Below are 57,671 nucleotides of genomic sequence, written 5' to 3'. Positions count from 1 at the left end.
GATGGGTGGCAACCAAAGTCATGTACCAAGAGCGCAAAGGCAGTTCGGCATCAGGTACTTGTTCCCAAAATTTCCGTAGAGCAGATAAGGCGAGAACACGCACAAGAGATAGTATCTCAATCTGAGATAAATGGGCAACTTATGACCCTACCCATGCCGCGCCAAAAACGCCTCTCTCTCCATCCAAGCCATTTTCGGCTTTCCCTCGCTGGGGGGCTTGGGCGTGCCGTACACTGCTCGCAGCAGGCGGAAGCCGAAGCCGAACCAACGCGCTTGCTGGGGCGGCAAGTCCAGCAGGGCAAAGCCGCTCTTTTCCAGCGGGCCGTGAAATAGCGTGACGGCGTACACAGCCTGAGCATCCGCCAACTCGGGCCGGGTTTGCAGGGCCGCCGCCACGTCTTTCAGGCTGCGTTGGTAGGCGCGGTAGGCGGCAATAGAGCTGCGGGTGCTGATGCCCACGATGCGCGGCGAGTGCAGATGCAGTTCGGCGGTGGGCGTGTGCGGCGGCAAGGGCAGCGGTGGCATGACCTCGGAGCGCGGAGCCACGCGCATCACGGCGTCGGCGCGTTGGGCGAGGTCAATCACATGATGCTCACGAGCGAAACGGTCTTCTACGGTGCGGCTGTAAGCGTAGATCAGTAGGTCGCGGGGCGCGGCAGTGCGCAGGCCGGGAATGGCCCGCACGGGCGCGGGGCGATAGCCGAGGGCTTTCAGTTCGGGCAAAGTGGCCGCCAACTCTGCGGGGAGGACTCGCACCGTCTGGCCCGGTTGCGCTGCTGGCTGCGGAAAGGGGAGAGGCCGCACGCCCCCACGCCTCAGCGCCGCCAGATTCGCACGGGTCAGCGCCGTGCCTTCCAGCGCCCACGCGGTTATAGGTTGCCCTGCCGCCGCTTCCAGCCCGCTTATTCCAGTCGGCGGCCCACTTCCGGCGATCTCGTGTCCGGCCCGCGTTGCAGAGTGCAGCAGTTCCGGATTAGAGCGGGCGAGTGCAGGCGGAATCAGTAATGTAGCCCCAATCTTGGCTTCTGCCAACACCTGCAACACGGTTTCCAACTCCGCCGCCGACTCTACAGGTACGGTCAGACCCACAGAGGGATCGCCCGGAGCGCCGCCGTACAACGTACCGAAAGCGCCTGCCCGGACGAGGGAGGGCCATAACCATGAGGGAGAAAAAACGGGCATCACCCTGACTGTAACGGTAAAGAGATCACGAAACCGCAACCTGACAGCACGCTCTCATGCTGATCACGGTATGCTCCTGTCTAACGATGCTTCAGTTTTCCTTTATCTCACAGAGCCTATGGGCAATGGTCAGGACTCCGGCGAGCATGGCCTGTAGCGGCGCGGGGCGAGCGTGAAGGCGTCCGCTGTAGCTCAGGCGTCTGCCCTCACGGAAGGCGTACCCCTGACCGACCGCCCCCTGCGAATCGGCCTGTTTACCGATACCTTTTTGCCTGACCAAAACGGCATCGTGACCAGCGTGGGTCTGCTGTCCGACGAACTCCGGGCACGCGGGCACCATGTGGATGTGGTGGCCCCCGATTTCCCCGAGCATGTGGATACCCGCCCTGATGTTTACCGGATTTCCAGCCTACGTTACGTATTTTTGCCCACTTACCGGCTTGCTTGGCCTACCCGCAAAGACTTCGAGCGCAAATACGACATCGTGCATACGCACACGCCCCTCACGCTGGGGCTGGCAGGCGTGCGGCTGGCCCGCAAATGGCAGGTGCCGCACATCGCCACTTATCACACGCATTTGGCGGCCTACACGCACTATGTGCCGGGTCTGACTTCCTTTGACCGCATGACCAAATTGGTGTCGCGGGTGTCGGGGCAGTTGTATGGGCGGGCCAACGCCGTGATTGTGCCCACCACCGGCATGCTCGACGTGATGCGGGAAATGGGGGTGAGGAATCCGGTGGTCATCCCCACCAGCATCGACCCCAGAGGGCTAGAGGCCGCGCCGCCGATCCTCAACCCTTGGCCTGCGGGCACGCGCCGAATTTTGAGTGTGGGCCGCCTCGCCCGCGAAAAACGCTTTGATCTGGTGCTCGATACCCTGTCGCAGTTGGACAATGCCCACTTGGTCATTCTAGGCGAAGGGCCGGAGCGGGGACATCTGGAGGCGCACGCAAGGCAACTCGGCATCTCGGATCGCGTCACCTTTTTGGGCGTGCGTCCGTGGACAGAAATCGGCGCGTATTACCGCCTCGCGGAACTGTTCCTGTTTGCCAGCGACACCGAAACTCAGGGCTTGGTGCTGCAAGAAGCGCAGCTGATGGGCGTTCCAGTGGTGGCGGTGGGCGCACGCGGTACCCTCAGCGGCGTGGCGCACGGCAGCAGCGGCTACCTGACCATGCCCGGCGACGTGAATGCACTGGTTCGTCACGCCCGCGACGTGTTGGGCAGCCCAGAACTGTGGGAACAGTTGTCGGCGGGCGCACGTAATTTCGGCCACACCACCACCCCCGGCGGCGTGGCCGAACGGGTTTTGGAAGTGTACGCCCGCGCCTTGGGCATGCCCAGCGGCGCGGTGGCCCTGCCTTCAGAAGCAGCTACTCCTCGAAGTAGCCTCGTGTATGACCGCTGATATTTTGCGCGTGCCGCCACAAGAAGGGAACAAGGCCGCCTTCCAAGCGCCGCGCACTGGTCTCCACAAGTGCGCCCGGCACATAGGCCACCGTGCCCAACCGCGCCAACGCCTGACCCAGCAAAATGTCTTCGTAGGCTTCCACCGCTGGGTATCCACCCGCCAGCTCTGCGGCGAGGCGCGAGTAGGCCATGTTCGCCCCAGCCAAATTGGGTTTGTCGGCCAGCACGCACAGCCGCAAAAACAGGTTATAGGCGGCTTCCGAAATCTGCGGCAGCGGGCGGCGCACTCCCGAAAAACGCATTGGGCCGTAGAGGGCCACCCGGCCAGCGGCGGCGACGTTCAGGCGCTCCAGCCACTGCGGGGCGGGCAAGGAATCGGCGTCGGTAGAGGCCACCCAGTCGCCCGTTGCCGCCTCCAGTCCAGCTTGGCGGGCACGGGCCACACCGCGCTCGTGGCACTGAATCACGGTGGCTCCCCAAGAGCGGGCCACCTCGGCGGTGGCGTCCCGGCTGCCGTTGTCCACGACGATCACTTCATGGGGGGTGTGGGTCTGACGTTCCAATGCACGCAACGTAAGGGGCAAATACACCGCTTCGTTGCGTGCAGGAATAACAACCGAGAATTCCGGCACCCGGACAGGCTAACAGGTGTTCGTCTGGTCATCTTCATGTGCCCCCCATCTGTGCGGCTGTGGCTCGTGGGGCAGCGTCTCATGGAGAAGCTATGAAAGCCGCGCCGCGCTCCCTGAGCGACCGGATTCCTCTCTTACCCGGAACCCTACTGCCAGTGGCGGGCGCAACCGTAGCTCTGGCCTGCGCCGAGTTTGTCCGCAACGGCGTTTACACCGCTTACCTGCCCTTGGTCGGCCCCTCGGAATTTGGTTTGCCACTCACGGCCACCAGCGCCGCCCTCACCGCTCATTTTATTGCCGATACCCTGATGCGTGGCCCGGCTGGCGTGGCTATTTCGCGCTATGGGCTGCGGCCTGTGGTGGCGGGCGGGGCGCTGCTGGGGCTGGTGGCGCTGGCGCTGCTCCCGTTTGCCCATACTTTCTGGCTGCTTATTCTGATCGCTGCTGTTCACGGCGTCGGCTTTAGCGTGCTGTGGCCCGGCGCACTGAATCTGACCGCCGATTCCAGCAAACCGGGCTACAGCGGGCGGGCCATTTCTATCGTGACCATGTGCGCCCTCCCCATGATCGGCGTTGGCGTGTTGGTCTACGGCGCGATTGGCAGGCATGGGGGCAATTTTCCGCTGACTTTGGCGATTGCGCTGCAGGGGCTGGCAGTGCTGGCCGCCCTGCTGATGCCCATGCGCCGGGTACGTCAGCGCAACACCGCGCCCGCGCCTACCCGCGAAAGCACCCGCCGCGTGTTCCGCTCCCTTGTTCCGCTGATGCCCGCCGCTTTCCTGCAAACGGGCACCCTGTCCCTCATCGGGCCGCTGCTGTTCCCGATTGCCAAAAAAATGGGCATCGAATACTGGCCGCTGGTGTCTATTCTGGTGCTGGGCGGCGTGTTGGCCTACGCCACCATCCCCTTTGCCGGAAGAATTGCCGATAGGGGCCGCGCCCGTCCGGTGCTGTCGGTGGGCTTTGCCCTGATCGGGGTGGCGTTCGCGCTGCTGGCTACCACCCCGCCCGTGTGGGCCATTTATCCAATTGCGGCGCTGCTGGGGCTAGGCTACGGCTGCGTCACGCCCGGTTGGTCGGCACTAGTGACCAGTACGCTGCCGGAAGCCGAACGGCCTGCCGCGTGGGGCGCACTGATGACCGTCGAAAACACTGGAACGGCGCTGTCACCAGTCATCGGCGCGTTTGCCTACCAGACCATCGGCGTCAGCGGCCCATTCTTGGTGGGGGCGGTGCTGGCCCTCACCACTGCCAGTGCTTACGCCATGTTTAGGCGGGCCTTTCCTGCGCCGGTGCAGACCTAAAGCTGGGTCAGTGGCGAGAGAAAGCGCTGGGCTGTAGACGGTGACGGCAAAGCGTTGGCAAAGAGGCGTCCATCTCCTGAACAGTCCAGACCAAACCTTATGTGCTTTACGGCCCACCCAAAGGCAGGAACCGCCATTCACATCAGCTCCTTCACCCCTCTGATTAAAGCTGGCGCGGCTCAGGCTGGAGCCATGCTTGCAGCCGACGTGTTGGGCCGCGCCGCGGGCTGGGGCGCGCTTGGCCCCGGCCCCCGCACTCGCCCCCAAGTGGCCCTCACCTTCGACGATGGCCCCAGCCCGCGCACGCTGGACTTGCTGATGGTGCTAGAGCGGCACGGCGCACCCTCCACCTTTTTTGTCACTGCTCCGAACGCTGCCGCGCATCCTGACCTGATGAATGCTCTGGCGGCTGCGGGCCACCAACTCGAAGCACACGGCATCTGGCACCGCCCCGCCCTGTTGATGCCCCCGTGGAAGGAATGGGCGCAGGTGCGCTGGCATCCGCGTGCAGAGCAGCCGGGTTTGTTGTTCCGTCCACCCTACGGTGGCCACAGCCCTTTTACACGCCTGCTGGCCCGCCTCGCCCACCGCCAGATCGCGCTGTGGGATGTAGAAGGCCGCGACTGGCTTGCTTTGCCCGCCGCCGAACTTGCCCAGCACACGCTAGGGCAGGTGTGCCCCGGCAGCGTCATCTTGCTGCACGACGGCCCAGAGGTCACACCCGAACTGCTAGACCTGATCCTGCATGGCCTAGAAGAACGCGGGTTAGCGCCTGTGCTTGTGAGCGATTTGCCCATGCAGCGTATTGGCCTGCGGGCCGGATTGGGGCGGCTGCGGGCCAGTTACGGGCGGTGAAGGGCGTCTAAGGGCCTAGGGTTGAAGGGTCTAAGGAAGAGCAATCGCTTTGCTCACTCACCCTCTCTCCAGCCCTCCCCCCTCAAGGGAGAGGGAGCAAAACACATCTCTCTGCGCTTGCCGTTCGCCCTCGTCCCTTGTGGGAGAGGGGGCAGTTCAGCAACCCCCCAACACCTTAGACCCTAGACTTTTAGACCCTTAGACCACCCACCCACAGACCTAAACGCCATCAATCCCGAAATTAAAGCAGCCCCAGCCGCCGCGCTAAAGGCTCCGAAATCAGCCATTGATCGGCAGCGTCTCCCGCGTCCTCTGGCTCTTCCGGCTCTACTTCCATCAGCACGCAGCCCCGGCCCAGATAGAACGCCACGATTTTTTGCCACGCCTCTTCTTCGGTGCTGGCGGTTTCCTCTATGTCTTCCAGCGTGCCCCACACGTCGCCGTCCACTTCCTCGCTTCTCAGGGCTTCGGCGTGGCCGCTGAACACGTAGGCGTCTACTTTCTCTTTGCGGGGATGGTACACGCCGCCTTCCTCGCGCAAGTCGAGTTTATCGCCGCGCTCGTACAAGCTGGATAAAAAAGCTTGCCACTGCTCGGCGGTGAGGATAATGGAGGGGGTGGGAGTCTGGTCGTTCATGTTCGGCAGTGTACCCGCCCCCCATCATCAATACGGCTCTATAGGCTGGCCTCACAACAGTTCTGGAACGTTGGCCGCGTTTGGCCCGTACACTGTGCCATCATGCCCCACCTTCATCAACGCTTCCACAAGCCGCACGATCCATCCAAATCCCGCTCCCGCCCGCTTGCCGTGTTGCTGCTGCTGCTCGCGGCGTTTGTGCTGGCCCTCGGAACCCTGACCCTGCACAGCACGGCTTCGGCCCAGTCGGGCGGCGGCTTTGGCGGCAGCAGCTCCGGCGGGTCATCTGGCGGCGGTGGGGGTGGCGGGTACAGCGGCGGTGGAGGCGGCTACAGCGGGGGTGGGTATAGTGGCGGCGGCTATAGCGGTGGGGGATACAGCGGCCCCATCATCGTCAACTCGGGCGGGGGCGGCTATTACGGCGGTGGGGGCGGCGGCTTTGGCCTCACCGGCCTGATCGTATTTGCCATCGTCATTTTTATGGTGGTCGGATATATGCGACGCAGTATGGCGGCCAGCGGCGGGGCACGCGCCCTCACACGCGGCGGCGGTCTGTCTAGCCTCAGCGGTACGGCACAGGCGGTGAGCGTGCAAATCCTGATGGCTGAGGGCGACGAAGTGAAACAGGCGCTGCAACATGTGGCCGAGTCCGGTGACCCAGACAGCAACGAAGGCCTTGCCCGCATGATGCAGGAAGCGGCGCTCGTGGCCCTGCGTCACCCAGACCGCTGGGTGTACGGCAACGTCGAACGCGCTCAGGGGGCCGCCAACGCCGCCGACTCGCAGGTGGGCGCGTGGGCCACCGAAGCCCGCTCTGCCTTTACCGAGCAGACCACCAGCAACTACCAAAACAAAGACGTAAACAGCGGTTTCGAGCACCGCAAAGGCTACAAAGCCGACCACGATACCGGCGACCTGTATCTGGCCGTGACCATCGCCATCGCCGCCCACGCCCTCGGTAACTTGCCCCCCGCAGGCGTGACCAACGCTGCCGAAGTCCGTGCCGCCCTGAACGCCATCAGCAGTGTGGCCCCCGGCGACCTGATCCGCGCCGAAGTGGTCTGGAGTCCGGATGCCGAGGGCGAGTTTCTCAGTGAGGATGAGGCGATCCAGAAGTATCCGAAATTGACTAAGTTGTAAGCGAGCCAGAGGAACGAGTGTAGAGGGTGGATCGTGGGAATTGCCTAACCACGATCCACCCTCTACTTTCTACAGTCGGACTTTTTCACCCATCGCTCGGCGTCCGCTTCTTCGGTTTACTGGCCGCAAATTTCGCCAGTTGCGCGGTCATGGCGGGCGGCGTATTGGTCAGGATGTTCCGCGCTGCGGGATTGCGGGCGGCAAAGTCGGCCACGCGGTTCATCATGGTCTTAAACACGTCTTCGGGCATGTCCAGCGCGGGAGTCAGGCGCACGGTGCGCTTGGAGCTGAGGCTGAGATTGCCCATGACGCCGCTGCTGTGCAGTTCGCGTAGGGCTAGAATCGCGGTGGCCTCGAACACCAGTTCCTTCAGGACTTCGGGCAGGGGCAGCCCCAGCATCGGCTTAAACTGCATCGCCAGCAATAGTCCTTGGCCGCGCACATCTTCCAGCAACCTTGGATGTTCGGCCTGAATGGTTTTCAGTCGGGCCAGCCCTAGTTCGCCCAATCTCAGGCTGCGGGCGGGCAGGTCATTCTCCATCAAGTATTCCAGAGATTTCAGGCCCACCGCCATCGCCATGGCGCCCCCGCCGAAGGTGTTGGAGTGGCGTTTGCTGCTCAGGCCGCCCAACATCTTTTTGTAAATGGCGTGCCGCACGATGGTTGCGCCCACTGCGGTCATGCCGCCGCCCAGCGGTTTGGCGAGCGTAATAATGTCGGCGTCGAGTCCCTGCGCTGCCGATTCGAACCAGTGTCCGGTGCGGCCCAGTCCCGTCTGAATTTCGTCGGCAATGACCACAATCCCGTATCTGCGGCACAGTTCACCCAGCCCGCTCAGGAATCCGGCGGGCGGAATGTTCACGCCGCCTTCGCCCTGAATCGGCTCTACCACCACGCACACCACGTTGTCGGGGCCGACGCGCCGAATCAGGCTGGTGAGGGCGGCGAGGTCGCCATATGAACAGGTCAGCGCCCCCGGTACGAGTGGCCGGAACACATCCTGATATTCGGGATTGGGCGTGAGGCTGAGGCTGCCCAGCGTTTTGCCGTGGTAGCCGCTGGAAAACGAAATCTGCAACTTGGCTTTGGGCCGCCACGCTTTGGCAAATTTAAGTGCGCCCTCAATGGCTTCGGTACCGCTGGAGCAAAAGAAGACCTGCGAATCGGCGTGGCTGGGCAGTTCGCGAGCCAGTAAGCGCACCAGATTAGTTTGCAAGGCCGCCCGCCAAGGCCCGGACGATTGCTGCGGCAGGCCCATAGCCCGGTTTTTGGTCAAGAATTCCTGCAAAAATTCGGTCAGCACAGGCGGCATCTCGCCAAACGGGGTGGCGGCGTAGCCCGAAGCGTTGATGCGCCGCACGCCCGCTTCATCCTCCAGTTCCCAAGGCGTGACCCGCGAAAACGGCCCGGCCAATCCCAGCAAATTCAGGCCGTACAGCAATTCTTCGTTGCCAAATTGCTGATCGAGTTGCCGCGCCGCCGTTCCTGCAAAACGCTCGTTCAGCACTTCACTTGCGCGAATAAATCCATCCGGAAGGCCAACAGTCATGCGGGCCAGTCTATCCGCACGGGCGGGAGTGCGCCGGGTGCGTTCACGCCAAGCGACTTTGGGGAGCGACATTGGGCAGACGATCCGGCTCCCGCGCCCTATTCTTGGCCCATGCGGATTGTCCGAATTCAGACCGAGGCCGGGGCACACTGGGGCCAACTCGACAACGACACGGTTTATTTGACGCGCGGCATGGCCGGAGAGCGCACGGGCCAAACGGTGGATTTTACCGGGGCATCCCTGCTGGCCCCCGCCGAACCCAGCAAAATCGTGTGTGTGGGCCGCAATTACCTTGATCATATTCGGGAACTGGGCAACGACACGGCAGGGCTGCCCACCGAACCCGGCATTTTCCTAAAAGGCCCGAATGCGCTGGCCGAACCCGGCGGCACGGTAGAGAAGCCCGACTGGACGGAGAGTTTTCACTTTGAGGGCGAATTGGCGTTGGTGATAGGCCAGCAGGCGCGGAATCTGACGCCCGAAAACGCGCTGGACGCTGTATTGGGCTATACCTGCGGCCTAGACCTCACTGCCCGTGACCGCCAGAAAACCGATTTGCAATGGTTCCGCGCCAAAGCCGCTGACCGCTTTTGCCCGCTGGGGCCTTGGCTGGAAACCGACCTGAACCCGGCTGACCTGCGCGTACAAACCCGCGTGAACGGCCAAACCCGGCAAGATGGCCGCACCAACCAGATGATTTTTGATGTGATGCAGATTTTGACCTACATCACCCAGTTCGTGACGCTGGAACCCGGCGACGTGGTGCTGACCGGAACCCCCGAAGGCGTGGGGCCACTGGAACGCGGCGACACGGTAGAGGTTGAAGTGGAAGGCGTGGGCGTGCTGACGACGCTGATCGGGTGACGTCTCTTGAAGCTGAGAGGCCAGACCTAGACCTGCATTTGGGCCAAATCCGCTTCAGCGCCCGCGCCGCCGTACTGATCGTGCGGGATGGTCAACTGCTGCTGAACAAGTTCAACCACGCGGATTTCTGGTTTACGCCCGGTGGCCGCATCCAAAGCGGAGAGGCCAGCGAACAGGCCGCACGCCGCGAATTTTTGGAAGAAACGGGCGCGGTTTTGGGTGAATTGCGGCTGGCTTTGGTGGCTGAATTGTTTGGGCAGATGGGAGGCGAAGCCGTACACAGTTTGCAGTTTTTCTACGTGGCGGCGCAGTGCCCGCAGCTTCCAAACGTCAGTTTTCCCAACAAGTTGGATGAGGGTGTGACTTTTGATTGGTTCGCGCTAGAAGACCTGCAAAACTTAGATGTCCGGCCCGCATTTTTGGTAGGGCGACTGCCTTCGCTCCTCGCCTCGCCAGAAGTGCAACATGTGGTGGATTACCGGGAATAGGTTGAGTCAAAGGCAATCGCTGACGCTCACTCACCCCCTCCCCAACCCTCCCCCCTCAAGGGTGAGGGAGCAAAACCACGACACCGCCACCCCACAGCCTTCCCGCCCACATCCGTGTGAGGCCGTCATCCACGCAGTGGGTGGGCCAATTCCAGTTCAAAGACGACTGGCAATTCCGGTTCAGATGGACAAAGCAGCCGGGTTGGGATGCGACAAGATCAATCCTGCCTAGTGCAACGACAACTCCCCTGCACCCTCTGGGGGCGGGGGCTGGGGGGTGGGGGAGTCCAACGTGGGAGAAGACCAAAGTCCTCAATCTTGACCCAATAGGGGCCACCCAAACACAAAGCGCCCTCTCACACGCCGCCCAAGCCCAAGCGTAACCCCATAGACCGTGATCGCGCCCCCCGCCGCGCTACGCTAAGGCCGTGCCACACCTCCGCCGCGTTCCCGCGCTTCTGCTTGCCCTGACCTGTGGCCTGACTGCAACTTTGGCTGCCGCCAGCCCTGCCACCGACCTGTTCGATACCGTGACCAAGTCGGTACAGACGGGTTATTTTGGCTGGTCTACGGTAGACCGGGTGGCACTGGCCGAAAAGTACGCGCCGATTCTGACCGAACGCTGCGCCACGCAGTTGGAATCGTGCGACTACGCTACGGGCCGCGCCGTGTTGACCGACATGCTGAAAGAACTGGGCGACGCCCACACCAACGTGCGGGACGCGGAAGGTGCGGAGCGGCTGGCCGAGGTGAGCCAGAACAAATCGGTGCCGCGAACTGGAGCGCGGGTGAGCCGCGTGGCGGGCGGCCTGTTGGTGGTGTCGGTAATGCCGGGCAGCCCCGCCGAGCGTGCCGGGGTGCGCCGCTTCGACCTGCTGACCCAAGTCAACGGACAGCAGGCCGGAATCGATCAGCCGATTGGCTCCACCGAATTTGTGCGGTTGGAGCGGGCCGACACGCCCATTACGGTGACCCTGCACCGTCCCGGAACCCCAGACCGCGACCTGATTCTCACACCCCAAAGCTTGCAAGCCCGCGACGAACCGACCCTGAGTTGGGTAGGCGAAGGCGGGCGCACAGCGCTGATTCAGTACCCTACCTTCCTGTCTTCCGACAGCGCCGAACTGTTTTTGGCGCGGGTAGGCGAGGCGAAGCGGGCGGGCGCTGAAGCCCTGATCGTCGACCTGCGCTACAACGGCGGCGGTAGCCTGAACGAGTGTGTGGCGGCCAGCAGCGTGTTTGGCCCCACCGTGTACCGCGCCCGCTTTCAACGTGGCGGCTTTACCTACGGCGGCTTATTGGGTGATGAAGTCATGTCGCCCATTGCCCGCATGGCCCGCCCCGACTGGGCCGTTTGGAAACAGCCGGTGGCTGTGTTGGTTGGCCCGAATACCGCGTCGTGTGCCGAAGTATTCACCCATTACGCCCAGTTGTCCGGGGCCACCGCCATTGGCGAGGTCACACGCGGCGTAGGCAACAGCGGCGTCAACTTTCAGCCGCTCCCCGATGGTGGCGTACTGGGCCTGACCATTCTGCGGGCTTTCGACGCTGCCGATAAGCCCTTGCCTGACCGAATTACCCCCGATATTCTGGCTCCCACCGACATCACCGCGCTGACGACCACCGGGCAAGACACGACGCTGGACGCTGCCCTGACCGTGCTTAAGGCTCAGGTGACGAAGCGGGAGGCCCCCAAGACCGAGCCATCGGCGCCGCCTAAGCAGGGGCTGGACGGGCGCTGAGAACGGAATGTAGGACGTGGATTATGGGCGGTGGGGAAGGTGGGGCGGCTCCCAAAAATTTTAAGTGCGGCCTTTATTCCCGCCCTCCACCTTCTTGACGACGCGTTCCTCACGCCAGACCTTTACACTTGAGTCAGGTTATGGATTCTTTGAAGGCGCTCGCGGCGCAAGTTGGTATCGCGGATTTGTTGGGACGGGGGTTTCTCAGCGTCCTGCTCACGTTTATCACGGCATGGGTGTTCACTTGGCGCTTCATTCCCAGCGTGCGGGCCTTCGCTCTTCAAATGGGGTGGGCCGATCAGCCCAATGCCCGCAGGCTCAACAAGGAACCGCTGCCCAACGCGGGCGGGCTGGCGATTTTTGCCGGATTCATTCTGAGTGTGGTGGTGGCGTGGGCACTGCGCCCCATCGTCATAGAAGTCGTGAATATTCAGGTTTTAGCCATTCTGCTGGGCGCGTCGCTGCTTGTGCTCACCGGATTCATCGACGATCAATTCGGCCTGTCGCCGCTGTCGCGCCTGCTGGTGCAAACGCTGTCGGCCTTCCTGCTGATCGTCAACGGCTTGCATATTGACCTGAACGCCATTCCCTTCATCCCCTCCATGCCAGACGCCCTGAATATCGTGCTCAGCAACCTGATTACGGTGGTGTGGATTGTGGGCCTCACCAACTCTGTGAACCTGCTGGACGGTGTAGACGGCGTGGTGGGCGGCGTGGGATTCGTGGTCAGCATGGTGTTGCTGTTCACGGCGGCCCAGTTTCCTGACCGAGCGGCGGCGGTGGTGTTGCTGGCTGGGCTGGCGGGGGCCACGCTGGGCTACTTGCGCCACAACTTTAATCCCAGCCGCATCATCATGGGCGATACCGGCTCGTATCTGATCGGTTATACGTTGGCCGCCGTGAGCCTGCTGGGAACCCTGAAATTCAGTGCCGGGGCCAGCCTGATCGTGCCGCTGATCGTGTTAGCGCTGCCGGTGCTGGATACCACCCAAGTCGTCATTGGCCGACTGGCACGCGGAATTCGAAACCCGTTGGGTCACCCCGACAAAACCCATATTCATCACCGGGTGTTGGCCCGCACTGCCAGCGCCCGCCGCACCGCCGTTATTTTGTGGGTGGTGTCGCTGGTCTGCGGGATGCTGGGCATGTGGCTGCAAGGCGTGTCTGGCAGCGTCATTCTTCTCACGGGCGTGGTGGTCTCGGCCTGCTTGTGGTTCGTAGCCCACCGCCGCATGCGTGCTCAACCCTCAGAGGTACAGGCGGCAGAAACTCAGGCGTCAGAGGCCCAACTGTCAGCGGCTCAGGCTTCAGCCGTTCAGACAGACGTTCCCAGTCAGCCGGAAAACTGAGATGATGCCCCCGATGTCTGCTGCCGATTCGCAAATGCCCGCGCCCAAAACCATCGTCCTCGCCTTCGGTACCCGCCCCGAAGCCACCAAAATGGCCCCCGTGTACGCCGCCATTGCCGCCCATCCGGGCTTGCAGCCCCTGATTTTGTCTACCGGGCAGCAGCGCCAAATGCTGGACGGCGCACTCGCGGTCTTCGGCCTCACGCCCGATGAAGACCTGAACGTGATGACCGACCGCCAAACGCTGGCTGACCTGACCGCCCGCATCGTGCCGCCTTCCGGCAAGTTGCTGCGCCAGATGGGAGCCGACATGGTGCTGGTTCATGGCGATACCTCCACGTCGTTTTGTGTGGCCCTTAGCGCCTTTTACGAGGGTATTCCGGTGGGGCATGTGGAAGCGGGCCTCCGCAGCGGCAGCCTCAGCGAGCCGTTCCCGGAGGAAGCCAACCGTCGCCTGACCGGGGTGCTGTCGACGCTGGATTTTTCGCCCACAGCGGGCAGCAAGGCCAACCTGCTGCGGGAAGGCAAAGCGCCCGGCAACATCGTAGTGACCGGGCAAACTGCCGTAGACGCTGTGCGTGAAGTGGCGGGCCGCGTGCCCCTGCGCCCCGACTGGCAAGCCCGCGTGCAGAGGGGTCAGCGCCTCGTTACCGTGACCATGCACCGCCGCGAGAACCAGCCCATGATGAGAGAAATGGCCGCAGCGTTGGCGCGGGTGGCGCAGGCCTTCCCCGACACCCATTTCATCTACCCCGTCCACCTCTCGCCCGCCGTGCAGGAAGCCGTGCGGCCTGTGCTGGGGGCGCTCCCCAATTTCGAACTCACCGACCCACTGGACTACAGCGATATGGCCCCGTTGATGGCGGCCAGTGCGCTCCTCGCCACCGATTCGGGCGGCCTGCAAGAAGAAGGCGCGGCGCTGGGCGTGCCCGTAGCGGTGCTGAGGAACGTGACCGAGCGCCCCGAAGGCGTGGAAGCGGGCGTGCTGAAGCTGGCTGGAAATGACCCCGCGCAGCTAGAGCGTGTGCTGACCGAACTGCTAGGCAACGAGTCTACGTTGGCCGCCATGCGGGCCGCCCGCAACCCTTACGGCGATGGGCAGGCCTCCGGACGCATCGCAGCGGCGATTGCTTGGCACTTTGGGCTGGGGGAACGGCCCGACGATTGGGGGTAAAAATAGAAGTGGAGAGTGGATCGTAGAACGTGGTTTCGGCTGTTTCCACGTTCTACGATCCACGCCCTTTTATACCAAACTAAATTGAGTCCAGAACATGTTTGATCCAGGGGAACAGGGTCAGCGATTTGACTTCTTGGGGGTTGTGCTGGAGCCGGACACACTCTGCAGAGATCAAGTCCTCGACTTCTTGAAGGGTGTTGAGCGTCTGGTTGGCGATGGGAAGTTTCAGCTTGGTGACCATCGGTTCAGCGGGGGACAGTTCCGGCGTATACGCCGGAAACGGCAAGAGGAAGAGATTGGGCGGCACCTGGAGTTTCTGGCTGGTGTGCCAACCGGCTTGGTCGAGCAAGAGGACGATGAGTTGCTGCTGGTGTGGATCGACGGCCCGGCTGAACTCATCCAGCGCGACTTGCATGAGAGGAACGCTGACACTCGGGAAGATCAGGAAATCGCTCTGTCCCGTGAGGGGTTCGACAAAAATGTAGGTATAGAGCCATTGATATTGACGGCGCTGAGCAATGACGGGCCGCTGACCCTGAAGCGCCCAGAGGCGCTTCAACACGGGTTTCAGACCAAATCGCCCTTCATCCTGCACCCACAGCCGCACCTGTTTTTCAGGGTACGCGGCCCGTGCAGTTCTCAGCGCCGCTTCGACTTTTTTATCCAGATCGCCTGTCCTTCCGGTGTGGCCGCCTGAACATGAGTCGGACGCGGTACTTGCACCGTGAACCCCAGCTTTCTCAAGTAGCCCCAAGCACACACCGACGTCATCTCGACTTTGAACTGCTCATGGACGTAAGCCTGCACGTTCTGGCTCGTCCAGAAGCCACCCGTTTCGGGTGGCTTCTGGAGCGCACTGAACAACACCTGTTGTTGTTCCACATCGAGCGCAGGAGCGGATTTGTTCCAACGGCGTTTGTCCACCACCGCCGCTGGCCCATCTTCGTTGTACGCTCGAATTAACGTGCTAATCGTGGTGCGCGAAAAACTCGTCACCGCTTTGATCTCTGGAATCGACAGTCCTTTGCTTTTGAGCCACAAGATGTGCCAGCGGGAGCGCTCCACCGCTCGCTCGGACTGGCGGTAGGCCAATTCCAACTCATCGGACGTCTGATGCGGGAACAGCGAGGCAGGTCTCATATTCGCGACTCAGTTTAATCCCGTATTAGACCCGCTTTTCCCTATACCAGCGAATCAGCGCATTTGTACTGCAGTCGTGCGCCAGCTTCGGTTCCTCGGCGTTCCCCAGTTCCGGCACGATTTTTCCGGCCAGCACCTTGCCCAGCTCCACGCCCCATTGGTCAAAGGGATTGATGTCCCAAATGGCTCCCTGCACGAAGACCTTGTGTTCGTAGAGGGCGATGAGTGCCCCCAAAATGCGCGGCGTGAGCTGGTCGGCCAGCAGGGTAGACGTAGGGCGGTTGCCGTCAAAGACGCGGTGGGGGGCCAGTGCCGGGTCAATGCCTTCCGCCAGTACCGCGTCCAGCGTTTTGCCGAACGCCAACGCCTCGGTTTGGGCAAAGACGTTCGCCATGAGCAGGTCGTGGTGGGTCAGGCCGCCCTGCACTGGCATGGGATTCAGCGTGCGGGCAAAGCCGATAAAGTCGCAGGGAATCAGCTTGGTGCCCTGATGGATGAGCTGATAAAAGGCGTGCTGGCCGTTGGTGCCGGGTTGTCCCCAGATAACCGGGCCAGTCTGGTAATCCGTGACCGCCCCCCCCAGCGTGATGTGCTTGCCGTTGCTCTCCATATCCAGTTGTTGCAGGTACGCGCTGAAATGCGACAAGTATTGGTCATAGGGCAAAATGGCGACGGTTTCAGAACCAAAAAAGTTGTTGTACCAGACACCGAGGACGCCCATCAGCACGGGCAAGTTGGCTTCCAGCGGCGCAGTCCGGAAGTGTTTGTCCATCTCATGGAATCCGGCCAAGAGTTCGCGGAAGCCGTCTGGCCCAATCGCCAGCATCAGGCTGAGGCCGATGGCGCTGTCCATGCTGTAGCGCCCGCCTACCCAGTCCCAAAAGCCGAACATGTTGGCGGTGTCTATGCCAAATTTACCCACTGCGTCGGCGTTGGTTGATACAGCTACAAAGTGCCGCGCCACTGCCGCATCGTCGCCCAACGCGGCCAGTAGCCACGCACGCGCACTCCCCGCGTTTGCCATCGTTTCCTGAGTCGTAAAGGTTTTGCTCGATACGATCACCAGCGTTTCTTCGGGGTTCAGGTCGCGTAGTTTTTCGGCCAAATCGGTGCCGTCTACATTCGAGACGAAGCGCAAGGTCAGGTCGCGCTGGGCGTAGTGTTTCAGTGCCTCATAGGCCATCACCGGGCCAAGGTCAGAGCCGCCGATGCCGATATTCACGATGTTGCGAATGGGTTTGCCCGTAAAGCCCAACCACTGCCCAGCCCGCACGGAGTCGGCAAAAGTCGCCATCCGGTCAAGCACCTCATGAACATCTGGCACCACATTTTTGCCGTCCACCATCACCGTTGCGCCGCGTGGGGCACGCAGGGCGGTATGCAGCACGGCGCGGCCTTCGGTCACATTAATTTTTTCGCCCGCCAGCATCGCGTCGCGCTTGGCTTCCACCCCAGTTTCGCGGGCCAAATTCAGCAGCAGCCCCAGCGTTTCATCGGTCACACGGTGCTTGCTGTAGTCCAGATACAGGCCCGCACCCTCGGCGTTCAGGCGCTCGCCGCGCGTGGAGTCGGCGGCGAACAGCTCGCGGAGATGCGTGTGCTGCATGGCCTCAAAGTGGGCCGTCAGAGCTTGCCAAGCGGGAAGGTGGGTCAGCGCGGCGGGATTCGACATGGGCAGAGCATACCCCCAGCCCTGTGCCTAAGCGTCGGCGCTTGCCTGAACAGTTTCTAGATGTTGGGCCACTGGAGTGGGTCAGCTCTCTAACTACACCTTCAAAAAGTGAGCCGCGACATTGGGCGGTTCCAGCGGTTCCAATGTCACTCTTGCTGTCACTTGCCCATCGATGCTCGCCACGCTCAGGCCCGGAGCCAGTGCCCCATGCATGATCAGCGTAAAGCGGTCTTGCCAGTCACGCAACACCTCGCGTTGGTTGCGGTGGCCGCCGTGCAGCAGGGCCAGCAAGCACGCATCGACAAACAACGACGCCAAAAACTGCGTGTTGGTATCGGGCCGAATGTGCCCCTGATGGCGCATGGCGATCAGCACAGGTTCCACGAGCGCCACCAACGTGACGGCGGTACGGATGTCGTGTACGGCGGGATTCGCTCCCGGATGGGCCGGAGCTTCTGCCGGGGCGTCGTGTCTGGCCCCCAACACCGCTTGGCCCACCGCGCCCACCAGATGGCGGTAGCGCACGCCAAGATCGGCCATTCTCGCTGTCACCAGTCCCCACACCACTTGTGGAGAATTGCCCGCCCCCAGCCGCCGAATCGCCTCATCGCGCGTGTCGGTCACGGTGCGCTCGAAGTGGGCCAGCAGCATATGAATCTTGCTGGGGTAATAGCGGTACAAGTTGGTACGGCTCACAAACGCAGCGCGGGCAATGTCCTGCGCGCTAGTCTGGTCTAGGCCGCTCCGAGCAAACAGTTCGAAGGCGGCGCGGGCAATACGTTCCCGGCGGGCGTCGTCTTGCTCTTCCCGGTCTACTTTCATGGGCGGGTTCCCCCGGCATTGCCTCTCACGCTCTCACAATACCGCGCCGCGTCTTGCTGCTACCTGACTGAGTCTTTGCTCAACGGGTAGAGTTTCGTTCATGTGGTTAGGCATGTATTTACAGCGGTCTGCAAGTTCGGGACGGCGAAGCTGACGACTGCATTTACCGTTGCATTTACCGTTCAAGTTTTTTCTAAAGCCGGTGCTAGACTTCTCTTGTGTCCCGTGTTGGCCCCCTGACTTATTTCGTATTGGCGCTTGCTCTGTTGGCGCTGGGATACGCCGCTGTCACCGACCAGCAAGGCCTGATGGCGGGCGCGGCCCTGCTGTTGGCGGTGGCTTCTTGGCCTGTGGGGGGCGTGTGGCGCTGGACGGCTTTGGCCGCTTACCCCGCCGCGTTCTTAGCGTCATTGGTGCTGCCCGGTTCCGTTCCCAATATGTTCGAACTGTTGGGGGCGCTGTGCGTCATTGGCGGCCTCGGCCTGATGACCCTGCGCGAGCAAGCCTCGGTGCGGGAAGTGGCGTGGCAGCGCAACACCATCGACGCCCTGCGGGTAGGCAGCGAGCGACTGGCCGACGCCCGCGACGCCGACGCGATTATTCGGGCCGGAGTGGGTATTCTGGACAAGTTGCATGTGGCTCCCAACTTGGCGTTCGTGGCCTACCGCAAAGGCACGCCGCATATTCTGGCCGCCAAAGGCGCGTTTGAAGCCTTCCTAGAGCAGCCCATCCACCCCAGCGACAGCGACAGCCGCAGCGTGCAGGCCGATCATTGGGTGGCCGAAGAAGCCCTCGCGCTGCTGCCCAAAGCCCAACGCCTGACCTACCACGTGGCTCCGGTGTACGGGCGGGCCACGATCCATCTGGGCGTGCTGATCCTTACTCGTGCGGAAGACCGGGACTTCGATGAAGGTGAAAAGAGCGTCGTGGCTTCCTTTGCCCGCCTGCTCGGATCGCAATTGGGGCAGTGGCAGGCCATCCGTGATCTGCGCGACGCCAACGACCTGACCCTGCGTTCGTTGGGAGCCGCCCTAGAGCGCCGCGACGACGATACCGGTGGCCACACCACCCGCGTGGTCAGCATGAGCGTGCGCCTTGCCCGCCGCCTCAGTTGGGATGAGGATCAGGTCAAAGCCCTGCGCTGGGGCGCGTATTTGCACGATTTGGGCAAGCTCGCTATTCCAGACCGAATTTTGCACAAGCAAGGCCCGCTGGACGCCGGAGAACGCCGCATTATCCAGACCCATACCACCGTCGGCTACGACATGTTGCAAGACCTACACTTTTTGCCCGCTGAAACGCTGGATTTGGTGCGCTACCATCACGAACGCTGGGACGGCACAGGCTACCCCGCCGCCCTACGCGGCCAAAACATCCCCGAGACGGCGCGGGTGTTCAGCATCGTGGACGTGTTCGACGCCCTCACCAATGCACGGCCCTATAAGCCCGCTTGGACACGCGAACGCGCCCTGAACGAAATCAGGATGCAGGCAGGCCGCCAGTTCGATCCGCAGTACGTGGAAGCCTTCCTGCGAATGATGGCCGAACACGACGACGCCCGCTTAGTGTCTTAGTCAAGCGTCTCGTTGGTTTCTTAGCCCTCTCCACTCGTGGGAGAGGGCGCTGCGACGCAACGGGTGAGGGGGCTACCCAGTCACCTTAAACTCCGTCAGCTGACTAAAGGCGGTAATCAATCTGCACGAATTGACAGTAATGGATTCGCTTCGCCGCGATGGTCATACGGTATTGAAGGACGGCCTACACGCAGACGGTTGGCTGGAGAAAGGCGAGTTGGTACGCAAGCCCGTCGAGTTGGATCGTTTGGCAAAGAGGCAGGCTGAGCAAATCCAGACCCATTGGCCGAGTGCCGATCTGATCGTCGGGGTCAGTCAGTGCGGGGCGGTGTTGGCGGCGTTCGTGGCGCGTCATCTGGCCTTGCCTGTGGCCTTCGTCAACTTGCAAGCCGATCAGATGACCTTTCACCGTATGAATGTTCCAGAGTTCCCGCAGCGGGTTGTGCTGGTAGATGACCTGATCAGCACAGGAACAGACGCCCGCTTGTTGGTGGCAGGAATGCGGAGGGCGGGTCATACTGTGTTGGGCCTGAGTGTCTGGACAGTGCGGCAGACGGCACAGTTGCCAGAACTGCCGTTGCTGACGCTTTGGCCGCACCCCTATCACACTTGGTCGGCTGCGGCTTGCCCGCACTGTGCGGCAGGCGAAGCTGTGCGCTGGGAGCAAGTGCGCGAGTAGTCCTGCTTTCCCCCAGCCCCTTACCCCTACCCTTTACCCCAGCGCCTCCAAATCGGCCCGCGTGGGCGCGTAGGCTCCGGCACGGGCGCAGGCGGCAGCAGCGGCACGAAGGCCAACTTGCAGATGATCATTCCAGAGGGCTTCGGGGTATTCGGTGGCGCTGACCAGCATTCCGGCGCACAGGGCGTCGCCCGCGCCGACGGTATCCATGACCTGCACAGGTGTGGTGGGCAGGTCTAAGCGCCCCGCCGACTGAAACAGGGTTGCGCCCGCCGCTCCGCGTGTGATGACGATGGGCGAGCGGGCGTTCATGCCGCGCAACTCCCGTAGGGCGTCGTCTTCGCTGCGTCCGGGGAAGAAGAACCCCAAGTCTTCATCGCTGAGCTTGATCAGATCGGCGCGGCGCATGACGGCCCCGAACACGGCGGGGTAATCGGGGTGGCGGTGAGAAATCCGGGCGTTGGGATCGAAGCTGATTTTGACGCCTGCCGCCCGTGCCGCTTCGATCAGGCCCAGCAGAGTGTCGGCCAGCGGCCACCGCGCGAGACTGATGCCGCCCACATGCAGCCAGCGGGCCGCGCCCAGCCAACCATCGGGGAGGTGGGTAGGGTCAAAATGCAGATCGGCGCTGTTTTCGCCCAAAAAGCGGTAGGCAGGCGGCGACTTGGAATACACCACCGCCATCAGCGTGGGCGCGGGCGCACGCTGCACAAACCGGGGATCGAGGCCCGCTTCCAGCGACTCGCGCAGCAGATCGTCTCCAAAATTGTCTTGCCCTACGGCTCCGGCAAAGGCACTCGGAACACCTAACCGCGCACAGGCCCGCGCCACGTTCCAGCCTGCTCCTCCGGGATGCGCGTTCCAGACGTTTCCGCCGCCAGTTACGAGGTCGGTCAGTGCTTCCCCAGCACTCACAATCAAGGGCAATGTCATACGCGCCCACTGTAAAGCATCGGCCCAATTGGAGCGGCGGCGTTGCCTAAGCGTCGGCAGTCGCAAGAATCGTCATAAGCCGTAAGATCAGGGTTCCTATCTCATGTTGAGAATTCATCTCAGTTGCGTATCAGATCGATTTCATTCCAGATCAGCTTCCTTTCGGAGCAGTTGTCTGCAAGCTCAACAGAGGAGAACTGTCGAGCTTGATATCTCCCCTAATCTCAATCTAATTCTGCCAAGTTCAGGATTCAGACGCAGTGGCACTGCCAAATCGTGGGATAGTGCTACCAGAAGAATGACCTTCTGAAGCCAAATCAGACTGTGTACAGTCCCGACACAGGAATGGGATTCCGATGCAAAACCTAGACTGTACTTGAGTGTTTCTTCATTCTGTTTGGCCTTCTGCTCATTTGGTGCAAAGGAGGGTCACACTAGGGAATGGCTGCTTATACGCTTCCGGCCACACCCCCGTCTTCGCCCGACATGTTGCCCGGCGTGGTCGTGACTGGTGCAGCGCGGGGCATCGGGCGGGCCATTGTGGAACTGTATCTGGAGCGCGGCCACCCGGTGTTGGGTGTCGACCTGAATCTGCCTGCTCCCCTCAAAGGTGGGCTGCGCCTGCGGGCCGATGTGGCAAGCGCCGCTGGACGCAACCGCATTGCCCGCGCGGCCCGTGAGCTGGGCGGGGTGGGGGTGTTGGTGAACAACGCGGCCTATCAGGGGGCGCACGGCGGCGTGCTGGACGTCAGTGCACGCGGCTGGGCACGTGCTCTGAACGTCAATCTCAGTGCGCCGTTGCTGCTGACCCGTGACCTGATCGACCTGATGCCGAGGGGCAGCGCCATCGTGAATGTGGCGAGTGTGCAGGGCCTGTTTGCCGAGCAGGGCAACGCCGCCTACACCGCCAGCAAAGGCGGATTGGTGAACCTGACCCGCGCGATGGCGCTCGACCTTGCCCCGCGTGGTGTGCGCGTAAACGCGGTGGCCCCCGGCGCAATCAGTAGCGAGTTGGTGTTGCAGGCTATTGCCGTGAGTGCTGACCCAGAGCAGACCCGCCGCGATTATGAAGACCTACACGCTCTGCGCCGCCTTGGAGAGCCGCGAGAGGTAGCGCAGGCGGTGTACTTTCTGGGCAGTGGCGAGGCCAGCTTCCTTACAGGAGTCATTTTACCGGTAGACGGCGGCATGACCGCGAGCTTTATGATGGCTGGGCGGCCTGTTTAGAGCACTTGTCCAAGCTTATTTGTTACAAGCGCCGCCTGCCCCAACTCAGCAGGCCGATGATCAGGGTAAAGGCCGTGAGCGCCAGCACTGGAATAGTAATAATAGAATTTAGGCCCGCCAGTGCGCCGCCGCCCCAGATGGGCCACTGCACGTCGCAGCCAGCGGTGGTTTGACCGACACCGCATACTTTCAGGCTCTGAATGACGCCCCAGTCTTCAAGGTTGTGAATCAGGGCCACCACCCAGCCCACAGCGGCCAGTGGCAGGGCGTAAGCGCGGATGCTCAGGTCGCCCCGCAGTGCGGCGATGCCCAGCAGCAAGGCCAGCGGGTACATGGCGATCCGCTGAAACCAACACAGCACGCAGGGAATAAAGCCCCGCGATTCGCTGAACCACAGGCTGCCGATGGTGGCAAGTAGGGCCACCACCCACGCCAAATACAGGCGGTTGTCGCGCGTCATGGCCTGCGGCCTTAGTCCTTCAGGGCAGCGTCTATGGCGGCGCTGACCGAGGCGGTGGCGTAGCTGTCTACCAGTTTGCCGTTCACGTAGATGGCGGGCGTTCCGGCCACTTTGGCGTCGGCGGCCTGCTTCTCGTCGGCGTCCACAGCGGCAGCGGTCTGGTCGGTATCAAGGCAAGTGGCGAACTTGGCCGTATCGAGGCCTTCCACGTTGGCGGCCAAGTCCTTCAGGCGGCTTTTGGTGGCCCACACGGTTGATTCGTTGCCCTGCCCACGAAACAGGACTGCTTTATAACTGTTGTGCAGGTCATTGCTCTGTACAAAGGCGCACTCCACAGCCTGTGAAGCCAGCTTGCTGTCGTCGGTGGGCAGGCGAGCGTTCTGGGCCAAGAAGGGGAAATTCATAGAGATCAGCTTGACTTTGCCGGTATCGATATATTTGGTCTTCAGTTCTGGCAAGAATTCATCTTCAAACCGCTTGCAATTGGGGCACTTGAAATCTTCGAACACTACCATCGTGACGGGCGCGGCGGCCTCTCCCAGCACAGGCTGACCGGACACATTGAACTTGACAGCTTGGGCGGAGCCGCTGGATTTGCCACGCACGGCGAACAGGGCGACAGCAATCAGCACGGCAGCCAAGAGCGTTCCGATCACCAAAATGGTGCGGTTGGGGTTGGTTCCTTGAAGGCGGGTCATTGTGCGGCCAGTGTACCAACCGGACAGATGAGCCGGGTTGAGTGAACAGGGCAGAGCCGGAACAAAGCAAAAAGCCCCTCCGGGCGAGCCGAGAGGAGCGGAATGAAGAAGAAAGTGTTTTAAGTGCTGAGTTCCGGCACGCCAGACACTCTGGCCGCATGACGTCTTGCCCGGCGTTTGAGCAAGATATTGACGACTTGCCGCACAAAGCTGAACGCGAGGCCCACCAGCAGAGCCAGTATCGCCGTGCGCTGGAATTCAGGATTGGCGGGCAGCGTCAGGGTGGGGTCTATTTTTGGGCCAAAGCGCCCGACAGCCACCAGTGTGCCCGCAAACAGTAAGCCCGCAAACGGCAGCACCAGTGGCCCGCCTGAATGTTTGATCAGCAAGAGGGCCATCAGCGCCCCGCCCACCAGCGGCACGATAATGAGCCATTGGGCGGGCGGCGCATTCGGACTGAGGAAAGCCAGCCCTCCCAGAACCACGCCGATATAGCCGAACCAGCCACCAAATTCATCGGCCAAAATAACCAACAGCACCCATGCCAGCAGGCGCACCGGCCAGTCTCCGGGTGTCCACATAAAGTAGGCCAGCACCGCCAGTAGCGCCCAGCCGCCTACCAACCGCGCCAGATCCAGCCACCCAGAGCGGCGGCGGGCCGCCCGGAGCCGCATGGCCCGCGAAGGCCGGGGAGGAGTGTGGGGTAGGTCGGGCGTCAGATCCGTCTGAGCAAGGTCTGACTTGGAGAGGTTGGGAGGAGGCGTGGTCATGGCTTACCCGTGATCATAGTTCACCCTGACCTGAAGTTCACCCTGACTCACAGATCACTCTTTTTGGGTCGGCCTTTGCGGGCGGGTGCGGCGGCCACCAGTTCGCGTTCCGGGTCTTCCGTGTCTTCCTCTGGACTTGCTGAAGCTGCCACAACGGCTACTGCTTTCGCTTTGGCAGGCGCTTTTTTAGCAGTAGCTTTGACGGGTGCTGCAGCCACCGCTTCCGGCTCTCCGGCAGGCGTAATGCCCGGCACGCGCCGCAAATACGCGCCTGTATGCGATGTGGCGTGGGCCGCCAACTGCTCCGGCGTTCCGGTGGCGACGACTAATCCCCCGCGCACGCCGCCTTCTGGCCCCAAGTCGATGATGTGGTCGGCGCACTTCATCACGTCCAAATTGTGTTCGATGATCAGCAGCGTGTTGCCGCCTTCCACGAGCCGTTGCAGTACTTCCATCAGCTTCCGCACGTCTTCAAAGTGCAGGCCGGTAGTGGGTTCGTCCAAAATGTAGATGGTCTTTCCGGTGGCCCGCTTGCTCAGTTCCGACGCCAGCTTGATGCGCTGCGCCTCGCCGCCCGACAGCGTGGTGCTGGGCTGCCCGATGCGCATGTAGCCGAGGCCCACGTCGCACAACAGTTGCATCTTGCGCTCGATGGCGGGAATGGCCTCGAAGAACTCTCGGGCGTCCTCGACCGTCAGGTTCAGCACGTCGCTGATGGTCTTGCCGTTGTACTTCACTTCCAGCGTTTCGCGGTTGTAGCGTGCGCCTTTGCAGACCTCGCAGGGCACATAAATGTCGGGGAGGAAGTTCATTTCGATCTTCATCACGCCGTCGCCCTTGCAGTGTTCGCAGCGCCCGCCCTTCACGTTAAAGCTGAAACGGCCCGCTTGATACCCGCGCCGACGCGATTCGGGCGTGCGGGTAAACAGGTCGCGCACCTCGGTAAACACGCCCGTGTAGGTGGCGGGGTTGCTGCGCGGGGTGCGCCCAATCGGAGACTGGTCAATCTCGATGACCTTATCCAGATGCTCCATGCCCTCAATCCGGTCATAGCGGCCCGGACTAGTCTTCGCGCCGTTCAGTTCGCGGGCCAGCGTCGCGTGCAAAATATCGTGAATCAGGGTGCTTTTGCCGCTGCCGCTGGGGCCGGTCATCACGGTCATGGTGCCCAGCGGAATGTCGATGCTCACGTTTTGCAGGTTGTGTTCCCGCGCCCCGATCACCTTCAGACGCTTGCCGTTGCCGCGCCGCCGCTCTGCCGGAATCTCGATTTTCAGTTCTCCGCGCAGGTATTTTCCGGTGAGGCTGTCGGGGTTGTCGCGCACCTCGGCAGGCGTACCCACCGCCACGATTTCGCCGCCGTGCACGCCTGCGCCCGGCCCCATGTCCACCAAGTAGTCGGCCTCCATCATGGTGTCTTCGTCGTGCTCTACCACCAACAGCGTGTTCCCAAGGTCACGCAGGTGCTTCAATGTCCCGATCAGGCGGTGGTTGTCTTTGGGATGCAAACCGATAGAGGGTTCGTCCAGCACGTACAGCACCCCGGTCAGGCCCGAGCCGACTTGGGTTGCCAGCCGGATACGCTGCGCCTCGCCGCCGCTCAGGGTGTTGGCGGTACGATCCAGACTCAGGTAATCCAGCCCCACATCCACCAAAAACTTCAAGCGGGTGCGAATGGCCTTCAGAATCGGGGCGGCCACGGCTTCGCCAAACACGTTCAATTTGTAGTCGTAGCGGGCGGGGGCGTGCGCTTTGGCCGTGCCGCCCAGATGACCTTTGAGGTGCGCTCCCACCGCGTCATGATCCAGCGTGCCTTCTTGCAACCGCGCAAAAAAGGCGTCGGCGTCCAGCACGCTCATGCCGCTGGTCTGCGAAATGTTGAGGCTGCCCACCCGAACCGCCAAGATTTCGGGCTTGTATCGCGTGCCAGCGCAGGTCGGGCAAGGCCGAAGCTCCATCATTTCTTCCAGCTTTTCGCGCATGAAATCCGATTCGGTATCGGCAAAACGGCGCTCTAAGTTGGTGATCACGCCCTCGAACTCGGTCATGAAGCGCATGGTTTCTTTGCCCGCCCGCCGGTAGATCACCTCGAACGGTTCGCCGGGGCCATTTAGAATGGCGGTTTTGGCGGCTTCGGGCAAGTCACGCCAAGGCGCTTTCAGGTCAAACTCCATGTGCTCCGACAGCGCTTTCAGTTTGTCCCAGTAGTACACGCCGCCGCCCGTGCCCTTCTTAGACCAAGGCAAAATCGCGCCCTCGGCAATGCTCAGCTTCTCATCCACCACCAATTCGGGCGAGAATTCGTTTTTGTGGCCCAGCCCCGCGCAGTCGCCGCACGCACCATACGGCGAGTTGAAGGAGAAGGAGCGCGGTTCGAGTTCTTCCAACACGCTGCCGTGTTCCGGGCAGGCAAACTTTTCGGAATACAGTTCCTCGGCGCTTTCCCCGTCGGGGCCGCCTTCGGGCATCAGCACACGCAGCAGGCCCTCGCCCCGGCGCAGGCCAAGTTCCACGCTCTCGGCAATGCGGGTGCGGTCACTGCCGCGCAGGGTCACGCGGTCAATCACCACGTCTACGTCATGCTTTTCAAACTTTTCCAGCTTCAGCTTTTCGGCTTCGTCCAGTTCATACAGCGTGCCGTCTACCCGCACCCGTGCGTACCCTTCGCGCCGTAAGTCGCCAAACAACTTGCGGTATTCACCCTTGCGTCCGCGCACCACCGGGGCCAGCAAAATAGCGCGGGCATCTTCATAGCCGCTGAGGAGGCGGTCTGTGATTTCACTGGGACTCTGCTTCTCAATTTTGCGCCCACACACCGGGCAATACGGCGTGCCGATCCGGGCGTACAGCAGGCGCAAATAATCGTGAATTTCAGTCACGGTGCCGACTGTGCTGCGGGGATTGTGGCTGGTAGTCTTCTGGTCAATAGAAATGGCCGGAGACAACCCTTCGATGCCGTCTACATCCGGCTTTTCCATCAGCCCGAGGAACTGGCGGGCGTAAGCGCTCAGCGATTCCACATAGCGGCGCTGGCCCTCGGCATAAATAGTGTCGAAGGCCAGCGTGCTTTTGCCGCTGCCCGACACGCCCGTAATCACGATGAATTGGTCACGGGGAAGCTCCACCGTCACGTTTTTGAGGTTGTGTTCCCGCGCACCACGAACAATCAGGTTCTGCAAGTCGGAAGCTCCTTTGATTTGACACTTGTTTTGATCTTTGAGGACGGCCAGTACGCACTTTGCGGCAACTGGCGAGTTATGTCGGATGCATAAGGGAGCTTGCCCCCTTCGCTCTAAAACGGGCTATTCTAGCACTTTGGGAGTGCTTGGGGGAATGCTGAAGGTCAGGGCAGAGAGTCAGATAAAGGGGCTGATGCTGACCACAAAAAGCGCCCCCACCCAGACAGGGCAGAGGCGCTCTTGGAGAAAAAAGCTTAAGCAGCGGCGGGCAACGGTTGGCTCGGCTCGTTGCGGCTCCCAGCTTTTTGCCAGAAGTATACGAGGGCAATCAGGCCCAGCGCCCCAATGTTCCAAATAATTTGCGTAGGAATAATCAAGATGAACGACGCCGCCAGCAGCAAAATCATCTGAATGGGGTTGGTCTTGCGGTGCAGGAAACGCAGTGTCGCGGCACTGAACGCCACCAGACCGATAAACGCAAAGATGATCATCGGCACGGCTTCGCCCAGCGGTACGCCGCCCAATTTGCCGTCTTTGATCAGCAGCAGCACCGGGTTAAAGAACATCATGTAGGCCAGCAGCGCCGTTCGAAGTTCGTACTGGAAGGCCTGAATCCCCGTTTTGATCGGGTCGCCGCCCGAAATGGCGGCTGCCGCAAAGGCGGCCAACGCCACTGGCGGCGTACTGTCGGCCATAATGCCGAAGTAGAAGACGAACATATGCACGGGCAACATTTCGGCGGGGTTGCTGGTATCCAGACCCGCGATTTTGGCGATAATCGGCACGATCAGGGCGCTCATCAGGATGTAGTTGGCGGTGGTGGGAAGGCCCATGCCCAAAATCAGGGCGATGAGTTGTCCCATGAACAGCACCACCAGAATCCGCAAAAATTCGTTGCTGAAGAGGTTGGCTACCGTTTGCACCAAGTCGGCCAGCCCGAAGCCGAGGCCCGTGATGGTCACGATGCCCACGATGATTCCGGCGGCAGCGGTGGCAACCGCAATCCCGATCATGGAGCGTGCGCCGCTCTCAAAAGCTTCGATGATTTTCTTGCCGCCGTCCAGCAGGCTGCGGGCAGGGCTGCGGCCATCGCGGCTCCCCCAGAACACTTCCTGAAGGAACATCATGACCAGCATAATCATGATCGTCACGAGGGCCACGCGCTCTGGGTTGGCTTCCGGGTTCACCGTCAGGACGCCGATCAGGTAGCCCAGCGGAATCATGTAGTACCAGCCTTCCAACAGGGTTTTGCGAACGCGGGGCAACTCGTTTTTGGGTAATCCCTTCAGGTTCAGTTTCAGTGCCTCGATATGAGACACCACCAGCAGCGCCGCGTAGCACAAGAAGGCCGGAATAGCCGCCGCCAAGATCAGGGAACGGTACTCGATATTTAGGTTTTGGGCCATGATGAAAGCCGCCGCGCCCATCACGGGGGGCATCAGTTGGCCGTTGGAACTGCTGGCAACTTCAATCGCTCCCGCTTTTTCGCGGCTGTATCCGGTACGAATCATGGTGCCAATCGTGATGTTGCCGCCCGTGACCACGTTGGACACTGCGCTGCCCGAGATGATGCCGTTCAGGGCGCTGCTGAGGATGCTGGCTTTGGCCGCGCCGCCCCGGTAGCCGCCCAGCAAACTCTGGGCCACGCGCATAAACCAGTCGCCTGCGCCCAATTTGTCGAACACCGCGCCGAACAGCACAAATAGGAACACGATCTGGGCACTGACGCCGATTGCCGTTCCGAAAATGCCTTCGGTGTTGGTGGCGAGTTGGCCCATCAATTGCGGCCAAGTGTAGCCGTTGTGAAACGGGCTTTGAATAAACGGGATCAGGCCGCGCGATCCCATGAAGGCGAACAAGATGAAAGCCAGCGAGATCAGCGGCATGGCGAGGCCGAGGGTGCGCCATGCCGTGAGGAGCAGCATGACCACGAGGGCGCTACTGGCGATCAAATCCAGCGGTGCGTCGGCACGGAGGCCGCCGTTGTTGGCAATATTGGAATACTCTACAAAAAAGTACAGGGCCGACGCAGTAGCGATACCGCCCAAAATCCAGTCTCCCCAAGGCACACGCTTCTGGGGGTCTCCGGGCGTTTTCTTGAAGGGAAAGACCAAAAAGGCAAGGGCAAAGGCAAAGGCCAAGTGCGTTGAGCGCATGATGGTCGGAGTGATGGCCCCGTTGTAGGCGGCGTACATCTGGAACAGGCACCAGCTTACAGCGATCACGGTGACCAGCATGGCTTGCCAGCCGAACAGCTTGCGCCCGCCCGTTTCGGCGGCTTCCACCATCTCTATGGCGCGGCGTTCGCCCTCTGTCATCTCCTGTCCGGGCGGCGTAAGGCTGGGGTTACTGCTGATCGGTCTTGTGGGGTCACTCATATTTACCTCATTCTCTTAAAAAGACAAGGGGCCAGTCGCAGGGAGAATCGCGACTGGCCCCAACTACTCAGGCCAAGCTACAGCGCCTTATTTAACGTTCAGGCCTTTTTCTTTGAAGAACTTCACTGCGCCGGGGTGCAGAGGAGCGGGCAACCCTTTGATGGCTTTTTCAATCGAGTAGTTCAGGCCGAGGCTGGGGTGGATGGCTTTCAGGTCGGCTTCGCTGCCAAAAGTCGCTTTCATGGCCTTGTACACGGCGTCCTCGCTGGTGGCGGTGGTGGTCAGCATGACGGCCTGCACGGCCACGCTGGGCACGGTTGCGCCGACACCCTTATAAGACTTGGCAGGAATGTTGAAGCGCACGTAGAAGGGGTACTTCTTGATCAGGCTGGCGGCTTGGTTGCCGCTCACGGGCACCACGTTTACGTCTACCGTCTGGGCAATCTGGCTGATGGCGCTTGCGCCTACGCCTACCGTATAAAACAGGGCGTCGGCCCGCTTGTCCTGCATCAGGCTGATGCCCTGTGCAGGCGACACGCGCAGGGTTTGGCCCAGATCGTCAAGCTTCAGGCCGTAGGCTTCCAGCACTTGGCGGGCGGTTTGCTCGGTGCCGGAACCCAAGTCCCCAATCACGACTTTTTTGCCTTTCAGGTCGGCAATAGAGTTGATCTTGGCGTCTTTGCGGGCGATGACGTGCAGCACTTCGGGGTACAACACAGCCATACTGCGAATCTTGTTGTTGGCCTTGCCCTCGAAGGCCGTAATGCCCGTACCCTTGTAGGCGTAGTAGGCGATGTCGTTCTGGGCGATGGCGATATCGAGTTCGCCCGTGCCCAGAGCGTTCATATTGAACACGCTGCCGCCGGTGCTGCGGGCGTTGGCACGCACGCCACTGCCCGAATCGTTGATCATTTTAGCCATGCCGGTCGCTACAGGAAAGTAAACTCCGGTAGTGCTGCCCGATCCGATGGTCAGAATGGTGTTGCCCTGTGCAAAGGCGACAGCGGCGGTTCCGAGGAGCAACAGGGTGGACACGGTCTTCATAGACTTTTTCATGTGGATTCCTTCCGGTGGCCGACTAAAGTGTCGCCACACGAACGCGTTGAGAATGGCGGGATGTTAGCACACTCTAAAAATGCGCTCTCATACGTCATGCCCATTTGGGATTCGGCCCTGACCTGTGAGGCGTCACTGTAGGCCGACCCAATCTCTGGAGACTGTCCGGTGCTCTGAACTTGGCTCTAACAGAACAGTACCGCATAGTAGACAGAATGTTAAAATTTTCCTAGACGAAGTGCATTTTGGATGTGGTTGCCGAGGTGGGCGGGTACAAATCGGTGCAGAGATCAAGCATCACGCCGCAGCTTGCCACAGCGCCACCACGCCGCTGCACAAAAGGCCGCACTTAAGCCGAAGACTGGGGTGTACCCGGCGGCGTCGGCCAGCAGGCCGCCCACGACGGGGGCAAACAGGGCCGCGCCTACCAACGTATTGAGCGTGCCTATATAGCGGCTGCGGGCGTGGGCGGGCGCAATATTCAGCAGGTGGTTGGTGTGGCCCAGATTGAAGCCTTGCGCGGCCACACTGGACAGCACGAATACGCCCAGATACGCCCAAGAAGTCCAGCCCAGCGCCCCTACCAGCAGCGCATACAGCGGCGCGAGTGCGGCAAACACACTGGCGTACCGGATGATTCGGCGCGAGCCTTTGCGCTCGGCTACGCGCTGCCACACCACGTTAGACAGCGGCGCGGCTCCAGTCAGGGTCATCACAAAAATGCCCAGTGTGGCCGCTGGAAAGTGCAACTCGCGCAGCGCGTACACGGCATAAAACGGCTCGGCCATGCTTGCGCCCGCCAACAGCAGACGCACGCTCAGGAAGGCCCGGAAATGCGGGTCTCGCAGCGTTTCGGGAATGGCCCGCACCTCGGCCCGCACACCCCCCGGCGGCAGTGGCGGGTCAGGCGGCTCGGTCAGGCGGCCAAACAGCCAATAGCCGATGCTGAACGCTATGGTGCCCAGCGCGAAAATCAGCGCGTAGTCGTAGGGAAAGGCCAGCCCAGACCCCAGAATCCAGCGCACCAATAGGCCCGCACCAAAAGCCAGCAGCCCGCCGTACAGGTTGCGCGTCCCAAAAAACCGCGCCCGCTGTTCGGAAGTTACAGTTTTGCTGACCACTTCCAAAAAAGGCAGGCCCGATACCCCAGAAGCCAGCGCATTGACCAGCATTGCTAGTACAAACAGCGTGAGGCACAGCGCGGGCGTGTGCCACAGCAGGGCCGCCACCAGAATCATTGACACGTAACTGAGGGTGCGGATCAGGGCCGCCGAGCGGTACACAGGCAACTTGAACGGCAGGCTGCGAACCCGCGCCGCTACCATCAGTTGCGGCAGCATCCAGCCGCCCCCGGCGATGGCGGGCAGCAGGCCAATCACGGCGTTGGGTGCGCCCAACCGCGCCGCAAATCCGGCCACCACCACCGTCACATTAAAAAAGCCGTCGCCCGTGAAAATAAACCAGCCGTTGAGAATGCCCAGCCGCCCGTTGCGATCCCAGCCGCGAAAAGGATGGATGCCCTTGCTCATACCTGTGGACTCATGTCGTCTTACCCATCACTCTGGACTCAGCACCTTAGTCAGCACCTTAGGCTCCCGGCAATCTCAGCACGCCTTCCAGCGCGGCGTAAGCGTCTGGGCGGGCCAAAAACACCAGTTCGTCGTCGGTGGTCAGCAGCAGTTCGGGGCGGGGCAGGCGCACAGTGCCGTCTCGCACGATGCCCACCACTTCTACACCCGGCGGCAAAGACAGCACACTCAGCCTTGCGCCGCGCCAACTGGGGGGCACACCCCGGCGGTACAGTTCACGCTCGGCAGGCGTGAGGGCAGGCAGGTTTTCGGCGTCCAGCACGTCGTCGGGCTTGGGGGCGTCGAAGGGTGTGGCGGGCGCTCCTGCCGTGCGGCGCGGAATAAAACGCACGCCTTCGGGCAACAGCGGCACAGTGGCCCCGGCATGAACGGCGCTGGCCGCCCGTGACCTCGCCTGACCCGGCACCAGCCCCGATTCACCGCTGAGGGCGTGCGCGACTCCCGCCGTCAGCAGCGCTACGGGCAGCAACGCGTCTCCGCCCCACGCTACGGCCAGCAACGCCGCCGCCACAGGCACATTCAGCGTGACCGTGACATAGGCCACCATGCCCACCAACGCTGCCACCGCCGGGTCTACGCCCAGCACGCCGCCCAGCCCCACGCCCAGCACGCCGCCCACACCCACCGAAGGCAAGACGCCGCCGCCAAACGCGATTCTGGCCCCCAACGCCAGCAGCAGCCAGCGCCACAGCCCACTGCCCAGCGCCTCTGACCCCAAAAAGCCGGACGCGCCGAGTTGTACCCAGCCGGTGCCGTCGCCCAGTACGGCGGGCGTGCCGATGGTGCCGATGTTCCCCAGTTCCACCGTGCCTGCCCACGCCACTGCCGCCGTGAGCAAACCAAAAACAGCGCCCAGCACGGGCCGCAGCCGTCCGTCTGACCATTGTTCGGGAATGGCGCGGAAGGCGAACAGCGACAGCCAGCCTAGGAGCGTGACCGCCAAAATAATGGCCGCCACTTCGGGCAACTGCGCCGCCGATGGAGCCTGCACATCGGCAATGCTGAACAGGGGTTGGAACCCGAACGCCAACCCGTACACCGCGTAAGCCGCCACTGACGCCAACACGCAGGGCATCAGCACCTCAAACTCGAACTCGAAGCGTCGGTACAAGACTTCCGCAATGAGAACAGCGGCGGCCAAGGGTGCGTGCAGCACGGCCCCCAATGCCGCCGCCGCGCCTGCCAGCGTGAGGGTGCGGACTTCTACCGAATCCAGCCGCGTAACCCGGCCTAGCAGCCGCGTGCCCAGTTGCCCCACCATCGTAAAGGCCGAGTCGCGCCCCACCAGCAGCCCCGAACCGTAGCCCAGCAGGGTTCCGGCCAGCGTGCGAAGTTGGATTGCCAGTCCCGGCCACTGTCCCCGCGCATGGTAGCCGCGCACCAGTTGAGTCAGCGGGTCGCCCGATTTGGCAGGAAGAAGCCACGCATAAGCCGCGCCCACCAGCGGGAGAGCGAGGAGGCCCCAAGGCAGAGCCGTTCCAAAGGCCATTAGCAGGCCACCTTCACCGGGCGTGCCGGGGGGTGAATAGCCGGTTATTTGTGCGCCCAGCCGCAGCACAGCGTCCAGCACCAGCCGCAGCACGATGCACAGCCCGCCTACAAGGCCGCCCAACAGCGCACTCAGCACCACCAAGCGGCCCGTTTCCAAGCGGGTCAGGACAGCACGGGGCAGGGGAGAACGCATCGGCAGCATGCTAACGCAAGTCGCGTGCTGCGGGGCGGGTTTCTGGGAATCTTGGGGAATTGCGAATGTTTAGAGCGAAAGGCAAACGGCTGGCGTGTGGCGCGGGTGCGCTGTTGAATTGCCCCTCACCACACTGTCCCTCAAACAGCCCTTTTGACTCAAAATGAGCTTAAGAGTTTAAGGCTAGTAAGTTTGTCGTCATCACTGTTATAAATAGGGCAAGCCAGATATACGAATATATCGATAGCCCATCTGGTTTATTTCTTCGCCGCAAGTTTTTAACTATACAGATATAGATAAAGGCAAAGAAGGCTAATAGTAGAATTATTGGGGAAACGGCAGTTGAGAGAAAATCCGCTTTGGTTGGGGCGGCACCACGCCCATACGAAAGGTAACCAATAAATAATCTAAATTGGAATATGGCGAGCGAAAGATGACCCGTTGCCAATGCGAGTCGCTCAAGCCTCGTCCATGGTAAACGCCAAGGCAGCAGGTAACATCCAAAAATTAGATTGCCAAATAAATTGGCGAACGGTAGACAGCCAAGGAAGAACATGCTCAATGCATACGTCACTATGTCTCTCAGAGAATCAGGTGCCACTCATTCACACCTTTGGCGAATCGAAAAAAACTTTACCCTACAAGTTGCCCTTGCGAAGCAATGACCATAAGTTCACGAAAGTGGGGCCAGCGAAATTTGTTTTGCTGGCCCCGCTTTTCCCACGCCCTACATGCCCCACTTTTACGCTGAATTCTCACCCTGTACGCGCCGCTGGCTTTGCTCCCAAATCAGGTCGCGCATGACCCACCCGCTGCCGGGAAAGCGCAGGCCGAGGCGCAGCTCTCCCAGCAAGTACTCACGCACTTCGTTCAGGTCAAAGCCCTGTTCGATCAATTGGCCTAAATTCACTTCGCCGTCTAGGGCGCGGGCAATGGGGTGAATGGCGGCCCGTTTTCCGCCGGGGCGCAGGCGCAGGCCGAACCAAGCGTAGCGGTTGGTGGCGTCTACTTTGCCGTCTTTCACGGCTTCGGCCACCAGTTGCGCCACCTGAAAGAGCGGCAGGTCGGCTTGCCGTGCGGCGGCCCGGACACTGCGGCCCTGCATGTCGTTGAACAGCGAAATGTTGCCCTGAAACACCCGGCTGGGGCTGCCGATGACGGCGCAAATCTGCGTCCATTCATCGCTGGCCCGCGCCCAGTCGGTCATAAAGTGATCGTATGGCCCCAGCGCGGCTCCTGTTACGGGTTTCAGCTCGAAGGCGAAGGTGCCGCTGTCGGGCAGCATCGGACTGGCATGAATGGCGTCGACGCCCATCCAATCCAGAATGCCGCCTGCCACGACTTCGCCCTTCACGTAGGCGACGGTATAGGGCACTTCGGATTGCACCTCTAGCACGCCCGTTTGCCGGGTGCCGTTGATGAGTTCCATCACGCCGATGAGGGGAAGGTCTGAAAGGAGGCCCTGCATGAATGTGCCCAGTGTAGCGGCTGGCGCGGGCCATGCGTGCGGAAAGGTTACAGATGGGGCCGTTTAGACAGTGGGGGGGATGGGGTTTGAGGATCGTTCAAGATTCTGGGTGAACCCTCCAAATCAGACTAGAGCCGCGTGTAAACCCCCCAGTCTGCTGTGCAGCCAGCCCCCCTTAAAGGGGAGCGCAAGTGCTTTTGTCCTCCCCTCTAAGCTGGACTTTGGCCATTGACAGGGGGAGCAGCATGCTGCTCCCCCTGTCAAACTTGAGCATGACACTGCTTCCGAGGTGGTTCACTGGGGTCCTAAAAGAATTCGCTCCAGTGTTTTCGGCGCGCATCTGGCCGCAGGTGCACCTCCTGGTGGTCGGGGCGCTGCTCTCTCCTGGAAAACGGACAGTGACCGCGGCGTTGCGGGTGCTCGGTTTGGCAGACGATCCGAGGTTCGGGACGTTTCACCGCCTTTTGAATCGGGCGCGCTGGTCCAGTCTCCAAGCCAGTCGCGTGCTGCTCGGTCTACTGCTGATGGCCTTGGTGCCCTCAGGACCGCTCGTCCTCGGTCTGGACGACACCATCGAACGACGTACTGGAGCGAAGATCAGGGCCAAAGGGATCTATCGTGACCCGGTGCGGTCGAGCCACGGGCACTTCGTCAGAGCCAGCGGGCTCCGCTGGCTGAGCCTGATGCTGCTGACCCCCATTCCCTGGGCCCATCGCATCTGGGCCCTGCCATTCCTGACGGCACTGGTGCCGTCACAGCGGTACAACGAAGAACGTGGCCACCCACACCGGACCCTGACCGATTGGGCCCGGCAGATGCTGCGTGTGGTGCAGCGCTGGTGTCCTGGACGGCAGCTGATCGTGGTGGCGGACAACGCCTATGCCAGCATTGCTTGGCTCCATGACCTCCAGCAGGGCTATCCGATCACGGTCATCACCCGTCTTCGCCTGGATGCCGCCCTCTACGACCCCGCACCGGAACGAAGGGCCGGCCAGATGGGCCGGCCCCGGCTGAAAGGCGACCGCCTCCCGACCCTGGCCTCCCGGGTTCACGATCCAGAGACGCGCTGGGAGCGCCTCCAGGTGGGCCGCTGGTACGGGGAGACCAACCGCGAGGTCGAGATCGTTTCTCAGACTGCGGTCTGGTATCACAACGGCCTTCCACCCCTTCCGGTGCGCTGGGTCCTGGTCCGTGATCCTAAGGGCAAGTTCTCGACCCAGGCCTTGCTGTGCACGAACCTTCTGCAGACCCCCATCCAGATCTTGGAGTACTTCGTGCAGCGTTGGCAGCTCGAGGTCACCTTTGAGGAGGTTCGGGCACACTTGGGTGTGGAAACGCAGCGGCAGTGGAGTGACCTCGCCATTGCCAGAACAGCCCCAGCGTTGCTGGGGCTGTTCTCACTGGTGACCCTCATGGCCCACGAACGCTGGCAAAGCCATGAACCTTGGGTTCGTCGTGCCGCCTGGTATGCCAAGACCCTGCCGACCTTCGTCGATGCGCTCGCCGAGGTTCGGCGAGCGTTGTGGAAGGTCCCGACTTTTCGCACATTTGCATCAGAACGCGAAATGGTTCAAGTCCCACTTGAGTTCATCGAGCGCCTCACAGACGCGCTCTGCTATGCCGCCTAACGCTCCTCAATGGCCAAAGTCCAGCTAAGGGGTGTGTTGCGTCAGCAACGGGGGGGTTCGCCTTCCATGCCCGCCACCACATCCAGCCACGCCGCCCCCAATTCCCCGCTCACATCGCTGGCGCTGAGGCCATAGCCGTGCCGCGCCCCCGCCCGCTCACCCCCTCTGGCATGCAGAGTGACGCCGCAAAGAGCCGCATTGGGGGCAGTCAAGCCCTGTCCTAGCAGCGCGGCCACGATCCCCGCCAGCGTGTCGCCCATGCCCGCGCTGCCCATGCCCGGATGCCCGCCCCGGCTGACCCATAGGCCGCCGCTGTGCGCTACCACGCTGGGGCCGCCCTTCAGGATCACCGCGCCTCCGTACCGCTCTTGCAGGGTGCGGGCTGCTGCCAACGGGTCACGGGCAACGTCGGCAGTGGTGCAGTCCAGTATGCGGGCCGCTTCGCCGGGATGCGGAGTCCAAACACAGTTGTCGTGTCCCAGCCCTGCCAACTCCGGTTGAAGGGCGTCAGCGTCCAGCACGCAGGGCACGCCCCCACTGAGTCCAGTCCAGCCCAGCACCAAGCGGGCCAAAGCGGGCGCGTACGGCCCCAAGCCCATGCCGATGCATACGGCGTCCGGCAAGCCTTGGGCCGATGCTTTCGCCAATGCGCCAGCCAGATCCTCATGCCGCCGGATCATCAGTTCGGGCATCACCAACGGTACTTCTGCCGATGAATACACCGTGACCAAGCCTGCCCCGGCCCGCAGCGCCCCCATGCCCGCCAACGCCGCCGCGCCCGCCGTACCGGGATGGCCGCCGACCACCCACACCCGGCCCGCCGTGCCTTTATGAGCATCGGCAAAACGCACAGGCAACAGCCGCGCAACGTCGGCTCGCGTGGGGCGGGTGGCAAAAGCTTCGGCCTGCGCCCAGCCGGGGGGCAAGCGCAGGGCCGCCAACCTGACCCTTCCGGCCCGGTGCGCGGCGGGGCCAAACAGCAGCGCGGTTTTCAGGCCTGATAGGGTAACAGTCAGCGCGGCCTGAATGGATTCGCCCGGCAACTCGGCGCGGGTGGCGTCCAGTCCAGTTGGCAGGTCTATCGCCACCACAGGCAGGCCAGATGCGTTCACCGCCGCTACAATCTCAGCCAGTTCAGGCCGCAGCGGGGGCGTGAACCCGGTTCCCAGCAGGCCGTCGACAATCACCGCCGCTGCTTTGAGTTCCCGCGCCATCGCCGCCGCACTCAGCGCCGTTGCCTGCACACCCACCGCGCCTAGCCGTTTGCGGTTGGCCCGCGTGAGGGGATGCCGCGCCGGAGCCGCCAGCACCTGCACGTCCCGGCCCAGCGCTGCCAGATGCCGTGCGGCTACCAGCGCGTCTCCGCCGTTGGCCCCGCCGCCCGCCAGCAGCAGTACCCGCCCCACTGGAAAGGCGTCCTGCACAGCGTCGGCCACTGCACGGCCCGCTTCTTCCATCGCCAAATCCAGCAGGCCAGCCCGTTCCAACCGTGCATCCAGCGCCCGCACACCGTCGGGCGAGAGAATCGGGTCGGCAGTCATAGGAATGGTGATGTTCGCGATTTCGGTGTTCATGGGTTCAACTTCTCCGCAACGTGGGTGAAGACACTTGGGTGACAGCTTCTGGATCGGACTTCATGTACTTCCCTCTGCTTCACGGTTTTCTACATTCCCAGCAAGTCAGAGCGTTCTCAAGTCTCCAAGTCTGCTTACAGGCACAGATTCCACACCAGCCCCGCCCTTCCCACTCACCACTGACGGTTCTTACCCCCCGGCACTGCGGAAAATCAGCACCACGATCAGCACTGCCGCCGCCAGCAACACCCAGCGCACGGCCCGCAATTTGGGATTGCTCCGAAACTGCTCGCGCATGTCTTCGCGCGTTTCTTGCTGAGAACGGCGCACGCTGAGGCGTTGGGCACGCCGAATAGACCCCACCGATTCGTACACCTTGCCTTGCCGCCGTAGCGACACGCCCAAATTGTGGTGCGCTCCCTCGTAGTCGGGGGCCAATTTCAGCACTTCGCGGTAGCACATCTCCGCTTCGGCGGGGCGGCCTGCTTCCAAATCCAGATTGCCCAAATTCATCAGCGCCCGGTAGTGGCCCGGATCGAGGCGGCGGGCGTCCCCAAAGGCGCTTCGGGCGGCGTCTGGTTCCTCGCGCAGTGCGTGCAGCACACCTAGGGCGTTGTAAGCCTCGGCCTGCGTGAGTGGGTGCGTATGCGCGGGCTTCAGCACCTCGCTCAGTTCGCCGGGGTCGGCAATGCCGCTGCCCGTTTCCAGCGCCGCCAGCCCGTGATCCAGCACTTCCGGGGCCGCCAACGATCTCAGCAGCGCCATTTCCCCCACCAAGCCCGCTGCCTCGCCGCCCTTCAGAGATTCGGCATAGCCGCCCAGCGCCCGCCGCGCCGCCGGGTATTTGCGGGCACGCACATCGTCTTGCACGCCCACCAGCGCCACCAACGCCGCAAACACGTCGGGCGGCGCAGGCAACAGATGGGCCGCCGCCTGTGCCCTGCGCCATTCTCCATTCCGGGCAAACGGCTTCCAATCCAGCACGGGTTCGGAGGGGCCGGATACAGTTTTGGGGTCAGGCGGTGTGGGCAGCCTCTCACTCTCTGGCACAAGGTTGTCCAGTACGGGTTTGTCTGGTGCAGGTTTGTCCAATGCAGGTTGATCTGGTGCAACGTTGTCCGGCACTGCAAAGAGAACGCCCTCGCGGGCAGGATCGGTCATGCGGGCAGTATACTGACGCCGCCCAGCAGACTTTGAGGGTTCCGAGGCGGTCTTTTCAGGCTGCCCGATTCCGAGGCGCTGACTCCTGCCACACGGCCCTTGGGCGACTGCTCGCCAGTCTCGCCTGCCTGTCACCTTCTGCTCTGATGCCGCCTTACCCCAATCTTTCTTCCCCCAGCCTTTCCCCCATGGAGACGTGTTTCCTTGAACAATGACGCCAATTCAGACCTGACCGATACCACTTCACCCACTCCAGCTCCCCTGTATTCGCCCGCTCGCGTGCGCGAACTGCTGACGCTGCACGGCCTGCGCCCCACCAAAAGCCTCGGCCAAAACTTCCTGATCGACGGCAATATTTTGCGGGCCATTGCCGAAGCAGGCGGAGCCGCCCCCGGCGTACCCGTGCTAGAAATCGGCCCTGGCCTCGGCGTGCTGACCCGTGAAGTGGCTTCACGCGGGGCAGTCGTTACGGCGCTGGAAAAAGACGAACGGCTGAAGCCTGTGCTGGCCGACACACTGGCGGGCACAGGCGTCAACGTGATCTGGGGCGACGCCCTCGACTTCGACTATGCAGGGCTGCCCCCCGGAACCCGCGTCATCGCCAATTTGCCCTATTACATTACGGGCGTGCTGCTGTCGCGTTTTATGCAGGCTCCAAATATTTTGTCGGCCACCGTGCTGGTGCAAAAGGAAGTGGCGCAGCGCCTTGCTGCCAAGCCCGGTCAGGACGCCTACGGATTCCTGAGTGCGCTGGCGGCCCTCTACGGCAGCGTCAAGCATGTGCGCGACGTGCCCAAAGGGGCATTCCTACCCGCACCCGATGTAACGAGCAGCGTGGTGCGCCTCGACTTCGACCGTGCCCGCCCGACGCCCGATCCCGCGCTGGTGGCCTTCGTAGACGCCGCGCTGCACCACCGCCGCAAAACCCTTCGCAACAATCTGCGCCTGATCGGGCATGAGGGCGCACCCGTAGACGCCGCCATTGCCGGGGCTGGCCTACGGGCCGACGTGCGGGCCGAAGACGTGGCGCTGAGCGACTTGGAAGCCGTCGCCCGCACGCTGGGCGTGGTACGGTAAAGGCCGTATTACACGCAGGTCTGACCAAACCGGGGTCTGTCTTTCCCCAGTCTGTCTCAATTCAGTCCTCTTCACCTCAACTCATTTTCTACCAGTAGGGCCACGTCCCACCCCGGCCCGGAGGTTCTACCCGTGAAGTTCTACGTCATCGGCGACGTTACAGTTGACCACTTGTATCACCTAGACCAGTTGCCCACTCCCGGCAGCGAAACCGCCCCCAGTCGCGCCACGATGGAACCCGGCGGCGCGGGTGGCACCATCTCCGTCACATTGGCCCGCCTCGGCCACAGCGTTATTTTAGCGGCCCGAGTCGGAGACGACCCCTTTGCCGAATACGCCCTAGGCCGCGTGCGTGACAGCGGTGTCTCCGAGGCAGCCATTCAGCGTGACCCGGATCACCTGACCAGCACCATTACGGTGATGCAAACCCCAGACGGCCTGCGGGCCATGATCAGCGATGGGGCGGCCAACCGCCAACTCGACCCGGCCAAGCTGAAAAAGAAGGACGTGGAAACCAGCGACGCCCTGATTATCAGTGCCTATTCGCTGACGGAAGGGCCACAGCGCGAGTATTCGCTGAAGGCCATCGACGCCGCCAAGAACGCCAAAAAGCCTGTGCCTGTGTTTATTGATTTGGGCACCGGAGCCGTGAACAAAGCCGGAACCAAGCTGGAACAAGACGTGATCGGCGCGGATTACCTGATGCTGAACCAACACGAACTGTTGGCCCTGACAGGCACGGGCAGCATCAGCACGGCACTCGCCCAACTCGGCGCAGGCGGAGCGCGGCGCGTGATCGTAAAGGTGGGCAAAATGGGCAGCATCGTCTGGACGCCCGACGAAACTGAACTCGTAGACGCCGTGCCGCCCGAAGGCAACGTGGTAGACAGCACCGGCGCAGGCGATACTTTTACGGCTGCTTTTGCCCATGCCGCTCTGTCGGGTCTGCCCCTAGCCCGCGCCGCCCGCGCTGCCAACGCCGCCGGAGCTTTGGCCGCCACCCGCTTCGGTGCCCAGAGCCGCGAAATCACACCCGGCGACCTCGAAACGGTGATGACCAAAAAATAAGGTTGGAAAAGGTGCGTATCAACGGGTGAGCGGAGAGGCTGTAATAGCTTTTCCGCCCATTTTCTGTCTTGACAAGTTGTGTGCAGTTAACTGCACTTCAAGTCAACTACTGGTGGTTTCAACATCGTAGGGGAAGCGGTTTAGGTTTTGATTTGAAGGCTTTACGAGGAGCTGAAACAGTAAGCATTCAACTCTTAGACGAAGATGGCGGAGTTGAGGAATGACTTTCGCCCCTCGCCACCTCTCACATTTGAGCCTTAGTTCTCATGGCCTTCCAGTTTTTTGTGACAACTGGCCCGCTAGACTCCATGCCAGTGAAGCTCCTGCCAATTCGACAAGCTCTTTCTTCTGCCTCCCGGCGTTTGCTGGTGCCGCTGACTCTTTCTTTGCTTGCGCCGCTTGCCTTGGCCGTGCCCCGTGTGGGCAGCCATGACGGCTATACGCGCCTCGTCTTCAATCTGCCCAAAGCGGCCACGAGTACGGTCAAGGTCAGCGGCCAAAGCGTTACGGTGCGCCTGAATGTCACCCTGCCTGCCGAACAAGGGGCGCTCAAGGCTCCCGGCGTCACGGCTTACGCGGTGGCGGGCGGTACGGTTACGGTTACGTTGGCTAAAGGCCATGCCAGTGCTAAAGCCAGCGTATTGCCTGCCGCTTCCGGCCAGCCCGCCCGTTTGGTCATCGATGTGCCTACCAGCGTCGCCGCCTCACGTATCCCGGCCACACCGCAGGCCCGCACCGCCTCTGCACCTCCCCGGCCCGTGCCTGCCCGCACGACACCTGCCGCCGTCACCCGCCCTGCTGGATCGGGCACGATTATTCGGCCCCGTGTGGTGCTGGACGCAGGGCACGGCGGCTACGACCCCGGTATGGTCAGCCGTTGGGTCACCGAAAAAGAAGTGACGTTGGCGATTGCCCTGCGTATACGGGCAGAACTGGTCAAGCACGGCGTCGATGTGGTTATGGTGCGTGAAACAGACCGTCACCTCAGCACAGACAAACGCACCGATCTTGACCTGCGCTCCCGCCTTGCGACGACTGGTACGGTCAGCGCCTTCGTCAGCATCCATGTCAATGCGGCTGGCCCCGGCGCACAAGGCATCGAAACCTTTTATTTTGGGCAACCGCTGGCCGGAAGCGACCGCAGCCAAGCCGTGCGCGAAAACGGCGGCGGCAGCGTGGGCCAAGAGTTGACCCGGCAGGCCGCCAACAGCGCCCAAAACCTATTGGGCGACATTCTGGCTCAGGCCAAAGTCGCTTTTAGCCGCCAATTGGCCCAGAAGGTGCAGGCCAACCTGATCGCCAGCACCGGGGCCGTGAACCGAGGCGTTCATACCGACGCTTTCTATGTAATCCGCAACCCCACCACTGCCGCCATCCTCACCGAAATCGGCTTTGGCAGCAGTCCCACCGAAGGCCCACGCCTTGCCAATCCGGCCTACCGTGACCGCATTGCACAGGCGATAGCGCGGGCTATTTTGGATTTCCTGAATACCAAATAACGGTCAGTGGTGAGTGGTCAGTGGGAAAAGAGCAGGGCTTCAGCGATGGTTTGGCTGAAGCCCTGCTGATTGTTGTGATTTAGCGTCGCTTCTTCACATTCCACGCCTCTTCACTGATGCCGCTGCGTTGATTCACGGCGCGGGCCATGATGAACAGCAGATCGGACACGCGGTTCAGATACACCTGTGCGTGAAGGTTGGTGTCTTCTTCGTGCATCAGGTGGATCACGTCCCGTTCGGCGCGGCGGGCCACAGCGCGGGCCACTTGCAACGTGGCGGCGGCTGGAGTGCCCCCCGGATGCACAAATCCCGTAAACGGCGGCGCATCGGCCTGATAGCGGTCGATCATGGCTTCCAAAAAGGTCACGTCTTCGGCATCTATTCGGCTCAGATTTTTTTCGTAGATGCCGCCCGGACGGGTTGCCAAATCTGCGCCCAAGTCGAACAGGGCGTTTTGCAGGTATTCCAGATCGGCGTCTAGGCTGGGGTCAGGCTTATGGCTGCGCGTATTGTGCGCCCGCGCTAGCCCCAGCACGCTGTTCAGTTCGTCCACTGTGCCGTAGGCTTCCACGCGCACATGCGCCTTACTTACGCGGTCAGCGCCGTACAGCCCGGTGGTGCCGCCGTCTCCTGTTTTGGTGTAGAGCTTCATGGCATACAGGGTAGTGGGTTGTGGGCTGCTAGATGTGGGAAGAGGCGAGATTGGATGTTTTGTCCTGCCCTCAAGGGGAGCGCCCGCCAATGTTGCGTGTAAACCCCCCAGTCTGCTTCGCATCCAGCCCCCCTTAAAGGGGAGCGCAAAATCTTTAGTCCCCACCTCTAAGGGGGGGCGTTGCGCAAGCAACGGGGGGGTTCACCTTCCACCTCAACTCCATTCTCAAACCAAAAAAACAGGCCATAGGCGCAGGTTTCCCCACGTCCTACAGCCCACACCACACAGGCTCTTATTACGCCAAACGGCCCGTTTCTTCCGTCAACGCCCGCAACTGCGCCGCCGTTTGGGGCAACAGGTCATCGCTGCCGTAGCGCCAAGTCCAGTTGTGATCGCCCGTGGTTCCCGGCAAGTTCATGCGGGCTTCGGTGCCCCAGTTCAGTAGGTCTTGTAGCGGCACGACGGCTAGGTTGGCGCGGCTCTCGAAGGCCATGCGCGTCAGCTGAGGCGCGAAGGTTTCCTCGGTGGGATCGCTGCTGGTGTAGGTGCGGAAATTGTGTTTCTCCTGCTCCTCGGCGTGCTGCCACCACCCACGTGTGGTGTCGTTGTCGTGCGTGCCGGTGTACACCACCTGATTTTCTCGCAAGTTTTCCGGCAAAAAGTCGTTGACGCTAAAATCCCCGCCGCCGAAGGCAAATTGCAGCACGGCCATGCCGGGAAAGCCGAAATCGTCGCGCAGTTTCTCTACGTCGGGGGTAATCACGCCCAAGTCTTCGGCAATGATGGGCAGCACGCCCAAGGCTTCCCGCACAGCGGCAAACATTTCCTGCCCCATCGCGGGAATCCACTCGCCCTGAATGGCCGTTTCGGCGGGAAACGGAATTTCCCAACTGGCGGCAAAGCCCCGGAAGTGGTCAATCCGGACGAGATCGAACAGTTTCAGACTGCCTTCAAAACGCTCGATCCACCATTTGAACCCAGCGGCCTGCATGTTTTTCCAGTTGTACAGCGGGTTGCCCCACAGTTGGCCGGTGGCGCTGAAATAGTCGGGCGGCACACCTGCGACTACCGTCGGCTGGCCCTGATCGTCAAAGTAAAACTGATCGCGGTTAGACCAGACATCGCTGGAATCCATCGCCACAAAAATCGGGATGTCGCCCACGATCTGCACTTTGCGCTCGGCGGCGTAGGCGCGAATGGCCCGCCACTGCTGAAAAAACAGAAACTGAATAAACTTGACGCGTTCAATGGGTGAAGCCAACGACTCTCGGGCTTGGGCCAACGCCCCAGTTTCGCGGTCACGGGTCGCGGCTTCCCAAGCATTCCACGGCAGGCCGCCATGAGCATCCTTGAGGGCCATGAACAGCGCATAATCATCGAGCCACGCGGCTTCTTCGGCCTTAAACGCCTCAAATTCTTCCTTGAGGTGCTGTGAGCCGCCGAATGCGTAATGAGCATAGGCGCGGTCTAGCATTTGGTTGCGCCACACGTATTGCAGCCCAAAATCTACCTTGCGGGGATCAAATTCGGGCACCACCGTAAAGTCACTGTCTTCCAAGAGGCCGTCTGCATGCAAGGTCTCCAGATCGATCAGGTACGGGTTGCCCGCAAACGCGCTGAACGCCTGATAGGGGCTGTCGCCGTAGCCGGTTGGCCCCAGCGGCATCACTTGCCAGTAGGCCTGCCCCGCGTCGGCCAGCCAGTCTACAAACTGCCGCGCATGAACGCCCAACGCGCCGATGCCGTAAGGGCCGGGCAAGCTGGTGGGATGAAGTAGAACTCCGCTGGAACGCTTGATCGTCATGAATTTCCTCCGCACTCTCTGTACTGAACACTGCCTGTATTGAATTATCTGGACTGAATCGCCGTGCCTGACCGGAGCGCAATGGAAGTGCTTCCATCTCGGAAGGACTTTGCATTCCTAGTCTGAAGCCTGTGTATCTCTGGCCCGATTCTACCCAAGGTTGGCGCGAATTGTGCCGAATCCTCAAGTATGGCTGAAGTGGACGGCAAGAGTGACGCAAAAGAACTGGTCTGGATTCCCTATCAGAGGCTCTATGAGCGCGGGCCACATCCAGCAAAAAACAGGGGCAAGGCGCGTGGCCTCACCCCTAGCTCAGCGCCCGAATTCAGTCGTATTCGACGCTCAGCACCTCAAATTGCATGGTGCCTTTAGGCAGTTGTACCGTTACGGAGTCGCCCGTATGCTTTCCGGCAAGCGCCACGCCAATCGGGCTGGCGTCGCTGATTCTGCCGTTCAGCACATCGACTTCGTAGGTGCCGACCAGTTCGAACTTGCGCTCCACACCTTTGGCGTCCTTGACCATCACTTTGGCCCCCAGCCCAATGCCGCCGCTGGCATCCTCGGCCACGATCATCGAGCGCTCAAGCTGGTGCTCGATTTCCACGATGCGGCCTTCGTTCTCGCTTTGCTGCATGCGGGCTTCGTCGTAGGCGGCACTTTCGCGCAAGTCGCCGTCGGCCAGCGCCGATCCCATGTACTCGCTGATCTGCTCCCGGCGCGTGGTCTTGAGGTGCTGAAGAGTTTCTTGCAGCTTGTCGTAGCCGCGCTTCGTCATCGTGATGCGTTCCTTGGTCATAACACCAGAGTATAGAGCGCGGGCGCGTGAGTGGGGGCTGCCTCTCTCCGCCTGCACGTCAGTACGCAAATCCCGCCTTGGTAATCATCAGTTTCAGTTCGTGCGGACTGCTGGCGTTGTCCATCGCCTCATCCATCGTAATCAGGTTGTGGCGGTACAGTTGCACCAGATTTTGGTCGAAGGTATGCATGCCCCGAATGTTGTCTTCGATCAGCGCGTCCTTGATCAGGGCGGTTTTTTCTTCGTCCTTCACGTATTCCTGCACCAACGGCGTGGCCAGCAAAATCTCGGTGCCCAGCACCCGGCCCACGCCATCGGCCCGCTTCAGCAGGCGTTGGCTGACAATCCCCACCAACGATTCGGCCAGCAGCAGCCGGATTTGGTCGCGCTCGTAGGGAGCAAAAAAGTCGATGATACGGTTCACACTTTTGACGGCGTCTTGGGTGTGCAGCGTACTGAGGACCAGATGCCCGGTTTGCGCGGCAGTCAGGGCGGCTTCCACCGTTTCCTTGTCGCGCATCTCACCGATCATGATCACGTCTGGGTCTTGGCGCATAGAAAACTTCAGGGCCGTGCGGAAATCGCGGGTATCGCTGCCCACTTCGCGCTGCACCACGATGGATTTTTTGTTGCGGTGCAAAATCTCAATCGGGTCTTCGATGGTAATGATGTTGTACGAGTAGTTGCGGTTGATGTGGTCGATCAGGCTTGCCATCGTGGTACTTTTGCCCGCCCCTGTCGGCCCCGTGACCAAAATCAGGCCGCGTGAGGCTTCGGCAAAACTTTTCATCACGTCTACCGGCAATCCCAACGACTCGAAGCCCGGAATAGAATCCGACACGATTCGCATGACGATGCCCACCGCGCCGCGTTGCCGGAACACGTTGCAGCGAAATCTGCCCAGTCCGGCCACGCTGTAGGCCGTGTCCAACTCGTTGCGGTACTCGAAATCCTCCCACTGATCGGGCGTCAGGAGCGCCTGCGCCAGCTTGAGGGTATCGGGCGGCATGAGGGCCTGCGTGCCAAACGGCATCAATACGCCGTCGACTCGGCCCATAGGCGGGCTGCCTGCCTGCAAATGCACGTCCGACACGCGCCGGGTCACCATTTCGCGCAGCAATTCGTCGAGGGTCATGCTTGCGCCTGTTGATCTTGACTCTTGAGGGGCAAATTGTCGATCAGGCGCACGCCGAACATGCGGGCGGCCAGCAGCACACGGGTCATGTTCCTATTGTCGGCCTCCGCTCTGTCATTCCTGTCACGTTCCGCCGCCTGAACCCCCAGCCGCTGGACAGCGTGGAGCGGCTGCATTTTGCCGTCTACGATGCTGAGGTAATCCAGTTCCACGGCGCTCTCCTGTGCCAGTACATCCAACCCCGCTTGCTGAAGCGCCTGCACCTGCGTTTCACCCGCCGTGTACCTGTCCTGCACGGCCCGCAGCGCCCGGTGGAGCACGGCGGCCCGCGCTTGCTGCCCCGGCGTTAGGTAAGCATTGCGGCTACTGAGAGCCAGTCCGCTCGCTGCCCGCACTGTAGGCACACCGATCACGTCTACATTCACGTTCAGGTCACGCACCATGCGCCGCAGCACGGCCAATTGCTGCCAGTCTTTTTCTCCCAAATACACGCGGTCAGGGCGTACCAGATTCAGCAGCTTGAGGACTACCGTCGCCACGCCCGTAAAGTGTCCGGGCCGCGAAGCCCCGTCCAGCCCGTCACTGACGCCCGACACGGTGACGCGGGTGGCGAAACCATCGGGGTACATCAGGTCTACGGACGGCGTAAACAGCACATCGGCCCCAGCCCCGCCTGCCACGCCCAGATCACGTGGCAAGTCACGCGGGTACTTGTTCAGGTCTTCGCCCGCGCCAAATTGCAGCGGATTCACGAAAATGCTTACCACCAACAGGTCGCACTCGGCCCGCGCCTGTGCGATCAGGGTGGCGTGGCCTTCGTGCAAGTAGCCCATTGTGGGTACAAAGCCGACGCGCCCGCGCCCACTTAGTACCGAGCGCAGTTCGGCGGGGTCGCTGATAACTTGCGGCAGCGTGGTCACAGCGCTGCTCACTCCCGCTTGCCGTCCAGACCCAGTGCGCCTACCACAGCATCCAGCCCCCAACTGATGACCGCCAGCACGATGGCCCCGATGAACGCAGCGCCAAAGCCGGTCACGTCCAGCACGGTCACGCCCGCCACGATCCAGAGCACCACCGCGTTCACCACCAACGTAAACAGCCCCAGCGTCAGCACGTTCACCGGCAGGCTGAGTAGCAGCAGCACAGGCCGGATCAGCGCGTTCACGATGCCCAGCACCAACGCGGCCAAAATGACGCCCACCACGTCGGCCCCCGGCGTAAAGCGCACGCCGCTGTAAACGAGGGTCAGGAGGTACAGCGCCAGCGCATTCACCAGCAAGCGAATTAAGAAGCCCATAGAGAGAGCATAAACCGTGCGGAGTGGGGGAGAGGCGGGGCGGGGGCGTTTTCTTGGTGGCCCCCTCACCCCGCTGCTGGCGCAGCGCCCCTCTCCCGCAAGGGGCGAGGGCTAAAGGCAAAAGTAAAGAGCTTTGGTTTTAGCTCCTCACCCTTGAGGGGGGAGGTTGGGAGGGGGTGAGTGAGCGCCAGCGATTGCCCTTCTTAGACTCTTAGACGCCTTTCCTGCGTTCCAGTCATAGTTCTACAGCCCAAACCGCCCGTACATATGATCCACGTGCCGCAAATAGAACGCCAGATCAAAAGCGGCGTCCAATTCCGCATCATTTAGAGGGTTGGCGGCGTCGGCTTTCAGCAGGTCGCGCAGACCTTCGCCCGTTTCCCAACTGTGCAGGGCGTTGCGCTGAACCAGTTCGTAGGCGGCTTCGCGGCTCATGCCTTTTTCGTCGATGAGGGCGTGCAGCACGCGCTGGCTAAACACCAACCCGCCGAGGTCGTTCATATTCTTCAGCATCCGTTCGGGGAAGACCACCAGATCGCGCAGCACCCCGGTCAGGCGTCGGGCGGCGTAACTGGCGGCGGCGGTGGCGTCGGGCAAAATCACGCGCTCGGCGCTGGAATGGCTGATGTCGCGCTCGTGCCAGAGGGCCACGTTTTCCAGCCCAGTCGTGAGGAAGCCGCGCAGCAAGCGTGCAAATCCGGTCACGTTTTCGGTCAGGATCGGGTTTTTCTTGTGCGGCATGGAGCTGCTGCCCGTCTGTCCCTTGCCAAACGGTTCCATCGCCTCGCGCACTTCACTGCGTTGCAGATGGCGAATTTCGACGGCGATCCGCTCCAGCGTGGTGCCAAAAATCGCCAGTGCCGACAGGACTTCGGCGTGGCGGTCACGGGCCAGCGTTTGGTTCGTAATCGGTGCAGCCGTCCAGCCCCACGCGGCGGCGACGGCTTCCTCAATTTCAGGACTCACATGGGCATACGTGCCCACGCTGCCCGACAGCATCACCACGCGCACACGCTCACGGGCGGCGGTCAGGCGTTCGGCGTCGCGGTCTAACGTCGCCATCCAGTTCAGGAACTTGAGGCCAAAGGTCATCGGTTCGGCGTGAATACCGTGCGTGCGGCCCACCGTGGGCGTGTATTTGTAGGCCACCGCCTGAACGCGGCACACTTCGCGCAGCTTGGCGGCGTCGGCCAGAATGACCGTCAATGCCTCGTCCAGCAGCAGGTTTTGGGCCGTATCTACCACATCGGTACTGGTCAGCCCGTGATGAATAAAGCGGGCTTCCTCGCCGTAACGCTCGGTCAACGCCCGCGTGAAGGCCACGATGTCGTGGCGGGTCACGGCCTCAATTTCGGCCACGCGCTCCGCAAATGCCTCGTCCAGCGGGTCGGCGGCGGCGCGGGCAGTCAGGGCGGCGTGAGCGTCGGCGGGCACTTCGCCGTGCGCGGCCTGAGCCTGCATCGCGGCCAGTTCTACCCGCAGCCACGCCCGGTATTTGCTGGCTTCGCTCCACAGCGCCTTCATTTCGGGGGTCAGGTAGCGGTCAATCATTGGGCAATCACGGGGGGCAGCGTAGCAAGAATGGGTTGTAGGTTGCGCGTTGCGGATTGTAGAGGTGTGAAATTAATCTTTCGGGCTGTTCCCAAAGTTGAGAGCCAAAACCCTCATCTTGCTGCCCGCCTACGCCCTCCCCACGTTCTACGATCCACCCTCCACCTTCTGCACCCCAACCCACAGCACGCGCCCCCCCGCCACCGCGTCTTGCGGCAAATAAATTCCCCACGCATTGCGCGGCACTACATCCGGCAGTCCTACGGCGTGCTGCAAAGCATTCTGATAAGTGGAGCAGTCGTAGTCCGGCCCCAAGCCGCCTATGCCGTAGGGCGCATGGTTCAGGCGCATGGCTTCAGCCCTCAGCGCGGGCAGCATTTCCGGCTTCACGCCTGCGTCCAGCACGATCACCACGGTGCGGCGGTACAGGGTAGACGTCGGCACGGTTTGCACGCCGCCCGCGAACAAGTTGGGCGATTCGGTCAGAAAGCCTGCCGACAGCTTGCGTGTCACGTGGCTGCACAGGCCCCACGACAACACCCCACGCGGCCCCGCCTGACAAGCCACAATCACGCTGCCGTCTGGGGCACGCTCCACGGCCTCAGTTACGCTCAGCAGGCGGTCTGCGGGAACCAGCTGAGCAGGCAACAGCGTCGCCGCATCTATCTCGCCGCCCGCCGCATCAGCCCGGAAATTTAGGGTCGCCACGTTCTGAACTGGGGTACAGCCAGTGAGAGCCGCAGCAGCCAATGTGAGCCACAAGATTCGAGAAGATTTCATTACCAACATTCTGAGCCTCTACACTCTGTACGTGACTGCATTTGGTTCCATTCCCTCTGACCTCGCCCCCTTCTTGGCTGTTGCTGTGGCGGCGGCACGGGCGGCGGGGGCTGTGCATCTGGCGCACTTGGGCACGGCCCGCATCGTGCAGACCAAAACCACCTACGCCGATCTGGTCACGGAAGTGGACGGTGAAGCCGAACGGGTCATCCGCGCCGTGATAGCCGAGATTTACCCCGGTCATGCCGTGCTGGGTGAAGAAGAAGGCTTGGGTGACGGTGAGGCAGAATCAGCCCCTCATAAATTAGACTTTCGCTGGGTAGTCGACCCACTGGACGGAACTGTAAATTACGCGCACGGCTACCCGGTGTTTTGTGCGTCGGTAGCGTTGGAATGGCGCGGCGAGGCCATCGCGGGCGCGGTGTTCGATCCCACCCGCAACGAACTGTTTACGGCCACATTAGGCGGCGGCGCATTCCTCAACGGTCAAGCCGTCGCCGTGAGTGCTACGCCTACCCTGACCACGCCCGCGCTCGTTGCCACTGGGTTTCCCTACGACAACAGCGGTGAACGCAATCTGGCGTTGGTGGCCCGCCTCCTGCGCTTGGGTGTGCCTGTGCGGAGGCCCGGAGCAGCGGCGCTAGACCTGTGCAACGTGGCTTGCGGGCGCATGGACGCCTACTGGGAAATCGGTGTGAAGCGCTGGGACGTGGCCGCCGGAAGCCTGATCTTGCAAGAAGCGGGCGGTCAAGTCTCCGACGCTGCCGGAACGCCCACACCGCACGGAGAAATGATCGTCGCCACCAACGGCCTGTTGCACGCCGAACTCTTAGAATTGGTGCAAGAAGGCGGCAGTTAGGTGCTTCCCGGCCTACTGTTGGTCTTGCTAGTCAGCCTGAATCTAGGCGGCCTCTTCAGCATCATCATGCAATTCGGGCGCGGCGAAATCTGGGCGGCGCTGGGATCGGTGCTGTTCGTGCTGGGGCTGAATGCGTTGGGATTCTGGATTCTGCGGGAGATGCGGGAGAACGGGTAGGGCGGAGAGGGCAATCGCTGAAGCTCACTCACCCCCTCTGCTAGCGCAGCTCTACGAGTCCCAACCTCCCCCCTCCCTGCGAGCTGTCGCAGACAAGGGTGAGGGGCTAAAAGCAAACCCACATCGTCCCCGCCCAATTCGGTGTGAGGCCGTCGTGCGTGCAACGCGCGGGCCAATTCCAGTGTCAAGACGACTAGCAATTCCGCTTCAGATGAGGGATTAGGGAGAGTTTGAAAGCGGCAAGATCAATACTCCTCAGCGGAGCGACCAACTCCCCTGACCCCTTTGGGGGCGGGGGCTGGGGGGTGGGGGAAAGCGTGGGACAAGCCCAACAATCCCCAAATATAAGTCCAACTCCCCCAAATCGTGCCATTCCATCCCACCCCCCAGCCCCCACCGCGCCACACTGACCCCGTGACCGCCCCGCCGCCCACCTTCACCCACCCCTTCCGCGCCTATACGCCCGCCGCCTACACGTTTCCTCTGCCCGAAGGCCACCGCTTTCCCGCCTATAAGTACGCAGGAGTGCGTGACCGGTTGTCTGGCCTGCTGCCCGTGCTAGACACTCCCAACCTGCGCTGGGCCGATGCTGCCCGCGTGCATGACCCCATTTGGCTGAGGCGCTGGCGGCGCGGCGAAGTGACGGCACAGGAAGAACGCGCCTTCGGGCTGCCGTGGAGCTTGGGCGTGGTGGAGCGGGCGCGGCGGGCCGCAGGCGGATCGTTGGCGGCCCTGCACGACGCGCTGGCAGTGGGCTGGGGCGCGAACCTCGCGGGCGGCACGCACCATGCGTTTGCGGCCAGTGCGGAGGGCTTTTGTTTGGTCAACGACGCGGCCATTCTGACCCGGATCGCGCTGGATGAAGGGCTGGCGCGGCGCGTGGCAATCCTTGATCTGGACGTGCATCAGGGCAACGGCACGGCGGCGTTGCTGGGGGCCGAAACGCGGGCGTATACCCTCAGCATTCACGGCGAGCGCAATTACCCGTTTCGCAAGGAACGCAGCAGCCTTGATCTGGGCCTGTCCGATGGCGTCACAGACAGCGAATACCTGACTGTGTTGCGGGAATCGGCGCTGCCTGCCGTGCAAGCCTTCCGGCCTGATCTACTGATCTATCTGGCCGGGGCCGATGTGCTGGCCGGAGACCGCTTCGGCCGATTCGCCCTTACGCTGGACGGGGTCTATGAGCGCAACCACACCGTCCTGACGTGGGCGCGGCAGGCGGGCATTCCGGTCGTTACCCTGATGGCAGGCGGCTACAACCGTGACCACGCCCTGACAGTGGAGGCCCACAGTAGTGTCGTCGTGGCCGGTCTAGATGTGTTCGCCCACTGAAACGATTTTTCTATCCTGACCGCCCTTACGCCTATCTTCACCCCCTGTCAGGGGTCTTAAGATGCTGAAAACATCTCAATGTAGAGCGAAGAAGTTGCCTATTCTAGTTGGATGCCGCAACTCACGCCCACTCCACTTCCCGCTGCCGAGCGGGCGTGGGCTAACCGTGAACTGAATCCTGCGTCGGCGCGGCAGTGGGCGCAGTCACAGCCGCCGTCGCCTGTGCGGAGTGTGCTGCTGGCGTACCTCAATTGGCGCACCGGAGCGTATAGCGAGGCCTTTTCCCAAATCGACGCAGCGCTCTCCGAGTTGACTGCGCCCGACGTCTGGCGTTCGCGTGCCCTGAACACCCGCGCTGGACTGCTGATGGCGCGGCTAGATTTTGGTGCGGCACACGCGCTGTATACCGAGCAACTGGCTGTGGCGCAGGGCTGCGACAATCAGTTGGAATTGGCGCACGCCAAGCACGATTTGGCGCTGACCCTGATTGATCTGGATTCGGCTAAAGCGGTGCCTTTGTTGCAAGAGGCGCTGGCCCTGTTTGAGCAGTGCGGCGCGTCCGAGCAAGCTGGGGTGGCCCACCTGAACTTGGGCATGGTGTATCAGCGGCGCGGCCAGCCCAGCGACGCCGAGCAGCAGTACGCCCTCGCTGTGCAGCGCGGCCAAGACGGGTACGTGGTGCTGCACATGTTGGCCTTGTCTCAACTGGTGGTTCTGAACGTGCAGCAGAGTAGAATCGCGGCGGCTGAGGCGTATTTTGAACAACTTGACCAGATTCCGCAGTCTCAGGATTTGGAGGCCGAAGTCGAGCGTGCCCGTGCCAGCGTGCTGCTGACCCAAGAGCTGAGTCGGGTGCGCTGGGCGCAGGATCGGGGCGAACAAGAGGAAGCCGAACGAAACCCTATGGACGTGCATCAACCCCTTGACCCGGCCACGCTGGCCCTCGCCATGATCGGGCTGGCCAATGCGCGGCAGGCCCAACGCTTGGCCGAACTCGAAGCTTCGTTGGCACAGGCTGAGGCCCAACACGCCGCCGCCGAGCGCCGCAGTATCACCGACCTGCTCACTGGCCTGCACAACCGCCAACACCTGATGACCGAGGGAGCGCGGCGCTTGGCAGACGGGACGGCCAGCGCCCCCGCTCAGGCAGCCATGATAGACGTAGACCGCTTCAAACGGGTCAACGATACGCACGGCCACGCCACCGGGGACGCCGTGCTGCGCGACATTGCCGCTCTGCTCACTTCTCACGCCCTGCCGTGTGATCTGGTGGCCCGCTACGGCGGAGAAGAATTCGTGTTGGTGCGCTCGGCGGGTCAACCCGGCCTCGTGCCTACCCTAGAAGCCTTTCGTTTGGCCGTGCAAGACCACGCGTGGACGACTCGCCCCGTGACGGTCAGCATCGGCCTGACGCTGGTTCCCGACGACTCGCTGGACACCGCGCTAGACCGGGCCGACCAACTGATGTACGCCGCCAAACGCGCCGGAGGCAACCGCCTGCGCCATGATTTGCCCCGCGAGTCGGGCAGAACCGGGCCGCAAGTGAGCTCGGTCTACGATCCCGAACGCGATTCTGTGTGCTGAGCGGAGTCAAGGGCTGAGCAGCGGCATGGGGCTTCTGCTTTCACTGTCCCAGCTTAGCTTTTCCCGCCTCATACCAAAGTTGTGAATTCTGTCGACTATCCGGAATGCTCCTGTTGTGGGTGTTCCGGCTTGCCCAGTCTTCACTGACAATCTCTGCCCCCGCCAGTTCTATCCACACGCCCCTTATCCATGCTCTAAGCTTCCCACCATGACGTTTCAACCCGAATTTCCTGTCGTGCGGCGTCCGGTGTATGCGCGGCGCGGCATGGTCGCCACTTCGCAACCGTTGGCGGCTCAGGCGGGCCAAAGTGTGCTGGCAGCGGGCGGCAACGCGGTCGATGCGGCCATCGCCACTGCCGCTGCCCTGACGGTGCTGGAGCCGACCAGCAACGGCATCGGCGGCGACTTGTTTGCGTTGGTGTGGGCTGGGGGAGAATTGCACGGCCTGAACGCCAGCGGCGCGGCCCCAGCAGCCCTGAGCTTGGATGCGCTAGCGGAGCGGCACGCAGGCCAGATGCCGAAACATGGTTGGACGCCCGTGACCGTGCCCGGCGCGGTGCGCGGCTGGGCCGACCTACACGCCCGTTTTGGCCGCGTGCCATTCGCGGCGGTGCTGGCCCCAGCTATTGCCTATGCACGCGGCGGCTATCCGCTCTCGCCTGTGCTGGCGGCGGGCTGGGCGCGGGCCATTCGCATTTATAGCGGTCTGAATCTGCCCCTGCTAGACGAGTGGTTCCGCACCTTCGCCCCGTCAGGTTTCACACCCGCGCCCGGTACCCTGTGGCGTAGCGAGGCCCACGCCCGCACGTTGGAAGCGATTGCTGCTACGTCCGGCGCGTCGTTTTATGAGGGTGACCTCGCCGCCCAAATAGACGCCCATGCCCGTGCCACAGGCGGCCTTCTGCGTTCCTCTGACCTTTCCGCCCACCAGTCCGAGTGGGTCACGCCCATTCATGCCGAGTACATGGGCCACCGCGTCCACGAGATTCCGCCCAACGGCCAGGGCATTGCCGCCCTGATCGCGCTGAATGTGCTGGACGGCCTGCCGCTGCCCGACCACTCCGGCGATCCGGCGGGCCTGCACCTTCAAATCGAAGCCATGAAACGCGGGTTCCACGACGCCCACGCCTTCGTCGGTGATCCGCGCCATGTGCCTGTGGACGCCGCGCACCTTCTGTCCAGCGCCAACGCCGCCGCCCACCGCGCCCATCTCGGCCCCGCTGCCCACGATCCCAGCACCCACGCGCCCAGCACGGGTGGCACGGTGTATCTCGCCACCGCCGACGATGAGGGCCAGATGGTCAGCCTGATCCAGAGTAATTACATTGGCTTCGGCAGCGGCGTCGTGATTCCCGACACTGGCATCGCGCTGCACAATCGGGGCCACAATTTCAGCCTTCAGGCGGGCCATCCCAACGCCCTCGCGCCCGGACGCCGCCCCTACCACACCATCATCCCCGGTTTCCTGAGCCGCACAGACGGCACACCCGTTGGCCCGTTTGGGGTCATGGGCGGCTTTATGCAACCGCAGGGCCACCTGCAAGTCGTCCTGAACACCGTGCGCTACGGCATGAACCCGCAGCAGGCGCTAGACGCCCCGCGTTGGCAATGGCTGGCGGGCAAGTCGGTAGAGGTGGAACACAGCCTGCCTGCCGCCACCGCCCGCGCTTTGGCTGAATTAGGCCACGATGTGCGCGTGCAACTCGATTCCGGCTCGTTTGGCCGGGGCCAGATGATCCGCCGGAATGCTGAAACGGGCGTGTTGGAGGGCGGTACGGAAAGCCGGACGGATGGGCATATCGCGGCGTGGTGAGGGGAGAGAGTGTGGAGGGTAGATCGTGGGTGAACCTGTGCTACGCAGATAAAGAGATTCCTACACATCTGATTTTCCCCTCTCCAACTGTGGGGGAGGGGCGCTGCGAAGCAGCGGGGCGAGGGGGCGTGCAAGCGGCGGACACGCTCTATGTCAAGCAATCAGCTTAGAGCATTTGTCACAAGAGATCTTTCAGAAGGGCGCGGGTGAACCAGTGCCC

50 protein-coding genes (1 of these 50 running past the window's edge) are annotated in these 57,671 nt (G+C 62.0%); 21 read left to right on the top strand and 29 right to left on the bottom strand.

Annotated features, from left to right (window positions below; genetic code table 11):
• A protein-coding gene (locus E7T06_RS11885; RefSeq protein WP_136365996.1) for a type II toxin-antitoxin system HigB family toxin crosses the window boundary here: on the bottom strand, positions 1–103 show its 5' end (the start). Its footprint begins 131 nt before the window's first position; the window shows 103 of its 234 coding nt (coding positions 1–103); it begins with the start codon at positions 101–103; its stop codon lies off the left edge, out of view.
• Between the two features lie 44 nt (positions 104–147).
• Positions 148–1,182 carry a Sectered polysaccharide deacetylase gene (locus tag E7T06_RS11880; protein ID WP_136365995.1) on the bottom strand — a complete coding sequence of 345 codons (1,035 nt, stop codon included), beginning with the start codon at positions 1,180–1,182 and terminating at the stop codon, positions 148–150.
• Positions 1,183–1,354: 172 nt separating this feature from the next.
• Here E7T06_RS11880 and E7T06_RS11875 point away from each other — a divergent pair, with 172 nt between their 5' ends.
• A complete protein-coding gene (locus E7T06_RS11875) occupies positions 1,355–2,593 on the top strand; it encodes a glycosyltransferase family 4 protein (RefSeq protein WP_240741022.1) in 1,239 nt (412 codons plus the stop codon).
• On the opposite strand, the gene E7T06_RS11870 is transcribed toward E7T06_RS11875, so the two are convergent.
• The gene (locus E7T06_RS11870) at positions 2,559–3,227 is read right to left on the bottom strand and encodes a glycosyltransferase (protein ID WP_136365994.1); all 669 of its coding nucleotides are present in this window, start codon (positions 3,225–3,227) and stop codon (positions 2,559–2,561) included. The genes E7T06_RS11875 and E7T06_RS11870 overlap by 35 nt on opposite strands.
• A 92-nt stretch (positions 3,228–3,319) precedes the next feature.
• On the opposite strand from E7T06_RS11870, the gene E7T06_RS11865 reads away from it, so the two are divergent.
• Complete coding sequence (locus E7T06_RS11865; protein WP_136365993.1) at positions 3,320–4,531, top strand: MFS transporter; 1,212 nt, start codon at positions 3,320–3,322, stop codon at positions 4,529–4,531.
• A gap of 192 nt (positions 4,532–4,723) precedes the next feature.
• On the top strand, positions 4,724–5,386 hold the full coding sequence (locus E7T06_RS11860) for a polysaccharide deacetylase family protein (RefSeq protein WP_240741021.1): 663 nt from the start codon (positions 4,724–4,726) through the stop codon (positions 5,384–5,386).
• A 241-nt stretch (positions 5,387–5,627) separates the two neighbouring features.
• On the opposite strand, the gene E7T06_RS11855 is transcribed toward E7T06_RS11860, so the two are convergent.
• Positions 5,628–6,023, bottom strand: coding sequence for a hypothetical protein (locus E7T06_RS11855; protein WP_136365991.1), 396 nt, complete (start codon positions 6,021–6,023; stop codon positions 5,628–5,630).
• Between the two features lie 102 nt (positions 6,024–6,125).
• Here E7T06_RS11855 and E7T06_RS11850 point away from each other — a divergent pair, with 102 nt between their 5' ends.
• Positions 6,126–7,163 (top strand): DUF1517 domain-containing protein, encoded by a 1,038-nt coding sequence (locus tag E7T06_RS11850; RefSeq protein ID WP_240741020.1) that lies wholly within the window; start codon positions 6,126–6,128, stop codon positions 7,161–7,163.
• 85 nt (positions 7,164–7,248) lie between these two features.
• On the opposite strand, the gene E7T06_RS11845 is transcribed toward E7T06_RS11850, so the two are convergent.
• Entirely contained in the window at positions 7,249–8,712 is a 1,464-nt protein-coding gene (locus E7T06_RS11845; RefSeq protein WP_168733502.1) for an aminotransferase class III-fold pyridoxal phosphate-dependent enzyme, read from the bottom strand.
• A gap of 111 nt (positions 8,713–8,823) precedes the next feature.
• On the opposite strand from E7T06_RS11845, the gene E7T06_RS11840 reads away from it, so the two are divergent.
• The 5 genes from E7T06_RS11840 (at position 8,824) to wecB (ending at position 14,329) form a co-directional block, all read left to right on the top strand.
• Positions 8,824–9,576, top strand: a complete 753-nt coding sequence (locus tag E7T06_RS11840; RefSeq protein ID WP_136365989.1) for a fumarylacetoacetate hydrolase family protein — start codon at positions 8,824–8,826, stop codon at positions 9,574–9,576.
• Positions 9,573–10,064, top strand: coding sequence for an NUDIX domain-containing protein (locus E7T06_RS11835; protein ID WP_136365988.1), 492 nt, complete (start codon positions 9,573–9,575; stop codon positions 10,062–10,064). The genes E7T06_RS11840 and E7T06_RS11835 overlap by 4 nt, the downstream gene beginning before the upstream one ends.
• Before the next feature lie 428 nt (positions 10,065–10,492).
• On the top strand, positions 10,493–11,806 hold the full coding sequence (locus E7T06_RS11830; RefSeq protein WP_346763207.1) for a S41 family peptidase: 1,314 nt from the start codon (positions 10,493–10,495) through the stop codon (positions 11,804–11,806).
• Between the two features lie 140 nt (positions 11,807–11,946).
• Positions 11,947–13,155 carry an undecaprenyl/decaprenyl-phosphate alpha-N-acetylglucosaminyl 1-phosphate transferase gene (locus E7T06_RS11825; protein ID WP_240741019.1) on the top strand — a complete coding sequence of 403 codons (1,209 nt, stop codon included), beginning with the start codon at positions 11,947–11,949 and terminating at the stop codon, positions 13,153–13,155.
• Positions 13,156–13,189: 34 nt separating this feature from the next.
• On the top strand, positions 13,190–14,329 hold the full coding sequence (wecB, locus tag E7T06_RS11820; protein ID WP_136366005.1) for a UDP-N-acetylglucosamine 2-epimerase (non-hydrolyzing): 1,140 nt from the start codon (positions 13,190–13,192) through the stop codon (positions 14,327–14,329).
• A gap of 79 nt (positions 14,330–14,408) precedes the next feature.
• Here wecB and E7T06_RS11815 read toward each other — a convergent pair whose 3' ends face one another.
• The 4 genes from E7T06_RS11815 to E7T06_RS11800 form a co-directional block, all read right to left on the bottom strand.
• Positions 14,409–14,939: a transposase gene (locus tag E7T06_RS11815; protein ID WP_168733501.1), complete on the bottom strand. Its 531-nt coding sequence runs from the start codon at positions 14,937–14,939 to the stop codon at positions 14,409–14,411.
• Between the two features lie 32 nt (positions 14,940–14,971).
• On the bottom strand, positions 14,972–15,472 hold the full coding sequence (locus E7T06_RS11810) for a winged helix-turn-helix domain-containing protein (RefSeq protein ID WP_136365986.1): 501 nt from the start codon (positions 15,470–15,472) through the stop codon (positions 14,972–14,974).
• Positions 15,473–15,497: 25 nt separating this feature from the next.
• Entirely contained in the window at positions 15,498–17,144 is a 1,647-nt protein-coding gene (pgi, locus tag E7T06_RS11805) for a glucose-6-phosphate isomerase (RefSeq protein ID WP_136365985.1), read from the bottom strand.
• A 93-nt stretch (positions 17,145–17,237) separates the two neighbouring features.
• Complete coding sequence (locus tag E7T06_RS11800; protein ID WP_136365984.1) at positions 17,238–17,966, bottom strand: helix-turn-helix domain-containing protein; 729 nt, start codon at positions 17,964–17,966, stop codon at positions 17,238–17,240.
• 308 nt (positions 17,967–18,274) lie between these two features.
• Between E7T06_RS11800 and E7T06_RS11795 the strand changes: the two genes are divergently transcribed.
• Together E7T06_RS11795 and E7T06_RS11790 are read left to right on the top strand one after the other, a co-directional pair.
• Positions 18,275–19,540 (top strand): HD-GYP domain-containing protein, encoded by a 1,266-nt coding sequence (locus E7T06_RS11795; protein WP_136366004.1) that lies wholly within the window; start codon positions 18,275–18,277, stop codon positions 19,538–19,540.
• A 139-nt stretch (positions 19,541–19,679) separates the two neighbouring features.
• Entirely contained in the window at positions 19,680–20,219 is a 540-nt protein-coding gene (locus E7T06_RS11790) for an orotate phosphoribosyltransferase (RefSeq protein WP_136365983.1), read from the top strand.
• Between the two features lie 33 nt (positions 20,220–20,252).
• Here E7T06_RS11790 and E7T06_RS11785 read toward each other — a convergent pair whose 3' ends face one another.
• Complete coding sequence (locus E7T06_RS11785) at positions 20,253–21,152, bottom strand: carbohydrate kinase (protein ID WP_136365982.1); 900 nt, start codon at positions 21,150–21,152, stop codon at positions 20,253–20,255.
• Positions 21,153–21,593: 441 nt separating this feature from the next.
• Between E7T06_RS11785 and E7T06_RS11780 the strand changes: the two genes are divergently transcribed.
• A complete protein-coding gene (locus tag E7T06_RS11780) occupies positions 21,594–22,379 on the top strand; it encodes an SDR family oxidoreductase (protein WP_240741018.1) in 786 nt (261 codons plus the stop codon).
• A gap of 22 nt (positions 22,380–22,401) precedes the next feature.
• Here the strand turns inward: E7T06_RS11780 and E7T06_RS11775 are convergent, their stop codons facing one another.
• From E7T06_RS11775 to E7T06_RS11735, 9 genes are all read right to left on the bottom strand, one after another.
• Entirely contained in the window at positions 22,402–22,839 is a 438-nt protein-coding gene (locus E7T06_RS11775) for a disulfide bond formation protein B (RefSeq protein WP_136365981.1), read from the bottom strand.
• An 11-nt stretch (positions 22,840–22,850) separates the two neighbouring features.
• Positions 22,851–23,537, bottom strand: a complete 687-nt coding sequence (locus tag E7T06_RS11770; RefSeq protein WP_136365980.1) for a thioredoxin domain-containing protein — start codon at positions 23,535–23,537, stop codon at positions 22,851–22,853.
• A gap of 119 nt (positions 23,538–23,656) precedes the next feature.
• A complete protein-coding gene (locus E7T06_RS21800) occupies positions 23,657–24,307 on the bottom strand; it encodes a hypothetical protein (protein ID WP_240741017.1) in 651 nt (216 codons plus the stop codon).
• Positions 24,308–24,354: 47 nt separating this feature from the next.
• A complete protein-coding gene (gene uvrA / locus E7T06_RS11760; RefSeq protein WP_136365979.1) occupies positions 24,355–27,486 on the bottom strand; it encodes an excinuclease ABC subunit UvrA in 3,132 nt (1,043 codons plus the stop codon).
• Positions 27,487–27,740: 254 nt separating this feature from the next.
• Entirely contained in the window at positions 27,741–29,864 is a 2,124-nt protein-coding gene (locus tag E7T06_RS11755; protein WP_205750913.1) for a TRAP transporter permease, read from the bottom strand.
• 87 nt (positions 29,865–29,951) lie between these two features.
• Positions 29,952–30,908 carry a TAXI family TRAP transporter solute-binding subunit gene (locus E7T06_RS11750; RefSeq protein ID WP_205750911.1) on the bottom strand — a complete coding sequence of 319 codons (957 nt, stop codon included), beginning with the start codon at positions 30,906–30,908 and terminating at the stop codon, positions 29,952–29,954.
• 302 nt (positions 30,909–31,210) lie between these two features.
• Positions 31,211–32,449 (bottom strand): MFS transporter, encoded by a 1,239-nt coding sequence (locus tag E7T06_RS11745; protein WP_136365977.1) that lies wholly within the window; start codon positions 32,447–32,449, stop codon positions 31,211–31,213.
• Positions 32,450–32,507: 58 nt separating this feature from the next.
• On the bottom strand, positions 32,508–34,193 hold the full coding sequence (locus E7T06_RS11740; RefSeq protein ID WP_136365976.1) for a chloride channel protein: 1,686 nt from the start codon (positions 34,191–34,193) through the stop codon (positions 32,508–32,510).
• A 742-nt stretch (positions 34,194–34,935) separates the two neighbouring features.
• Positions 34,936–35,661 (bottom strand): DUF4388 domain-containing protein, encoded by a 726-nt coding sequence (locus tag E7T06_RS11735; RefSeq protein WP_136365975.1) that lies wholly within the window; start codon positions 35,659–35,661, stop codon positions 34,936–34,938.
• Positions 35,662–35,933: 272 nt separating this feature from the next.
• Here E7T06_RS11735 and E7T06_RS11730 point away from each other — a divergent pair, with 272 nt between their 5' ends.
• Complete coding sequence (locus tag E7T06_RS11730; protein ID WP_168733500.1) at positions 35,934–37,289, top strand: transposase; 1,356 nt, start codon at positions 35,934–35,936, stop codon at positions 37,287–37,289.
• Between the two features lie 41 nt (positions 37,290–37,330).
• Here the strand turns inward: E7T06_RS11730 and E7T06_RS11725 are convergent, their stop codons facing one another.
• Both E7T06_RS11725 and E7T06_RS11720 read right to left on the bottom strand, forming a co-directional pair.
• The gene (locus E7T06_RS11725) at positions 37,331–38,830 is read right to left on the bottom strand and encodes an NAD(P)H-hydrate dehydratase (RefSeq protein WP_136366001.1); all 1,500 of its coding nucleotides are present in this window, start codon (positions 38,828–38,830) and stop codon (positions 37,331–37,333) included.
• Positions 38,831–39,052: 222 nt separating this feature from the next.
• On the bottom strand, positions 39,053–40,024 hold the full coding sequence (locus E7T06_RS11720; protein WP_136365973.1) for a tetratricopeptide repeat protein: 972 nt from the start codon (positions 40,022–40,024) through the stop codon (positions 39,053–39,055).
• Positions 40,025–40,228: 204 nt separating this feature from the next.
• On the opposite strand from E7T06_RS11720, the gene rsmA reads away from it, so the two are divergent.
• From rsmA to E7T06_RS11705, 3 genes are all read left to right on the top strand, one after another.
• Complete coding sequence (gene rsmA, locus E7T06_RS11715) at positions 40,229–41,101, top strand: 16S rRNA (adenine(1518)-N(6)/adenine(1519)-N(6))-dimethyltransferase RsmA (protein WP_136365972.1); 873 nt, start codon at positions 40,229–40,231, stop codon at positions 41,099–41,101.
• A 132-nt stretch (positions 41,102–41,233) separates the two neighbouring features.
• Positions 41,234–42,169, top strand: a complete 936-nt coding sequence (locus tag E7T06_RS11710) for a carbohydrate kinase family protein (RefSeq protein ID WP_136365971.1) — start codon at positions 41,234–41,236, stop codon at positions 42,167–42,169.
• Between the two features lie 314 nt (positions 42,170–42,483).
• Positions 42,484–43,668 (top strand): N-acetylmuramoyl-L-alanine amidase, encoded by a 1,185-nt coding sequence (locus E7T06_RS11705; RefSeq protein WP_346763205.1) that lies wholly within the window; start codon positions 42,484–42,486, stop codon positions 43,666–43,668.
• A gap of 79 nt (positions 43,669–43,747) precedes the next feature.
• Here the strand turns inward: E7T06_RS11705 and E7T06_RS11700 are convergent, their stop codons facing one another.
• The 8 genes from E7T06_RS11700 to E7T06_RS11665 form a co-directional block, all read right to left on the bottom strand.
• Positions 43,748–44,320 carry a cob(I)yrinic acid a,c-diamide adenosyltransferase gene (locus E7T06_RS11700; protein ID WP_136365970.1) on the bottom strand — a complete coding sequence of 191 codons (573 nt, stop codon included), beginning with the start codon at positions 44,318–44,320 and terminating at the stop codon, positions 43,748–43,750.
• Positions 44,321–44,615: 295 nt separating this feature from the next.
• Complete coding sequence (gene malQ / locus E7T06_RS11695) at positions 44,616–46,124, bottom strand: 4-alpha-glucanotransferase (protein ID WP_136365969.1); 1,509 nt, start codon at positions 46,122–46,124, stop codon at positions 44,616–44,618.
• A gap of 325 nt (positions 46,125–46,449) precedes the next feature.
• Complete coding sequence (gene greA / locus E7T06_RS11690; protein WP_136365968.1) at positions 46,450–46,920, bottom strand: transcription elongation factor GreA; 471 nt, start codon at positions 46,918–46,920, stop codon at positions 46,450–46,452.
• A gap of 58 nt (positions 46,921–46,978) precedes the next feature.
• The gene (locus E7T06_RS11685; RefSeq protein ID WP_136365967.1) at positions 46,979–48,055 is read right to left on the bottom strand and encodes a PilT/PilU family type 4a pilus ATPase; all 1,077 of its coding nucleotides are present in this window, start codon (positions 48,053–48,055) and stop codon (positions 46,979–46,981) included.
• A complete protein-coding gene (gene panC, locus E7T06_RS11680) occupies positions 48,052–48,966 on the bottom strand; it encodes a pantoate--beta-alanine ligase (RefSeq protein WP_240741023.1) in 915 nt (304 codons plus the stop codon). The genes E7T06_RS11685 and panC overlap by 4 nt, the downstream gene beginning before the upstream one ends.
• A 17-nt stretch (positions 48,967–48,983) precedes the next feature.
• Positions 48,984–49,352, bottom strand: coding sequence for a phage holin family protein (locus E7T06_RS11675; RefSeq protein ID WP_136365965.1), 369 nt, complete (start codon positions 49,350–49,352; stop codon positions 48,984–48,986).
• Between the two features lie 243 nt (positions 49,353–49,595).
• Positions 49,596–50,903, bottom strand: coding sequence for an adenylosuccinate lyase (gene purB / locus E7T06_RS11670; protein WP_136365964.1), 1,308 nt, complete (start codon positions 50,901–50,903; stop codon positions 49,596–49,598).
• A 147-nt stretch (positions 50,904–51,050) separates the two neighbouring features.
• On the bottom strand, positions 51,051–51,683 hold the full coding sequence (locus E7T06_RS11665) for a hypothetical protein (protein ID WP_136365963.1): 633 nt from the start codon (positions 51,681–51,683) through the stop codon (positions 51,051–51,053).
• A gap of 31 nt (positions 51,684–51,714) precedes the next feature.
• Between E7T06_RS11665 and E7T06_RS11660 the strand changes: the two genes are divergently transcribed.
• The 5 genes from E7T06_RS11660 (at position 51,715) to E7T06_RS11645 (ending at position 57,451) form a co-directional block, all read left to right on the top strand.
• Complete coding sequence (locus E7T06_RS11660; RefSeq protein ID WP_240741016.1) at positions 51,715–52,542, top strand: inositol monophosphatase; 828 nt, start codon at positions 51,715–51,717, stop codon at positions 52,540–52,542.
• Positions 52,543–52,719 (top strand): hypothetical protein, encoded by a 177-nt coding sequence (locus E7T06_RS21240; RefSeq protein WP_168733499.1) that lies wholly within the window; start codon positions 52,543–52,545, stop codon positions 52,717–52,719.
• A gap of 414 nt (positions 52,720–53,133) precedes the next feature.
• On the top strand, positions 53,134–54,054 hold the full coding sequence (locus E7T06_RS11655; protein ID WP_136365962.1) for a histone deacetylase: 921 nt from the start codon (positions 53,134–53,136) through the stop codon (positions 54,052–54,054).
• A 111-nt stretch (positions 54,055–54,165) separates the two neighbouring features.
• On the top strand, positions 54,166–55,638 hold the full coding sequence (locus tag E7T06_RS11650; RefSeq protein ID WP_136365961.1) for a tetratricopeptide repeat-containing diguanylate cyclase: 1,473 nt from the start codon (positions 54,166–54,168) through the stop codon (positions 55,636–55,638).
• 208 nt (positions 55,639–55,846) lie between these two features.
• Complete coding sequence (locus E7T06_RS11645) at positions 55,847–57,451, top strand: gamma-glutamyltransferase family protein (protein WP_136365960.1); 1,605 nt, start codon at positions 55,847–55,849, stop codon at positions 57,449–57,451.
• The last annotated feature ends 220 nt before the right edge of the window (positions 57,452–57,671 follow it).

The sequence above is a fragment of the Deinococcus sp. Arct2-2 genome (assembly GCF_004801315.1).
In the GTDB taxonomy this organism is placed as follows: domain Bacteria; phylum Deinococcota; class Deinococci; order Deinococcales; family Deinococcaceae; genus Deinococcus.
This window is presented reverse-complemented; position numbering and strand designations above follow the sequence as displayed.

Bases quoted from the DNA above. Each gene is read 5' to 3' on its own strand.
- E7T06_RS11880 (WP_136365995.1), bottom strand. From the start codon at position 1,182: ATGCCCGTTTTTTCTCCCTCATGGTTATGGCCCTCCCTCGTCCGGGCA.
- E7T06_RS11865 (WP_136365993.1), top strand. From the start codon at position 3,320: ATGAAAGCCGCGCCGCGCTCCCTGAGCGACCGGATTCCTCTCTTACCC.
- E7T06_RS11860 (WP_240741021.1), top strand. From the start codon at position 4,724: ATGCTTGCAGCCGACGTGTTGGGCCGCGCCGCGGGCTGGGGCGCGCTT.
- E7T06_RS11855 (WP_136365991.1), bottom strand. From the start codon at position 6,023: ATGAACGACCAGACTCCCACCCCCTCCATTATCCTCACCGCCGAGCAG.
- E7T06_RS11850 (WP_240741020.1), top strand. From the start codon at position 6,126: ATGCCCCACCTTCATCAACGCTTCCACAAGCCGCACGATCCATCCAAA.
- E7T06_RS11845 (WP_168733502.1), bottom strand. From the start codon at position 8,712: ATGACTGTTGGCCTTCCGGATGGATTTATTCGCGCAAGTGAAGTGCTG.
- E7T06_RS11840 (WP_136365989.1), top strand. From the start codon at position 8,824: ATGCGGATTGTCCGAATTCAGACCGAGGCCGGGGCACACTGGGGCCAA.
- E7T06_RS11825 (WP_240741019.1), top strand. From the start codon at position 11,947: ATGGATTCTTTGAAGGCGCTCGCGGCGCAAGTTGGTATCGCGGATTTG.
- wecB (WP_136366005.1), top strand. From the start codon at position 13,190: ATGCCCGCGCCCAAAACCATCGTCCTCGCCTTCGGTACCCGCCCCGAA.
- E7T06_RS11810 (WP_136365986.1), bottom strand. From the start codon at position 15,472: ATGAGACCTGCCTCGCTGTTCCCGCATCAGACGTCCGATGAGTTGGAA.
- pgi (WP_136365985.1), bottom strand. From the start codon at position 17,144: ATGTCGAATCCCGCCGCGCTGACCCACCTTCCCGCTTGGCAAGCTCTG.
- E7T06_RS11800 (WP_136365984.1), bottom strand. From the start codon at position 17,966: ATGAAAGTAGACCGGGAAGAGCAAGACGACGCCCGCCGGGAACGTATT.
- E7T06_RS11795 (WP_136366004.1), top strand. From the start codon at position 18,275: ATGGCGGGCGCGGCCCTGCTGTTGGCGGTGGCTTCTTGGCCTGTGGGG.
- E7T06_RS11790 (WP_136365983.1), top strand. From the start codon at position 19,680: ATGGATTCGCTTCGCCGCGATGGTCATACGGTATTGAAGGACGGCCTA.
- E7T06_RS11785 (WP_136365982.1), bottom strand. From the start codon at position 21,152: ATGACATTGCCCTTGATTGTGAGTGCTGGGGAAGCACTGACCGACCTC.
- E7T06_RS11780 (WP_240741018.1), top strand. From the start codon at position 21,594: ATGGCTGCTTATACGCTTCCGGCCACACCCCCGTCTTCGCCCGACATG.
- E7T06_RS11775 (WP_136365981.1), bottom strand. From the start codon at position 22,839: ATGACGCGCGACAACCGCCTGTATTTGGCGTGGGTGGTGGCCCTACTT.
- E7T06_RS11770 (WP_136365980.1), bottom strand. From the start codon at position 23,537: ATGACCCGCCTTCAAGGAACCAACCCCAACCGCACCATTTTGGTGATC.
- E7T06_RS21800 (WP_240741017.1), bottom strand. From the start codon at position 24,307: ATGACCACGCCTCCTCCCAACCTCTCCAAGTCAGACCTTGCTCAGACG.
- E7T06_RS11755 (WP_205750913.1), bottom strand. From the start codon at position 29,864: ATGAGTGACCCCACAAGACCGATCAGCAGTAACCCCAGCCTTACGCCG.
- E7T06_RS11750 (WP_205750911.1), bottom strand. From the start codon at position 30,908: ATGAAGACCGTGTCCACCCTGTTGCTCCTCGGAACCGCCGCTGTCGCC.
- E7T06_RS11745 (WP_136365977.1), bottom strand. From the start codon at position 32,449: ATGAGCAAGGGCATCCATCCTTTTCGCGGCTGGGATCGCAACGGGCGG.
- E7T06_RS11740 (WP_136365976.1), bottom strand. From the start codon at position 34,193: ATGCGTTCTCCCCTGCCCCGTGCTGTCCTGACCCGCTTGGAAACGGGC.
- E7T06_RS11735 (WP_136365975.1), bottom strand. From the start codon at position 35,661: ATGCAGGGCCTCCTTTCAGACCTTCCCCTCATCGGCGTGATGGAACTC.
- E7T06_RS11730 (WP_168733500.1), top strand. From the start codon at position 35,934: ATGACACTGCTTCCGAGGTGGTTCACTGGGGTCCTAAAAGAATTCGCT.
- E7T06_RS11725 (WP_136366001.1), bottom strand. From the start codon at position 38,830: ATGACTGCCGACCCGATTCTCTCGCCCGACGGTGTGCGGGCGCTGGAT.
- E7T06_RS11720 (WP_136365973.1), bottom strand. From the start codon at position 40,024: ATGACCGATCCTGCCCGCGAGGGCGTTCTCTTTGCAGTGCCGGACAAC.
- E7T06_RS11700 (WP_136365970.1), bottom strand. From the start codon at position 44,320: ATGAAGCTCTACACCAAAACAGGAGACGGCGGCACCACCGGGCTGTAC.
- malQ (WP_136365969.1), bottom strand. From the start codon at position 46,124: ATGACGATCAAGCGTTCCAGCGGAGTTCTACTTCATCCCACCAGCTTG.
- greA (WP_136365968.1), bottom strand. From the start codon at position 46,920: ATGACCAAGGAACGCATCACGATGACGAAGCGCGGCTACGACAAGCTG.
- E7T06_RS11685 (WP_136365967.1), bottom strand. From the start codon at position 48,055: ATGACCCTCGACGAATTGCTGCGCGAAATGGTGACCCGGCGCGTGTCG.
- E7T06_RS11675 (WP_136365965.1), bottom strand. From the start codon at position 49,352: ATGGGCTTCTTAATTCGCTTGCTGGTGAATGCGCTGGCGCTGTACCTC.
- purB (WP_136365964.1), bottom strand. From the start codon at position 50,903: ATGATTGACCGCTACCTGACCCCCGAAATGAAGGCGCTGTGGAGCGAA.
- E7T06_RS11665 (WP_136365963.1), bottom strand. From the start codon at position 51,683: ATGAAATCTTCTCGAATCTTGTGGCTCACATTGGCTGCTGCGGCTCTC.
- E7T06_RS11650 (WP_136365961.1), top strand. From the start codon at position 54,166: ATGCCGCAACTCACGCCCACTCCACTTCCCGCTGCCGAGCGGGCGTGG.
- E7T06_RS11645 (WP_136365960.1), top strand. From the start codon at position 55,847: ATGACGTTTCAACCCGAATTTCCTGTCGTGCGGCGTCCGGTGTATGCG.